Genomic DNA, 57,671 nt, shown 5'->3' with positions numbered 1-57,671 from the left:
AAGAAATAAGGGCGATCGCTAGAAGATTGATGCCCTATAAAATCGAACATTTTAGAAAGTGCTAATAACACTTCAAGAAAAGAAGGCAAAACCTTCTTATTTCACAAATGAAGTATAAAAATTTATTGCAACAAACACAATATGACATCGAGCAGCCAAGAAATGCTAAACAAGAATTACCTTTTTGAATCTGAACAGGTATTACATGATGGGATAGAAGAGCAAGTAATGCAAATGTTTGCTTCATTCAATCAGGTAAACTCTATTGAAAAACAAATAGATGAAATAACTGATAATATTTCTCAAGATTTTTTAAGCAATATTGACTCTAATACCAACATTGATTTAGACTCACTACTAGAAAAGTTTTCTGATAGTAAAATTCCAGTTCAGCCCACTAACTTTGAGGGCTATCTCAAGTACATAGGCAATAATCTTGTTGCTCATTCAATACATACATCTTCGCCACGATTTATTGGTCACATGACCTCGGCACTTCCTAGTTTTGTACGCCCTTTGGCTAAACTCATGACGGCAATGAATCAAAACGCCGTCAAAATAGAGACAGCTAAAGCCCTCACCTTCTGTGAACGTGAGGCTTTGGCTATGTTGCATCGACAGATTTATAATTTTTCTGACGGTTTCTACACTCAACATATTCAAAACAACCTCAGTACACTAGGAATCTTAGTTTCTGGTGGAACAGTGGCGAATATCTCAGCAGTTTGGTGCGCGCGAAATGCTTCACTAGGTCCGAAAGATGGATTTCTCGGCGTAGAAAAAGAAGGTTTAGCAGCTGCTCTAGATTTCTATGGCTACAAAGGAGCAGTAATTATTGGCTCTGACTTGATGCACTACTCTTTTGATAAAGCTGCGGATTTGATGGGCATTGGTACTCATAGTTTGATCAGAATCCCTGCTGACTGTAATAATCGAGTTAACTTACAAGCACTGCGCCAAACTGTTATAGACTGTCGTAACCAAAACTTACTAATTATCGCAATTGTAGGGGTTGCTGGCACGACAGATTCAGGTGGAGTTGATTCCCTTAAAGATATTGCGGAGATTGCACAAGAAGCCAATGCTCATTTTCACGTAGATGCTGCTTGGGGTGGCCCACTAATTTTTTCTGAACAATATCGGTATAAGCTTGCTGGTATAGAAAAAGCTGATTCAGTCACTATTGATGGACATAAACAACTGTATTTGCCAATGGGTATTGGTATGGTCTTTTTCCGCAACCCCTATCTAGCTTCTTCAATCGAAAAACAGGCTAGCTATACCATGCGTAAGGGATCGTTTGATTTAGGTAAACGTGCTTTAGAAGGTTCTCGACCGGGCATGGCTTTATTTTTACACGCTGGTCTAAAACTGATTGGGCTTAAGGGATATGAATTTTTGATTGATGAAGGAATCCGCAAAACTCAATATATGGCTGCTCGGATTTCGGCGATGCCTGAATTTGAATTGTTGGCAGAACCTGATACTAATCTATTAATCTATCGCTATATTCCAGAGCAATTTAGAGGGCTGATTGCCAAAACCCAGTTAACAGAAACAGATAATCAAATTATCAATGATTGTAATGAATATTTACAAAAAAAGCAGCGTCATATCGGTCGCACTTTTATCTCACGAACAACGAAAATAATTATCAGTTTGGACAAAGAAATTCCTGTAATTGCCATGCGTGCAGTAATTGCTAATCCATTAACTACTGAAGAAGATATTGAGGCTGTTTTAAATGACCAAATTCAGATTGCTGCTGAAATTTCACTTTCATATTGAACAACTTGCTATTAGAAAGAAAATATTTATCATCAGGTTTTGACTTATGGATATAGCCAATAATTTTATTCATAGCTTAAATGAGAATCTTCAAGACGAGATTGCTATTATTGGTATGGCGGGTCGTTTTCCGGGAGCAAATGAAATTGATAGCTTTTGGAACAACCTGCGGGATGGCGTAGAGTCAATTTCTTTTTTCACGAATGAAGAACTAATATCTGCTGGGGTAGATCGATCATTGCTTAACGAACCCAATTACGTGAAGGCAAGCGGTATATTAGAAGATATAGAGTTATTTGATGCTTCATTTTTTGGTTTTTCCCCCAGAGAAGCTGAACTTACAGACCCACAACACCGTCTTTTTATGGAAAGTGTTTGGGAAGCTTTAGAAAATGCTGGCTATAATTCGGAAACTTATAGCGGTCAAATAGGTCTTTTCGCTGGTCTTGCTGCCAGTACCTACCTGCTATCAAACTTATATTCCCATCGGGATTTGATGGAATCAGAAGGCAGTATTACTATTGGGAATGATAAGGATTTTCTCCCAACACAAATTTCTTATAAATTAAACTTAAGAGGGCCAAGTATCAATGTTCAGACAGCTTGTTCCACATCATTGGTTGCTGTCCACCTAGCCTGCCAAAGTTTACTAAATGGTGAAAGTGATATGGCTTTAGCAGGGGGTGTTAGCGTTGGAGTGCCGCAAAAAACTGGTTACCACTATCAACAAGGAGGAATTCATTCTCCTGATGGTCATTGTCGAGCTTTTGACGCTCAAGCGAAAGGAACTAATGCTGGCAGTGGTTTAGGTGTAGTAGTCTTGAAAAGATTAGAGGATGCTATTGCTGATGGTGATTTTATTTATGCAGTAATCAAGGGTTCAGCTGTTAATAACGATGGCTCTTTAAAAGTTGGATATACAGCCCCTAGTGTTGATGGTCAAAGGAAAGTTATTTTAGAAGCTTTAGCTTTAGCTGGAGTCGAACCTGAGACTGTTTCTTATGTAGAAACACACGGTACAGGAACTATCTTAGGAGACCCGATTGAAATTAAAGCTCTCACACAAGCTTTTCGTGCTAGCACAAATAAAAAAGGTTTTTGTGCTATTGGTTCAGTAAAGACCAATGTGGGACATTTGGATACAGCAGCTGGTGTAACAGGCTTAATTAAAACAGTCCTGGCATTAAAACATCAACAAATACCTCCAAGTTTGCACTTTCAAGAGCCAAATCCACAGATAGACTTTGCCAATAGCCCCTTTTACGTCAATACCAAATTATCCGAGTGGAAAACTAACGGAACACCCCGCAGAGCAGGTGTGAGTTCTTTTGGTATTGGTGGGACTAATGCCCATGTTATTTTGGAAGAAGCTCCAGTAGAGACGCGCCAAGTTGCGTCTCTACACTCCCGTCCGTGGCAATTGTTGTTGCTCTCAGCCAAAACCAGCACAGCTTTAGACACTGCAACAGCACAACTGCATGATTATTTAGAGCAAAACCCCGATATTCCCCTACCAGATGTCGCTCACACCCTACAAATAGGTCGTCAAGCTTTTGACTATCGCCGCATCGTGATTTGCCAAGACCCAAATGATGCAGTGAAATCGCTTAACAGCCAATACCCACAACGTATTTTTAGTCACCACCACAAGCCAGGTCACTGTCCAGTCATCTTGATGTTTTCAGGACAAGGGTCACAATATGCAAACATGGGTCGGGAACTGTATGAAGTCGAACCGACGTTTAAAAAACATATAGATACTTGCGCTGTGATTTTGCAAGAGCATCTGGGTATTGATATCCGTTCTCTACTTTATCCCAGAGAAGAAGATACTGAAGCAGCTTGTTTGCAACTACAAGAAACAGCCTTCACGCAAAGCGCGTTATTCGTTACAGAGTACGCCCTGACTCAGTTATTAATGTCTTGGGGTGTGCGACCAGAAGCAATGATTGGTCATAGTATTGGGGAATATGTCGCCGCAACCATTGCAGATGTATTTTCTCTAGAAGATGCCTTAAAAATTGTGGCAAAAAGAGGACAGTTGATGCAACAGTTGCCCTCTGGGAGTATGCTGGCAATTAAGCTGCCAGAAAAAGATGTGCAGTTGCTGCTGTCTGCACAAAAGTTGTATCAAACATCTCTACAAATTGCAGCGATTAACAGTCCATGTTCTTGTGTAGTTTCGGGAACAAACCAGGCAGTTGCAGCCCTTGAAAAGCAATTATCCTCTCAAGAAGTTGAATGTCGGTTGTTGCATACATCTCATGGATTTCATTCGGCGATGATGGAGCCAATATTGCCAGCATTTATTGAGGTGATAAAAACAGTCAAACTGAATCCACCACGCATCCGGTTTATTTCGAATGTAACTGGTAATTGGATTAGTCAAGAGCAAGCGACAAATCCGAATTATTGGTGTGAACATTTACGAGAAACTGTCAGATTTTCAGATGGGATATCCCAACTCATACAGGAATTTGAAGGTGTTTTTCTGGAGGTGGGACCAGGGCGAACTTTAAGTACATTAACGACACAGCATTTGGATGGAAATGCCAAGCAACAGGTATTGACTTCGTTACGCCATGTTAAAGAACAGCAATCGGATGTTGCTTGGTTGTTGCAAACATTAGGTCGGTTGTGGCTTTCTGGTGTCGAAATAGATTGGTCGGGATTTTATACCCATGAGCAGCGTCATCGTTTGCCTTTGCCTACTTACCCCTTTGAACGACAAAGGTACTGGATTGAACCTAACAAGCAAGGACAAGATGAGCGTCACACTCCAGTATCACTGGGTAAAAAACCTGATATAGCTGACTGGTTTTATATCCCTTTTTGGAAGCCTTCGTTACCACCATTACAATTTGAACATACAGAATTAGCATCTGAGAAGTCCTGCACTTTGGTGTTTATCGATGAGTGTGGCTTGGGTAGTAAATTGGTCAAACAATTAGAAACACAAAACCAGGATGTAATTACTGTAAAAGTTGGTGATAGTTTTACCATACTAAGTGAATCTCAATATACTATTAATCCGAAAAATAATTATGACTATGATATTTTACTCCAGGAGCTTTATAAGCAAAATAAGTTGCCAAAAACGATTGCTCATTTATGGAATGTTACACCTAGTAGTGACGAAGAATTAGAAATTAAAAAAGTTGAACAAGCTCAAACAATAGGATTTTACAGCCTGCTATTTCTTGCTCAAGCTTTGGGAAAACTAGAAACTAGTGATAATTTTCAAATTACAGTTATTTCTAATGGATTACAGACAGTAACGGGAAATGAAATACTTTGCCCGGAGAAAGCTACTTTACTTGGGCCAATTAAAGTAATATCTCAAGAATATTCAAATATAAACTGTCGTAGTATTGATGTTATACTTGCAGAACAACGAAATTGGCAAGAAGAAAAACTTGTAGAACAATTGCTGGCGGAACTGATAGTTCCTGATTCTGAAAAACTCATTGCTTATCGAGGTTTAAACCGTTGGGTTCAAACTTTTGAACCTGTGCGCTTCGATAAAGCTAAAATCGAAAAGCCTCGACTAAGAGAAAAAGGAGTCTATTTAATTACAGGTGGACTCGGAGATATTGGACTTGTTTTGGCAAAATACTTGGCTCGAACTGTACAAGCAAAACTAGTATTGCTAGGACGTTCTGCTTTACCCAAAAAAGACGAATGGTCTCAATGGCTTGCTACTCACGATGAAACTGATAGGACTAGCTACAAAATTCGCAAAGTTCAAGAAATTGAAGACTTAGGTGCAGAAGTTTTGGTGGTGAGTGCTGATGTGAGCAACATCGAAAAAATGCAAAGTGTCATTACTCGAACCCAACAACAATTTGGTCAGTTAAACGGTATCATCCATGCTGCTGGAATTCCTGGAGGCGGTGTCATTCAGCGAAAAACTCAAGCAGAAGCAGAAAGTATTCTGGCTCCGAAAGTCAAAGGTACAGTAGTTATTGATTCACTTGTCAAAGATATTCAGTTAGATTTCTTTATTCTAGTATCATCAAGCGCCTCAATTTTAGGTGATTTTGGACAAGTAGACTATTGTGGAGCAAATGCTTTTCTTGATGCCTTTGCTCACCGTAATGCCTCAAAACATGGCAAATTTACTACAAGTATCAACTGGGATGCTTGGCAAGAAATTGGAATGGCTGTAAATACAGGAGTTCCTCAACACCTCCAAGAATCACGAATAGAAGAGCTTAAACAAGGCATATTACCTAATGAGGGTGTAGAGGTTTTTCTACGTACTTTGGGAAATACAATATCTCAAGTTGTAATATCTACCTCTGACTTCTTGGATAAACTTAAACATTATAATTCTTCCAAACAAATACAATCCCTAGAATTTTTAGAAATTGCCAATCTATCTAGCTCAAAATATCCTCGACCTGAATTAAGTAATGATTATGTTGCTCCTCGAAATAAAATTGAGCAACAGCTATTTGAAATTTGGCAACAAATCCTTGGGATTGAAAGGATAGGAATCTATGATAATTTTTTTGAACTTGGTGGTGATTCGCTGATAGGTATTCAACTTATTGCAACCTTAAATAAGGTATTTAATGTAAATATTTCTGTTGCCAAACTTTATGAATGTCCGAACATCAGTTCTATGGCAAAAATTTTTACTCCTGAAGAATCTCAGGAAAATACTTTTGAACAAAGACTAAAGCGAGGACAGAAAAGAAGACAGATGAAAATCCACAGTAACTAAAATATGTTAACTTCAGTTAATTTATCTAGAGCGAGAAATTATGAATACCAATCTAAAACAAGAACAAACAGCAAATATAGATATAGCAATAGTGGGAATGTCTGGCCGTTTACCTGGGGCAAAAAATATTGATGATTTTTGGCATAATCTTCAAAATGGTGTTGAGTCTATTTCATTTTTCTCCAATCATGACTTAGTAGATTTAAATCTTGAAGAGGAAGTTTTAAACGAATCCAATTATGTTAAAGCAGCACCTGTATTAGAAGACATTGAGTATTTTGATGCTAAGTTCTTTGGTTGCAGCCCTAGAGAAGCTGAAGTAATGGACCCCCAACATCGCCTATTCATAGAATGTGCCTGGGAAGCTCTTGAAAACGCTGGATACGATCCAGAAACCTATGAAGGTTTGATTGGGGTTTATGCCGGTGTTAGCACAAATAGTTACTTTTTTCACAATATATATGAAAATGTTAATTTAATAAATATTTCCAATAACTATACTCTGAACAAAGATTTTTTGACTACCAATATATCGTATAAATTAAATTTAAAAGGGCCAAGTGTAGGTATCCAAACTTACTGTTCTACTTCATTAGTCGCTGTACATTTAGCCTGCAAAAGTTTACTTGATGAAGAGTGTGATATTGCTTTAGCAGGTGGGGTTACGATTATAGTTCCACAAAAGTCAGGTTACTTATATGAAGAGGACGGAATTTTGTCTCCTGATGGTCATTGTCGGGCATTTGATGCTAAAGCACAGGGTACTATTTTCGGCAGTGGACTGGGAATAGTCGTTTTAAAAAGATTAAAAGATGCAATAGCAGATAGAGATTACATTCATGCAGTTATTAAAGGTTCAGCAATCAACAATGATGGCTCTTTAAAAGTTAGCTATACAGCACCTAGTGTAAATGGCCAGGCTGAAGTTATTGTAGAGGCTCTGGCAAATGCCGGAATAGATGCTGATGATATTTCCTATATTGAAACTCATGGAACTGGAACAGCTGCTGGAGACCCAGTAGAAATTGCTGCCCTCACTAAGGCTTTTCGTGTTTTTACGCGAAGAAATGGCTTCTGCGCTGTAGGTTCAGTAAAACCAAATATTGGACATCTAGACACAGCATCTGGTGTTGCAAGTCTGATCAAAACTGTCCTAGCATTAAAATATAAACAAATACCTCCTAGTATAAATTTTGAAGCTCCCAATCCTGAGATTGATTTTGTCAATAGCCCCTTCTACGTTAATACTAAACTTACCGAGTGGAAAGCTAATAATACTCCCCGCAGAGCAGGAGTTAGTTCTTTAGGTTTTGGTGGAACTAATGCCCATCTGATTCTGGAAGAAGCCCCTGACATTAAATATTTTGATGACTCTAGACCTTGGCAATTGATATTATTATCAGCCAAAACTAGCACAGCCTTAGATACTGCAACTGAAAATTTGGTTACGTATTTAAAAGAATATCCAGATATAAATTTAGCTAATGTTGCTCACACTCTAAAAGTGGGTCGTAGAGCTTTTAACCATCGCCGAATTTTGGTGTGTGAGAGTGTTCAAGATGCTGTAAGTGTCTTGGCGACACAGGCGCAGGAGCGGATTTTTACTGTATGTCAAGAGCATAGAGAACAGCCAGTCATCTTGATGTTTTCAGGACAAGGGTCACAATATGCAAACATGGGTCGGGAACTGTATGAAGTCGAACCGACGTTTAAAAAACATATAGATACTTGCGCTGTGATTTTGCAAGAGCATCTGGGTATTGATATCCGTTCTCTACTTTATCCCAGAGAAGAAGATACTGAAGCAGCTTGTTTGCAACTACAAGAAACAGCCTTCACGCAAAGCGCGTTATTCGTTACAGAGTACGCCCTGACTCAGTTATTAATGTCTTGGGGTGTGCGACCAGAAGCAATGATTGGTCATAGTATTGGGGAATATGTCGCCGCAACCATTGCAGATGTATTTTCTCTAGAAGATGCCTTAAAAATTGTGGCAAAAAGAGGACAGTTGATGCAACAGTTGCCCTCTGGGAGTATGCTGGCAATTAAGCTGCCAGAAAAAGATGTGCAGTTGCTGCTGTCTGCACAAAAGTTGTATCAAACATCTCTACAAATTGCAGCGATTAACAGTCCATGTTCTTGTGTAGTTTCGGGAACAAACCAGGCAGTTGCAGCCCTTGAAAAGCAATTATCCTCTCAAGAAGTTGAATGTCGGTTGTTGCATACATCTCATGGATTTCATTCGGCGATGATGGAGCCAATATTGCCAGCATTTATTGAGGTGATAAAAACAGTCAAACTGAATCCACCACGCATCCGGTTTATTTCGAATGTAACTGGTAATTGGATTAGTCAAGAGCAAGCGACAAATCCGAATTATTGGTGTGAACATTTACGAGAAACTGTCAGATTTTCAGATGGGATATCCCAACTCATACAGGAATTTGAAGGTGTTTTTCTGGAGGTGGGACCAGGGCGAACTTTAAGTACATTAACGACACAGCATTTGGATGGAAATGCCAAGCAACAGGTATTGACTTCGTTACGCCATGTTAAAGAACAGCAATCGGATGTTGCCTGGTTGTTGCAAACATTAGGTCGGTTGTGGCTTTCTGGTGTCGAAATAGATTGGTCGGGATTTTATAACCATGAGCAGCGTCATCGTTTGCCTTTGCCTACTTACCCCTTTGAACGGCAAAGGTACTGGGTTGATGCGAAATCCCCACCCACTTCAGTAAATACAAAATCAATTACATTAGATCATAAACAAGATATTGCCGACTGGTTTTATATTCCTTCATGGAAGCGCTCTTTGCTGCATAAGTCGTCTTTTTATCCAATAAAATCTACGCAAGAAAAATGGCTGTTTTTTGTGGATGATTTGGGACTGGCTAAAAAAGTAATTGATGCGTTAAAAAATCAAACTGAAAATGTCATTATTGTTCAACAAGGAGAGCAGTTTAGTAAGCTAAGTGAGGATACTTATACAATTAATCCATACATAAGTGAAGACTATAATACCTTACTGAAAGAATTAATATCATCAGGTGAAAATCCAGAAAATATTGCTTATTTGTGGAGTGTAAGCAATTTAGAAAATCGTCAAGGAAGAGATTATTTAGAATTCAACAGTTTACTATTTTTAATGCAGAGCCTTAGTAAACTGAAAATTAGCGATCGCTTGCAAATTTTGGTGGTATCGAACAATATCCAAGAGGTGAATGGGAATGAAAAACTAGACCCAGAGAAAGCAGCCATATTAGGTTTATGTAAAGTCATCCCTCAAGAGAATCCTAATATTACTTGTCGATGTATTGATATTGCTTTAACTAATCGCAGAGACACAGAAAAAGGACAAGAAGATTGTGAGAGTAATATTATTGACCAACTTTTGGATGAGTTGACCTCTGTATCCTCAGACATGGTAGTTGCTTATCGCGATCGCTACCGTTGGGTACAAACGTTTGAGCCAGTTCGCTTAGAATCAGTAGCTAACGAAAAAACACCATTGAGAAAACAAGGTGTTTACCTATTCGCTGGTGGTTTAGAAAGTATTGAAGTTGTGCTTGCAGAATATTTAGCAAAAACTTTTCAAGCAAAACTCATATTTATCGAGGATTCTATCTTCCCAGAAAAAGATGATTTCTCGCAATGGCTGGAATCTCACACTCAAGAAGATGAAGTGAGTTGCAAAATTCAACAATTGCTAGCATTAGAGAAATTAGGTGCAAAAATTTTGGTAATGCGTGCAGATACAACTAATTATGAGCAAATGTCTCAAAGCCTTGCATCTGAAAATATTAGACAAATTAATGGGGTCATTTATTCAACTGGAATAAAACGCGCAAATATATTTGGTTCCATTCCAGAAATTGGTAAAATAGAATTACAAAAATTCTTAGAATCTCAACTTTGTAAGATTACAGTATTAGAACAAGTTTTACAAAACATAAAATTAGATTTTTGGATTATTTTTTCTTCTTTATCTTCCATTTTAGGAGGATTTGGACTAGGCTTATATTCAGCTGTTAATCAATCCCTTGACACCTTTGCTAACCGACGCAACCAGAATAATGATTTTCCGTGGTATATTATAAATTGGGATACATTACAACTAAATACTAACCAAGAAGAAACAACACTTGAGGAAGTATCTGGGTCAAAATTAGCTATTACCCAAACAGAAATTGTAGAACTATTTAAACGAGTATTTTCTTTAAGAGAAGGAACTCAGATTATTATTTCTGAAGTAGATATTAATGCCAGAAAAAATTATCCATTTAACCTTGACTCTCTAGCAAATTCAACATCAACTAATCAATCAAATTTATCCTCACAGTACTCTAGGCCTAGCCTGAGTAATTCCTATGTTGCTCCGAAAAATGAGTTGGAAAAACAAATTACGGAAATATGGCAAGAGGTACTTGGAATTGCAGAAATTGGTATTTACGATAACTTTTATGAGTTAGGAGGCGACTCACTGATTGCAACTCAATTAGTTTCTCGATTGCGAACCAAATTCCCTGTAGACTTAGCACTACGTGACATTTTATTTGAAGCAATGATACCAGCGAAACAAGCAGAAATAGTTGAACAACTTCTATTGGAAAAGATTGAAGAATTATCTGAAGAAGAAGTAGCAGTTCTCTTGTTATAAGTTTCCCCAAATACTTGATTTTAAATCTTTATCTAGAAATAGGAAAAGCAGTTTATGTCTTTAGCCAATAATGATGCAAATCACGACCCTATTGCTTCGGTATATAACGCTATTGGTGTCGCTTCCGAAGCCGAAACTATAGCACTGGTTTTAGAGCAATTAATACTAAAACACCTCTCTAAAGGAGCACATATTCTCGACATTGGTTGCGCTAACGGACAATTAGTCCAACAGTTTCATATCAGAGGTTATCAAACGACTGGACTTGATTGTTCTGAAAAACTATTGCACTACGCCCAAATAACTGCACCTGAAAGTAAATTTATTCTTAGTGATATACGTAAGTTTGAGTCACTACCCACCTATGATGCAGTTTTTTCAAGAAACACTCTCGGCTTCATTCTCAACCTTGAGGAATTGACAACTGTCTTCAGAAACGTGTATGCGGCGATGCATAATAATGGTCTGTTTGTGTTCACCATAGTAACTGTGGACAGTGTATCGCGTGAGAGTCTTCTAGAAGATTTCAATATATGTGATGTTACTGATAAATATGTTTATATTGAAGAAGGCAAATACGACCCAGAAAAAAGGATACGGGAACTAAAATCTACCACGTTTGAATTGATAAATGGAATGTGGAAGCGTTCGGACAATACCTTACTGGATAAAGCTTATTTCTCATCAGAAATTCAGTCGGCTTTAGAAAATGTGGGCTTTATAGAAATTAATCACTACAATAGCAAAGATTTTGGAGACCCTACCCCAACAGGTGAGGATTGCTTTGTTTGTCGCAAACCATCCCTGACGCGATAATATAATTGCCGAGATTAGTGGCTCAGTCAAAACTAATTGTTTTAGCTGATAGGACTTGTCACTTAATAAGCTTTTGATAACGGTATAGCTATCTGAATCAAGAGTTTGGGAATGAAAATTTTTATTCCGCGACAAGTCCTAACTTAGCTAAAAGACTAAGAACTAGTAACTATTAATAATTTATCAGCAATGGAGAAACAAGACTTTAATTTATCCCCAGCGAAAAAAGCCCTTTTAGAAAAATGGAAGAGAGGGAATCTTCAAGCTGATATTATCCCCAAACGTCAAGTATTTAAAAATATTCCCTTATCTTTCTCCCAACAAAGACTGTGGTTTGTTGACCAGCTTTATCACGGGAGTTCTTTCTACAATATTTCCATCGCATTTCAGATTAAAGGACGCCTGAATATTACAGTCCTGCAACAGTGTTTGCATGAAATCCTCAATCGTCATGAAGTTTGGCGGACAAATTTTCAGATGATAAATGGAGAACCAATACAGGAAATTGCATCCCAATTAAATTGGGATTTATCTATTATTAATCTTGAACATTTGTCTGATAATAACTGGGAGTCGGAGGTTAAGCAATTTGCAGCAGAGTCAGCAAAAAAACCTTTTAATTTAGCTAAAGGGCTTCTAGTCAAAGCAACTTTACTGCGCTTGAGTGGAGAAGAACACGTTTTGCTTGTGACTATGCATCACATTATTACGGATGGATGGTCTTGTAATGTGTTCCTGCGGGAGTTGTCAACGCTGTATGCTGCTTTTTCAACAAATCAACCTTCTCCCTTACCTGCACTCCCCATTCAGTACGCAGATTTTGCAATTTGGCAACGCGATCGCATCCAAGGTGAATTCCTCGCAACCCAATTAAATTATTGGCAGCAACAACTCAAGGGTGAGTTACCTGTACTACAATTACCTACAGACCGTCCGCGACCGAAGGTTACTACTTTCAGTGGTGCCAAGCAGTACTTTACATTCTCAAAAGCCCTGACTGATGTACTCAGACAATTAAGCCAGCGAGAAGACGCGACTTTATTTATGAGTTTGCTGGCAGCATTTAACATATTATTATATCGCTACACAGACCAAGAAGACATCTTAATTGGTTCTCCAATTGCTAACCGCAATCGTGCAGAATTAGAAGGGATGCTGGGTTTATTTGTTAATACTTTGGTGTTACGTAATAACCTTGGTGGTAATCCCAGTTTTCGCGAATTTCTACGTCGAGTGCGTCAAGTGACTCTCGATGCTTATGCACATCAAGATTTGCCTTTTGAGATGCTTGTAGAAAAATTACAACTCGAACGCGACTTAAGCCGAAATCCACTTTATGAAATCATGTTTGTCTTGCAAAATACTCCAACCTCTGTACAGGAAGTGTCTGGATTAACCTTGCGTCACTTGGAATTTGATAGTGGTACAGCTCAACTAGATATTTTCTTGTCGATATCTGAATCCCAAGAAGGTTTAACAGGATGTTTGGAGTACAATACAGACATTTTCGATTCAACAACAATTACTCAATTTATCGATAACTTCCAGACATTGTTAGAAAATATTGTTGTTAATCCAGAACAGCGCATCAGTGAGTTGTCATTACTAACTGCTTCTGAACAGGAACAACTATTATTAAAATTTCATCAAACTCGTGCTGATTATCCTCAAAATGCATCTTTGAATCAATTATTTGAGCAACAAGTAGAATTAACACCGGACTCTTTAGCGTTAATTAGCCTGTCTGAGAAACTGACTTATCGTCAACTTAACCACAGAGTGAATCAGCTTGCACATTATCTACAAAAACAGGGTATAACAAAAGAAACGCTGGTTGCTCTATGTCTGGAACGCTCCATAGACATAGTAACAGGAATTTTAGCTATCCTCAAAGCTGGTGGTGCATACATTCCCCTCGATCCGAGTTATCCAGTAGAGCGCCTGAATTTTATGCTCTCTGATTCCCAAGCATCGCTGTTAATTACCAAGCAAGAGATATTAGAAAAACTATCATTATCTTCGGCTAAAACCGTTTGCTTAGATATCCACAAAGATGAAATTGCTCAAGAAAGTTCAGAAAATCCCATTAACATCTCTGCATCTGATAAGCTCGCCTATATTATCTACACTTCTGGCTCAACTGGAACACCTAAAGGCGTTCTTGGCACTCATCGTGGTACAGTCAATGGCTTACATTGGTTATGGAAAACCTATCCTTTTACCCAAGGAGAAGTTTGTTGTCAAAAAACAGCTATTAGTTTTGTAGATTCTGTATGGGAAATTTTTGCTCCTTTACTTCAAGGAATTCCGACAGTAATTATCAGTAATGCAACCATACTAGACCCGCAACTATTTATAGAAACTCTAGCTCATCATCAAGTAAGCCGTATTATACTTGTACCCTCACTACTGCGCTTACTGATTAACAATTACAGTCATCTGGTCAAGAAATTATCGCAGCTCAAACTTTGGATAACTAGCGGGGAAACACTATCTATTAACTTAGCTAAAAGTTTCCGAGAATTAATCCCATTTGCAAAATTAATTAACCTTTATGGCTCCTCGGAAGTTTCCGCTAACGCTACTTACTATGATAGTAGTTTATTAGAAGACCAAGCAAGCAGTGTCCCCATCGGTCGTGCTATTGACAATACTCAAACTTATGTGTTGAATCGGGATTTACAATTAACACCTAGAGGAGTGATTGGAGAACTTTATATTGGTGGTGATGGGTTAGCCAAGGGTTATTTACATCGTCCAGAATTAACTCAAGAACGATTTATTGATAACCCCTTTGTTCCCAGAGCCAAGCTTTATAAAACAGGCGATTTTGTGCGTTATCTCAATGATGGTAGTCTGGAGTATTTGGGCCGTCAGGATGAACAAGTAAAAATTAGAGGTTTTCGAGTAGAATTGGGTGAAATTGCGGCGGCGATCGCACAACATCCAGATGTGCAAGAATCTATTGTAATTGCCGACGATGATGCTCAAGAAAATCAGCGTTTGATTGCCTATGTCGTCACAAATAAACAGGATATAGCTACACAATTGTTGCCCTATTTGCAGCATCAGTTGCCTAATTATATGCTACCGTCTGCTTTCGTGGTGCTGGATAAGCTCCCACTTACACCTAATGGCAAAGTAGACAAGCGTTCTCTGCCAATTGATGAAGTTATCCGACCAACTACTAGCCAATCATTTGTTGCTCCTCGGAATTTTACAGAATTATCATTAGTAAAACTTTGGGAAAATCTCCTAAATACTAACCCTATTGGGGTGACAGATAACTTCTTCGAGTTAGGTGGTCACTCGTTTTTAGCTGTACGCTTAATGGCTCAAATTCATGACAGATTTGAGCATAATCTTCCCCTATCTACTCTTTTTGAAAACCCAACAATTGAAAAACTAGCAACTATTGTCAGTCAGCCATCCCGTCAGAGTTCTAATTCTCCTCTAGTAGCAATTAACTCTTCCGGTTCTAAAATACCTTTTTTCTGTATACATGGCGCTGGTGGAGGTATTAGTCACTACTTTAACTTATCCAGAAGACTTGGTGAAGATTATCAATTTTACGCTTTGGAAGATACCTTAGAACAAGACAAAGCAGAAATTATTTCAGTAGAAGAAACCGCAACTCGTTACCTCCAAGAAATTCATAAAGTACAACCAAATGGCCCTTATCTTTTAGGTGGTCATTGTTACGGCGGTGTACTTGCTTTTGAAATGGCACAACAGTTGCAAAAGAAGGGTCAAACAGTAAGTTTATTAGTTATCATCGATGCCATACTATCAGAAACACCCATTGAATCTACAGACGATGACGATGCAAAATTTTTGCTCCGTATCGCTGAATCAATAAAAACCGATAATAATATAGACTTTTTAGTACCTTTTGAAGAACTTCGAGATTTGCCATTAAATCAGCAACTTAATTTTATTAATCAAAAAGCAAATTTCATTTTTAGCGATGCGGAGATTAATGATTTTCTTCACCATTACAAACTGTTTAAATCTCATGTTCAAGCTATGCGAGGTTATGTCCCGCAGATTTATTCTGAGAAAATGACTTTATTCCGAGCAAATGAGGAAATAATTCATGATTTTGAAAACCCCGAATGGAATACCGCCGATCCATTTCTAGGTTGGGAGAAATTTTCCAAGCAACCTATACAAATGATTGAAATTCCTGGCGACCATTTCTCAATTTTCGTAGAACCTTATATTCAGGAATTAGCCAGATATCTGAGAGTTTGTATTGATAATGCTGTATAAAAATAATGGGAGTAAAAAAGACTGATGAAACTACCCCCAGGGCCAAAAACTCCTGCTTGGTTACTAGCTCTGCAATTCGAGGCTAACCCCTTTGCCTATATGGATGCTAATTCCCAAATTTATGGGGATATGGTGACTAGAATGCTTGGTTCTACGCCGATAATTTATGTTAGTAATCCTTTGGCTATCAAGCAACTTTTCACCAATACTAGAGAAATTACCGCATCTGGTACCTTGAACCAAGATTTTGCCCTGTTCACAGGAACTCAAGGAATACTGCAACTTGATGGTTTAATTCACAAAAATCGACGTAAGCTTCTCATGCAGGCTTTTCATGGAACGCGAATGCAAGCCTGTGGACGACGTATCTGCGAACTTACGCAAAAAATTATGGCTCGACAAGCGATTGATAAACCTTTTATCGCTTACTCAATCATAGAAGAAATTACGCTGTCCATAGGTATAGAGGTTGTGCTGGGATTACCTGAAGGTAAACGCTATGACAAACTCAAGCATTTATTTGTTTCTGTGTTCAAATCCGAGCGATCTAAACTTTTTAAATTTATTACCAAACTACCTTTAGGAAACCGGGATTTAGGTCGGTGGAGTCCAGAAGGATATATGCTTCACCTCCGACGGGAAATTTTTCAATTGCTATATACTGAAGTGCAAGAACGCCGCCAGCAAGCAGATTATTTACGCACTGATATGCTTACCGATCTGATATTTGCTGCTGATGAAACAGGTGAACCATTAAGTAATCAAGAGGTGCGCGACCTTCTATTATCGCCGATATTTGCAGCTCAAGACGCTTCTGGAACTGCGATCGCTTGGTCTTTGTACTGGATTCACCGTTTACCTGCTATACGATCGCGCCTGCTGGAAGAAATTGATAGTCTTGGTGAAAACCCAGACCCCATGAACATTGTCACATTACCCTACCTCAATGCTGTTTGCAACGAAGCTTTACGAATTTACCCAACTCAGTTGTTTGCATTTCCCAGGTTGGTAGAATCGACCGTTGAGATGATGGGCTACGAGTTGAATCCCGGTACAATACTTATTGCTAATATTTATTCTACACATCAGCGAGAAGATTTATATCCCAATCCAAAAGAATTTCAGCCAGAGCGCTTTTTAGAAAAACAATTTTCTCCCTACGAATTTCTCCCATTTGGTGGTGGTTCTCGTGTTTGTATTGGCGGGACTTTTGCTTTATTTGAAATGAAACTTATATTAGCAACTATTCTTTCAAACTATGAATTAGAGCTAGTTAGTCAGCGCCCAGAACGTCCCAAATATGGAGGTCTGATTTGTTATCCAGCTAGCGGTGTGAAGATGGTCATACGTGGTCTGCGTCAAAATCAAAGACAATCACAACCATCCGTAGTCGGTTTAGTTTAAGAACTATTAATTATTTAACATTTATCAGAAAAATACCAATGAACCTACCTGATGGCCCAAAAAGTTCTCCCCGATTACTCAATCAATTTGAGACCGATCCCCTTGCCTTCATGGATGCTATGGGCAATCGCTATGGCGACATTTTCACTATTATGGCTGATTCAATACCTTTAGTAATAATCAGCAACCCAGAAGGGATGAAGCAGATTTTTACTAATGCAAGAGAGATTACAGCTTCTGGTAAGTTGAATCAAGGTGGAGAATCAGTTGTCGGCAAGTATGGGTTGCTTGCACTAGATGGGTTGCGTCACAGAAATCGGCGTAAGTTGTTGATGTCACCGATGCGCGAAACTCAGACACAAGAATATGGACGGCATATTTGTAGAGTCACAGAAAAAGTCATGAATCAACTGACTTTAGGTAAATCTTTTCTTGCTTACCCAACTATGCAAAAGATTACCTTAGAAGTAGTTTTGCCATCATTATTTGGGTTACATCAAGGAGAGCGTTACGAACAATTTCGACAACTGTTTTCTAATTTAATAAGTTACGCTCGGTCTCGCTGGTTAGATATATCTCTGTCCTACCCTTTTCTCAAGAGGGATTTGGGCCCCTGGAGTCCTTGGGGATACTGGCTTCACTTACAACGGCAATTTGACAAACTACTCCACATCGAAATTGAAGAGCGCCACCAACAAGTAGATCCTTTGCGTACCGATGTATTATCAGAACTGGTCTTGGCTTGCGATGAAATGGGTCAACCAATGACCTATGAATATATCCGAGATTTGTTTCCATCATTGCTATTTGGTGGTCAAGATGCGTCAGCCACTGCTATAAGTTGGTCTTTGTACTGGATTCATAGCACACCTGGTGTTCGCGATCGCTTATTAGAAGAACTTGACAGTCTTGGTGAATCCCTAGAACCTGCGAAGATTATCGCATTACCTTACTTAAATGCTGTTTGCAATGAATCCCTACGAATTTATCCAACTCAGGTTGTGACATTTCCACGACTTGTAGAATCACCAATTGAAGTCATGGACTACAAATTAGACCCAGGAACCGTAGTAAGAGGATGTATATACTTGACTCATCAACGAGAGGATTTATATCCACAACCAAAGCAATTCAGACCAGAGCGCTTTCTAGAAAAAGAATATTCTCCCTATGAATTTCTACCATTTGGTGGTGGCGCTCGTCGCTGTCCAGGTGAGTTATTAGCACTTTTTGAAATGAAACTGGTATTAGCAACAATTCTCTCACGCTATCAATTAGCGTTAGCACATAAAAGAGTAGAGAAACCTAAAGCTAGGGGCGTTAACTATCCTCCAGCTAGTGGCTTGAAGATGGTAATGCTTGGGTCACGTTAATAAGTAAATAAATTAAAAATGACTTCACAAAACCAATCTAAAATAAAAAATGAGATACTTAAAGGTAACATCTTAAAACTGATGTTCAAGTTATCAGCCCCTGGCATTCTAGTAATGCTGCTGATTAACATGAATGCTTTTATTGATGCTCTATTTGCTGGGCAGTTTATAGGAGAAACAGCAATTGCTGGCATATCTTTAGCTCTACCACTTACTGCTATCATAGATGGTTTTGCTTACTTAGTTGGAACAGGTTCAGCTTCTGTTCTGAGCCGAGCTATTGGTGCTGGAGATATAAAAACTCAGTCCAAAATTTTTGGCAATTTAATTATAATTGGTATTTTTATATCCTTTTTTATTACCATAATTGGCTACAGTTTTAGTGAAGAATTAATTAAACTAATGGGAGGAAGTGGTCAAGTAGCTTTTGCCGGTTCTGAATATTTTAAAACTTATATACTAGGCTCAGTATTTTATATTTTAGCAGTAGCTTCTAACCAACTTATTAAGTCAGAAGGTAAAGTGAGATTAGCTATGACTTTTGCAGGTATTTATGTCATTATTAATATAATTTTAAATCCTATATTTGTTGTAGTTTTTCATTGGGGTATCCGGGGAATTGCTCTTGCTACTGTTATTGCTATGATAGTATTTTGCATAATAAACTTTATATATTTCTTATCTGGTAAAAGTTCTATTCCAGTTAATCCTAGAAAGCTGGCTCTAGCAATAAATTTACTTCCGGGAATTTTATCAGTGGGAATGTCAGCACTACTCGCTAATGTTATGGAATTAGTACAAAATTTTGTTGTTTTTAAATCTATTTCCTATTATGGAACAAATAGTGATATTGCTTTCTACGGAGCAACTATAAGATTGACTTTATTAGCATTCATTCCTTTAAATGGATTTGTGCAAGCATTACAACCAGTGATTGGAATAAATTATGGAGCCAGAAATTATGATAGAGTGAGAAAAGCTTATTTTACTTTTAGTATTTCTGTAACTGCTTTGGCTGTATTATTTTGGTTGCCAATGCAATTATCACCAGAAACATTTTTAAGTTGGCTATTGCCAAATTCGACTTTCACAAACAATGATTTACTCAATTTTCGCGTTTTGAGTTTATTAATACCAACAATATCTTTTGTTCCCTTTGGTTCAGTTCTATTTCAGTCTATAGGAAAGGGAAAAACTGTTTCTATAATAATTATTTTAAATAATATAGTTTTATTTATTCCACTAGTGGTAATTTTATCAAAGTTGCTAGGTGTAAGTGGTGTATATTATGGAATAGCTATTACGGATTTTTTACTGATGGTTATTGCACTTCTATTAACATTTATTGAATTCAAAAAAATGGATATAAACTATCTAAAAGATAATCCCTATTAGACTATCAATATAATTCCAATTTTATTGATTTTAAATTGTAGTTCTTACACATGCATATCTATTCACTCTAAAGGTCACAAAAATGCCTCCAAAACATAAAGGTGCTATCGTAATTACAGGAGCATCAACAGGTGTAGGCAGAGCAGCAGCTCTTATGCTTGACAAAAAAGGATATCGAGTGTTTGCATCAGTCCGTAAAGAAAAAGATGCTGAATCTCTCAAGAGTGATTCCTCCGAGAATTTGACACCAATTTTCATGGATATTACAAAATCAGAAGAAATTAAATCTGCGGCAGATATTGTTTCTAAATCTATTCCTGATGAAGGATTAGTAGGATTAGTAAATAATGCTGGTCTGTTAGTTGATGGGCCACTGGAGTTTATTTCGCTTGATGATCTGAGATGGCAATTTGAAGTCAATGTTTTTGGGCAAATAGCAGTGACGCAGGAATTTTTACCGTTAATCCGAAAAGTTAAAGGTCGGATTATTAATATTGGCTCTATCGGAGGAGTAATTTCTGGGCCATATATCTCTGCTTTGTGTGCTTCCAAGTTTGCGTTAGAGGCATTTACCGATGCTTTGAGAATAGAATTACATCCTTGGGGAATCGAAGTTATCTTAATTGAACCAGGCTCAATTGCATCTGCGGCTCCCGATAAAGTAGAGGAAAGCTTTAGAAAAAATTTTGCCAATATGTCACCTGATGCTAAAGCAATGTATGGAGATACATATAAATTTTTTGTAGAAGATTTAATTCAATCAAATCGTGAAGGGATGCCGCCGGAACAAGTTGCAGATGCAATTATAAAGGCTTTAGAAATTAGGAAGCCTAAAACACGTTATTTCTTGTCTAAGGGGCAGCTAGGTTTAATGCTTGAGCTTGTGCTTAAAAAATTTATACCAGACCGTAGTTATGATGCAATGATTATAAAAAGTTTGAATTTAAAAAATCAAATTTGAACTTATTCTCCTACATATTATCCGTTTGGATACTCAATTCAAAAGTATATTCACTGGAATATTGCAGACAATCAACACTTAGTTAATTTACTTCAAAATCATGATTTCATCTGATTCAAAACCTAATAATACAGACTTTCAAATCAGTCCGCTAGAATGGGTACATGCTTACTGGGTTTCACGGTGTATCTATGTCGTCGCTAAACTTGGTATTGCTGATTTGCTAAAGGATGGTTCTCAACATTGCGATATTTTAGCTGCTGCAACAAATACACATAGTGATTCTCTATATCGAGTTTTGCGGGCGCTCGCCAGTATCGGAATTTTTGCGGAGACACAAACTCGATGCTTTGAGCTAACACCATTGGCAGATTGTTTGCAAAGCAACGTTCCTGACTCAATTCGTGCTATGGCTATTTTCCGAGGTGAAGAGCATTACTATAAATCCTGGGGAAATTTAATGTATTGCTTAGAAACTGGTAAAAGTGCCTTTGAAGATTTGTATGGTATGGATTTGTTTGAGTACAATGAACAGAATTCTAGCCGAGGAGAAATCTTCGACCAGGCTATGACTTCATCAAAAGATTCCTATACCGAACACCTGGAAGCTTATGATTTTTCGTCAATTAATAAGCTAATAGACATTGGTGGTGGTCAAGGAAGCTTTTTAGCTGCTGTACTCGAAGCTAATCCTACTATGATAGGAGTATTGTTCGATCAGGCAGAAGTGATTAATAGAGCCAAGGATTCACAAGAAATAGCATCCGTTATTAGTCGTTGTCAGCTTGTAGGAGGTAGCTTTTTTGAAGCTCTGCCACAAGGAGGAGATGCTTATGTTCTTAAACATATTATTCAGGACTGGGATGACGAGCGATCGCTGGCTATTCTTCAACGTTGTCATCAAGCTATGATAGAGCAAGGACGGGTTTTAGTGATAGACTACGTACTTCCTCCTGCTAACGAGTTTTCAGGAAGTAAGTTTATAGATATCAATATGTTAGTAATGTGTCCAGGTGGACGTATTCGTACTGAAGCTGAGTTTGAAGATTTATTTAAATCAGCAGGTTTCAAACTTACTAAAATTTATCCAACACAATCGGATGTTAGTATTATTGAAGGAGTTAAAATAGAAGGGAGAAAATGAAACCGTCCCCTTGCGGACTATTAGGAATTGGAAAGCCAAATTTGCAGAATTTGGTGTTAACTTTAGTTCTGGCTGGGGACGTTCGACTTCAGCCCAAGTTGCACTATATTGTGCTTCCAAGTGGGCAATAGAAGGATTAACTCGTTCTTTGGCACAATAATTGCCGAATGGTATGGCAGCTATACCCCTCAATCCAGGTATTATTCATACAGATATGCTTTCTATTAGCTTTGGAGAAGAAGCTGCTAATTATACACCCGTGTCCGATTGGGTATTGAAAGCTGTTCCGTTTATTCTCAATTTAAGACCCAAAGATAACGGGATTCCCTTGAATATACATTAGACATCTCCAGAAAAGAAAAAAGACCCCTCTCCAAACCTCTCCCCGAAACGGAGAGAGGCTTTAAAACCCCCCTTCCCTGCCTTCGGCACGCTGTGCGAACGTAGGGAAGGGGGGAAGGGGGGTTAAGTCTGGGTGCAAATTTGTGGTATCTAAATCTTTTTCGGAGATGTCTATTAAAGAGTGAATCTCAATTGCGTAGGCGTAGCCCGTCGTAGACATCGTTGCGATTAGGAGGCGACAGTTGAATCACCTCAGAAAAACGTGAATACTTAACCGCATCGGTAGGGGGATAATCCGCCGATACTGCAATTAACCCAATTTTTATATCCTCGAAATAAATCACACCCCCAATACGTCCTTCAACTTGGAAAGCTCCATGAAATAAAGAATACGGAGCAATGTATATCAGAAAAAAGTCAGTAATCTTTATTGTCCTGCTAAACATCTGCTGACAAGTTTTTTGGAGGATAGCATCTAGGTATTCATTATAGGCAGGCTCACCCAGGTCAGTAAATTCTGGATGATCCGCAAAATGATCCATATAAAATGACCAGATATGAGACAAGTCTGCAACGTCCGTCAGCTTTTGCTTAAGTTCCTGTAATCGGTCGATTTTCATAGTCTGGATATTGAGGAGATGGGGTGAACAGACAGCCCTGTTAAAAATGTACCACAGCGATCGCTGTCAATTGATCGGCTAGGCACTCAGACTAGATAATCGAAAAAGCTTATTAGTGACTGAAATTGTGGAATATGGCAAAATTTGTGGCTCAATTTGGTGAATCTGAAGGCAATGTTAGACGTGCTTTGAAAACTGCCGAAGCATCGCTCAACAGCCCAAATCTTTTTGTTAAAAATTAATGCGACGATAGATTTCAGTCAGGGGAATTTCTACGTTTAAACTGTGCAGAACAATCGTCCGCTCAAGGTGAGAGTGAACTTGCCATAGCCAGGGATCGTTTAAAACTATTATCAGCAACAGGAGAAAGAATTGCCAATTGCATGAACTGTGACAAGGTGGTTACAAAAATATATGTCGGGTGGGCTATCTGAGCAAGAAACTCTCTGGATTCTCCGCGTCTCTGGGATTATTTTTATCTTGGGCGTCCCAATGTAGTGATATATAAAACAGCTTCATCAGCAGGAATACCCAAAACTTCATTTACTTGATCGTCAAAGAATCCACCGATACCACTGACGCCTACATTCAGGTGCATTGCTGCTAAATTCAGGCGTTGTCCCAAATGACCGGCATCCATGTGCAAGTAACGGTAAACGCGATCGCCATATTGTGCGATCGCCGCTTTTAAATCGGCTGTATGAAATAATACCGCTGCTGCATCCCGCCCTAATTCTTGTCCTAAACAGAGAAAATGTAACTCTCGCCGAAAGTTTTTAAACCGGATTTGGCGTAATTCTTGGGCTTTGGGCGCGTAATAGTAACAACCAGCCTCCAGTCCTTTGACTCCACAAACAGCAATAAACGTTTCGATTAAATTTAGATCGAAATAGTCTGGAGAAATATCTAAGCTTTGGTCGATGTAATTTTGCGGTTGGTAAGTGAAATCGAGTAAACTTTTCAATTCATCGAAGCTTAAATCATCACCATTGTAAGCGCGGGTAGAGCGTCGCTTATACATAGTGCTTTCCAGTTCTGACAGCTTGTGTCCCCAGTTTATCGGTGCGGTGGTGGTGGGAATTTTTAAACAGAAAGGAAAATTGTATTTATCCTCTAAAGATTTTTCTTGTTTAATAGTTGGTAGATTAAGATTACCAGTTACACCTGGTTGGATCTGGGTGTGTCGATGGAAATATGTTAGTAATTCGCCATCGGGGATTTGAGGATAACTGGTTTCAGTAGCGGAAGGTAAAGCAGTACATCCCAATGGTAAATTTTGATTCACATCTAACAAGTCTGCCAGAGGTAAGACAGCGATCGCACCTTCTTGTTGCGGATCGACATAAAGCAGATCGTTGACCGATTCATCCACAAAGCCGCCGATTAAATGGGGGCGATAATCAGTAATCGCACCAGCTAGCTCGATATTACCCAACAGATGTCCCGTATCCAGAAAAATCCGCCGATAAGCCCGATCTTCATAGCGCCACTCAGAACGGTAGAATACCGCAGTCACAATAATTGCTAGTTGGGTATTTTCTAAAGAAGGATGCCAGAAACAAGCTGCTTGGAGAGTTTGCCAAACATCACTTTCCCAATAATGCATGAGAGAATGAGTTCGACACTGGTAGTTATATAAACCAGGCGGCAATAACGACGTACCACGGGAAACCACATATATCTCGGCAGGGTATAGTCCGCCTGCACTGGGAGCAGCGCGTAAATATACTGCACTACCCATAGAAGGCATTTTCGCCGTCAATCCATAACTGCGAAACAATAGCCGTGAAAGTCTTTGCCACCATTGAGCATCTGGATTATTAGCATAAGCCTCTGCTTTTTCTTGGATATAGGGTTTGAGATCAAAAGTAGAGCCAATTTTGTACTCTTTAAAGGGCACTGGCTGTTTAGTCCAGTCTAACCGCTGACTTTTGGAAGCGAGAGTCTCAGGGTTGTATTTAGTCCGTTCGTGATAATGCTGGGCAATCGATTGGTGTAATTCTGGCATAGTACTTTTAATATCCTTGGGGCATCCTTTTCTTGATCTTGGCATTCATTAGCCTCATTATTTCGTGTCAATTGGTACAATCCTCAGAGTCATAAAGTGGTAAATGGTAACAATTGGATTGGGCATAGGATAAGAGGCAGAGAGGCAGAGGGGAAAAACTTACTACAACTTCTTTTCTCCCCTGCTCCCCTGCCCCTCTGCCCCTCTGCTCCCCTGCTCCTCTGCCCCCCTGCTCCCCTGCTCCCCTGCTCCCCTGCTCCTCTGCCCCCCATCTTCCGCAGTACCATATAAACGCAAAACTATCTAAGGCTGGATGTGCAATGATGCCTGTACGTCAAACTTTATCAAAGCCTGATATCCAACTTTCTTATTTAGAATGGAATCAAGGTCAAGAACCTTTACTGCTGTTACATGGCTTAGGCGACCATGCTTTGGTGTGGTCTAGTTTAGGAGATTACTTGGCGGCGGATTACCACATTATTGCGCCAGATATGCGCGGACATGGCCAAAGTAGTAAACCAGAGATAGATTATAGCTTTGAGAGTGCGATCGCAGACCTTGAAGCACTTATGGATAGTCTTGGATGGAATTTTGCCCACATTGTAAGTCACTCGTGGACAGGCAAATTAGCTGCTATTTGGGCAAGACAAAACCCAAAGCGTTTACGGAGTATAATTCTCGTCGATCCGATTTTTATCTGGAAAATGCCCAGTCTTTTCAGGGTAACTTTCCCAATGTTATATCGCTTCCTGCCTTTTCTTAAAAGTATGGGGCCCTTTGCCAGCCATGAAGAAGCCGAACAGCAAACACGGCAATTAAAGCAATATCAAGGATGGAGTTCCTTACAGCAGCAAGTCTTCCAAGCAGGAATAGAACAAAAACCCGATGGGAGTTGGGGCAGCAAATTTACCATAGCCGCCCGCGACGGCATTTTTGAGGCAGTCATGCAAGTGCCCGGTTTTACAATTCCCCTTAACACCCCTGCCCTATTCGTCCAGCCAAAACAAGGACTGAACCGCCAAAATTGGCAAATCCAACCCTACAAAACCTATCTTCAAAACTTACGTATCTGCCAAGTTCCCGGCAATCATTGGCCGTTTTTGACACAACCAGAGACATTTAACCAAACTGTGGCAGCTTTCTTGGCAGAACACAAATCAAAAATCTCATGATTATTTGGACGGGATTAGTCATACAGCAACAGAAGAATTAATAGGAGCGATGTCTAGGGGAATTGGGCATTGGGAATTGGGAATTGGGCATAAGAGGCAGAGGGGCAGAGGGGAAAACTTACTGCAATTTCTCCCCTGCTCCCCTACTCCTCTGCTCCCCTGCTCCTCTGCTCCCCTGCTCCCCTGCTTCCCCACTCTCCACTCTCCTGTCATGAGCCTTTGTATCAACCCTGTTTGCCCTAAACCAAATCACCCGAATAATCAGCAAAACCGCTTTTGTCAAAGTTGTGGTTCCCATCTAGAATTGCTAGGGCGTTATCGGGTAACGTGCCTGTTGAGTGACAAAACAGGTTTTAGTAAAGTTTATGAGGCATACGAGCAAGATACCCCCAAAATTATCAAGATACTCAAAGAAGATTTATCAGGCGACGCCAAAGCAGTAGAACTATTTCAGCAAGAAGTAACGGTGTTGGGACAATTCAAGCATCCTGGAATTCCCAAAGAAGATAGTTACTTCCAGTATCAAACCCGAAATGGTTTAGTGTTGCATTGCATTGCAATGGAAAAAATCGATGGCTACAACTTAGAACAGTGGCTACAGCAGCAAAATAGCCCCATATCCCAAGAACAAGTCATAGACTGGTTAAGACAGTTGATAGAAATTTTAGATGTAGTACATAGCAAACAATACCTACATCGAGATATTAAGCCATCTAACATCATGATTAGATCCCCCCTTGAGCAGGGTTGGGGGAATCTAGTACTGATTGATTTTGGCACCGCCAGTGAAATTAATAAAACCTACCAAGACCAACTAAGCAATGGCGACAAGATGACAGCACTTATGTCATCTGGCTACAGCGCCCCAGAACAAATGAATGGTCAAGCAGTACCGCAGTCAGATTTCTTTGCTTTAGGACGCACTTTTGTATTTTTGCTGACAGGATATCATCCTTTGGAAATGTATGATGTCCAGCAAAATTTGTTGCACTGGCAAAATCATGCTACCCATATTTCACCCTTACTATTGAATTTAATTGATTGGCTAACAGCGTCAGATATAGAAAAACGTCCTGCCAGTACTGAAGAAATTTTGTATTCCCTAGAAGAAATCGAAACTCAATTAACAGAAACTACTCCGACAAATAGTAATATCGTAGAATCTTCTAACCTTGAACATTTACCTTTAGATACTAATAAAAACTCATTACCTCCAAGTAAGCAGCCGGAAAAAGTGCCGCTATTGGCATTTTTTGCAGTTCTATTAGTAGTATTAGGATTGCTTAGTATAGTGGCTTTGGCAACGCGAAAGTCAGATTTTTCTGAAACATCTTATTACAGACAATATCCAGAAAAAAAAGGTAATATTGATTATTTTTCTTATCAAGAAGGTAGGGATAGTCAGGGAAGGATAGCCGAGTTTAATATAGCGGTTTTATCACTAAAATATAAATGGCTTTTAGGTAGCAACTTTCAAATTAAATACAATGATGAAATTATTAGCGTTGACCTTTTGAAGTTGAACTTAGAACAAGAAGGTATAGAGAAGATAATGGAAGCTCCCAATGAGATTATCTCTGTCGGTACAGCTTCTTGTAAAGGTGATAGATTAATTCAAGAACGTGTGGCTTTAGAACGTTCTAAACAAATACAACTTTTAGTTAAAAAATTATTTATTAATACACCAAGTGTCAAAAGTTATCGCTTATTGAATTTGGGTCAATTTCAACGGAGTAATTGTCAGGTAAATCAGGATTTAACGACATATCAGACAAGTGTAATAATTATTGGTGTTAAAAGAGAATCATCAGGTGTCATTCTTGACGAGGCGCTACGGAATAGGTTAGAAAAGAAGCCTTTTGCTGATTTTAAATTAGAAGATTATTCTTTGGGATCTGCACAAAAGTTTAAGACTATACCGAGCAATTTATAAAATCTCTAGCAAAATAAAATCAGTACATAGGCATATCTCTTATGGCTAGAGCAGCAAATATCAGCCCTATAAACAAACAACTGCTACCTGTTTGGGATGAACCAGCTTACCTACTTATTTGTATTTGTTGATAAATTACTAGTAGCGTCTTCCAGACTAACTAGGACGGTTATTCGCACCGTGAGTTTTTAGGATGATTTGCGAAAATTAAAGATAACTGGAGGTTCAAAATATGAAATTTTCAATCCAATCACTTTACGCCTGGTATCGCAGTGTGCTTCGTAACCCCAAATACCGTTGGTGGGTAATTTTAGGAACGTTGGTTTATTTGGTCAGCCCATTTGATGTTCTCCCAGATTTTATACCCGTTGTGGGGCAGATTGATGATGTTTTCCTTTTGACTCTGCTAGTTAGTGAAGTGTCTGGGCTAGTGATTGAGGGCTGGAAAGCTCGTAAGGGTGAGGTGGGTGCTGAAGTACCTAACACTACTGAGGGTTCTACCTCTAGTGGAAGCACTATTGATGTTGATGCCGTTTCTGTTAAGTAGTTTTAATAAAACCCCTGCTTTTGGAATCGGAGGTGGGGGATATTTTTTTTCAACGCAAAGGGGCGCGGAGGGAAGCGCGGAGGTTCGCAAAGGAGAAAAGGGAGTAAGAGGAGGGGTTAGAGGTTGTTGGCTACGCGTTTGATGCCTTCTTTGAGGTGGAGTACGTTAAAGTTGAGGAGAAGACCTAGTTTACAGTTTGCTAGTTTGAGATAGGTTAGGAGTTGGACGGAGTGAATTGGATGGAAGGATTCTACAGATTTAATCTCTACAATTACTTTGTTTTCGACCATCAAATCTAATCGATAAACGCATTCCAATTGCACATCTTGGTAAACCAAAGGCAATGGAATTTGTTTACCAACACTCAACCCGGACTTCTTCAACTCATAATCCAAACACTCCTCATAAGCCGACTCCAATAAACCAGGCCCCAAAGCAGTATGCACCCTCATCGCACAACCAATAATCACCCCACTCAACTCATTCTCTCTCATCCTCTGCGTTCCTCTGCGCTTCCCTTTGCGATCCTTTGCGTTTAAAAATCTTTCACAAATTCCGTCAAGAACCTAAACGCCTTCAAAATATAACTAGCGCAATCTCTAGGAGAGGTATTGTAAAACGATCGCCATGCACTCGCCTTATCCTCATCATAGCGATCGCTGCGTTGACTATGATTCTCTAACCACGCCAATCGCACTGCATGGCCAATCAACACATCCAACACGATATATTCTTCAATTTGCAGCTTGGGATTATTGGCAGCGATCGCAGCTAATTCGATTAATGCTTCAATATTAACTTGGCGATATTCTGTAGCTTCAATTTTATTCAGCAAATGCTCAACTAACAGCGCAAAATTTCTTTCCCCGGCCGTCATTTCCGACAGCATTATCTCACTATCTAAACGATTGCGGCGCTCTAGTTTATCGCCAATTACTAGACCCTTGCAATGTTGCATTAATAGCCAAACTTGCTTAAAAAATTCTTTTGGTACGCGCCCCGTCGCACCTTCAGCTTGGCGAAACCGTCGCCAACCACCCGGCGGAACTTCTATCCCTTCGGCGATTCCTGGTAATACCACCCAAGCAATATCACTTTCTTTTTGTTTGACGTGCAGTGATTCTTGCTGGCGCAACAGGTTACTCATGCCAGTATATCCAGTTAATACCTGACGCAAGCGCATTTTCACTTCAAAGGGTGAAAGTTGCATTAAGTAATCGTAAGCTTCATCTTGAGTGACGTGTAATTCCCGCGCTAGTTCGCTGGTGAGCAATAAGATGAGATAGCCGACTCTCAAGGTTAGTAGTCCTTGGAATAGTTCGGGTTCTGAGCGAATTAAGATACCAAGATAGATTAAAATCTCTTGAGTAAGGACGCGATCGCGGATATCTTCACGACAAAAATGATTAATTTTATCGGCAATTTCATCGTGGGACATAGGTACTGTAATTAAGGACGCTTCGCTGTAAGCTTTACCCACAGCAATTTGCTTGCCCCGTACCAAAATACTCGTTACTGCATCTGATAGGCTGATATCAACCATTTGGCGTAACCCCGCAGCCCGACGCACTACTGCCCAAATGCCTAAATCTCCAGCTTTGGTATAAACTTCGTCGAGTAAATCGCCTACTGTGACAGGATATCCTGGCCCGCCATATCCTGTATCAAATTGCATTCCCTGTAAGCGAGTTAAAGTTTGCAGTAACTCAATTTGCTCGTAGATATTCTCTGATGAACGCAAATGAGAAAGTAATAACCCAAAGTTGGTTTCACACTCCACTTGAAATTCTTGGGTATGTCCTAAGCGCCAGTTTTTCTCAGGGTGATACGCTAAATAATAGCAACGTGGGCTAGCATTTTTTACTGGCGATCGCGAAAATTCTGCATTGGGGAGAAAATCAATTCTTTGGATTCCGGCTGTCAACATTAGCTGATTTAGCCGCCCTAATTTCACTCGCACACCGTTACAAACACCATCCTTCAGTTCTTGCATCAGTTCTAGTAATGCCTCAGAACCACTTTCTAACATGGTGTGCGTCAACATTAAAGTCAAGGTAGGACGCCCTAAATCGCTCCAATATTTTTGAATGTAAGCTAGTTCGCTTCTAATTTGATCTAGTAAAAAATGGTAATCAAGAGTTAGATAAAATTGCTGAGAGTCGGAAAAGGAAGGCAAAAATACAATTGTTTCACCGCTAATCCGAAAGATTCTAGATGTTGTCAAACTCCGCAGCCGCCGCACTGGCCGCCCAGTTAAACCAAGTTTATCATTACGTCCAATTTGGGTATAAATAGCTGAAAATTCTCCAGCTTTCCTCACCTGAATTGGTTCTACTTGTGCGGGTGTTTGTGCTTCGATTCCATGAACTTCTAGTTTCGTTTGTAAATCTTCATCTTCTGCTAATAAGGCAATTTGTACCAATGCTTCGCGCTGTTTTCCTACACACAAATGTCTTCCCAAAGGGTCGATATCACCAACCGCCAGTAAACCTTCACTCAACATTTCACTGAGGAAATATAAACTCTGCGCCCATACCAAAGGAATATTCTCATTGGGCAAACGTGGTTGAGTTTGAGGTGCTAACTTTTCTGCTTCTATATTTTCTGCGGGAACATAATAAAGTTCTGGCAATAAACGCAAACCATCTTGTTCTATGAGTAATGATTCTAAAAGCTCTTGGTATTTTTTAACTTGTTCTTGTTCGCCACGAAATAATCCATCTAGAACTAAATAAGTGAAAAATAACGGCCATTCGCATTCAATATGCTCAAATTGCTTGAGTTCCCACGGTTCGTAGTGCAAGCGCTGATGATCTTCTAAAACCGTTTGGTGTCCATCACGCAGAAAGCGTTTACAGCCGTATTTACCTGCGAGTTTATTGATAATATCGTTTAAAGTGCGATCGCGTAACTCCAAATCTTCCACTGCAAAGGCAGGATAACTAATAATACTCAATAGCGCCGCATCAATTTCTTTGGAACCAGATTCCCTCGGTAATAAAGATTCTAAAGTAATCCGGGCACGGGCGATTTCATCTGGTAGCACATGAATAACTGATGCTTGACTACCACGCACACCAAACAAATCCAATCCGTTGATAGCTTCCAAAGCAGCTTTTGCCATGCCTACGGAACTGGCATTTAACTCTGCACTACCACGATTTATTTTATTCCCACGTTCCCAAATGCCATAATCTGGAGTGCGATAAGCTCGTCCAATGTAGTAAACTAAATTTTGGACGAAATTCACTTCATCAATGGTATAAATTATTTGCAATCCCGCAGCCGTCATTTGCCCCAACATCAGTAAAAATATAGATGTGGCATCAAGTTGCAAATGTCCCCATTCATCATCACCAACAACAATGTCACCAGTGGCGGTATTATATTTGGCGTGCAGTCCATCTAATAGCGACTGAGTATGTTTAAATGTCTCTACTTTATGAGCCTGTCGCATCATCGCAAATAGCAACCCACGCATCAATTTAATGACACTGTGTTCTAGTTCATAGGTGCGTCCTTCATCGTCGTCAATTTTGCGGTATGCAAGTCCTAAACCCCAAACTGCCAAAATGCTGTAAACGTTGTCTCGCACCCAGGCATCAGTATAATCGCCGTGGGCTGTAATCGCTGTACTCGCAGGTAGCAAACCAGTAATCGGATTTTGCCGAGTCAGGATGATCGTTTTGATTTGCTGGTAGTAATAGTCTAGGCGAGTTAGCAATTTGGTAGATGTTTTCATGGTTTGGTTCAGAACAACTTGCAAAATTCGACCCTGTGACTGTGAACTGAATTACCTAAACCAAGTCAGAACAAGTTCTGTAATGGTTGATGGGACAACAGCTAAGGGTGGTGTGAGTTTATTATTATCTCTTGTTAATACACCTCTGGGTACTGAATTTTAGTGATTTTATTTCGGCGTGGCACTGGCGAAATAGTGAAAAATTGGGGAGATTTTTGGGTGTGGTCAGAATTACGTGCTATGGAGTGCAATCTGGGAGAGATGAGCTAGTATGCTAGCATAACAGCAGATTAACTTTTTTCATTATGGAAACTCGAATTAATAAACGCACCCACAGCGATTACACCCAAAGTGCTGCTTATCTGCCCAAGGATTTAGTTAAAATTTTCAAACAGCTAGCTCTTGAGTTAGAAATAGGGCATAGTGAGGCAATGGAAGAAGCTGTCAGAATGTGGTGTGATGCGGCAATCAAAAAAGTAAGTCAACCTTAATGAGGTATCCTACACCCAAACAAAATCTGATTTGTTTTATTCTCTGTCAAAACCTCACAACGTTTCTACTACCTATCTTTATAGTCAGATTAGATGAACGAACAGGAGACATCTATATCTTGGCTGGTGATGAAACTGGTATTGTAATTAACCCTAATGGTAAATGGAGATACGACGAATGACCAAGCCTAAGTTTGCTGCAATGAGTAAAATAGAGTTAAAACGTTATTTATTAGAGAATCGTAATGATACAGAAGCTTTTCACGCTCTAATGGATAAAATTAACGCTGAACCTAACCCGAAGTTTTATACCATAGATGAAATTGGTGAACTGGGAAAACTAATAGAAGCAAAACGGACACGAGAAAATCTCTAAAAATTACCTTTATCAACTCGCTTAATCGATGTAGCTTATCAGATGTCGATATCAGATGTCGAGACATTGTAGGCTGTGGATTACAGGGTCTACAGTCTGGCAATGAAAATAAATCGGCATGGACGCGCTGAGGTTTTAACACAGTCAGAGATACAGCTAATTTTTAGTCATGGATTAGAAAATGACCGCGATCGCAAACCAAAACATGATATTTATTCAAATCTTCACTATCTATTGTAATATTTTATACCTATAACTATAGTTTTTAAGGCAATCTCTGCGTGGGTGGAATAAATCCCTCCAAGTAAGTCGAGTCTTAGAAAGGTGACTCTCAAGAGTGGTCTTGGGAATCCACCGTGATTGGGTGTACTAAATCATATAGTGTCCGGTTAAAGACTTATCATTAAGACCGCAGAGGTAAGGTCCTTTTGGGCTTTGTGCATAGATTCGGAAATTATAACTAATTAGCCGGACATAATATTCAGTGGTGGGATGATGTCAAAAATCAAGAGTCCCTAACTCCGAAGCATGAGCTTATGCTAGTCTAAACTAAATCACTACTCCGAGGTTATGCTTATGCTGGTATAAACTAAATCATTTTTTTGTAGAAATATTTATTAAATAAATATAATTTTAATGTAGATATGTTTTAAAATTGATCTGCTTGTGTTAAGCATTCGGCAAATAATTGCAGTCAAGAAAGGGAGGCTATCCTCAATCCAATCAAGTTTGATAAAAAATAGGGCTTATGCACTGTACAAATAACTCATCTTATGCATTAGTATAAATACCTCGGTTCAGACTTTTACAAACCATATTTTGTTATTTGCGTAGGCTAGTAAAAATCTAGCTAGAAGCCTTGAAAAGCATAGTTGCTATTTTGGCTTTTCTGTTAATGCGTAAGTCATAAAATATTAATCGGTTTTTTTACATGATAAATATCCTAGTTTGCTTTATTACACCCTAAGATATTTACTAAATAATAGTTTCAGGGAAAATTATTATTTCACTTACTAACATAAATAATTGAAGCCTTGATTTAGGCTAGTATTTGCTTGAAAAAACTAAAAATTGGTATTGTTATTGCTGTTCTCAATGAATCAGGTAATTACCATTTTATAAAAAAAAGCAGCAGATAGAAGCAAGGGCGTAAAAATATAAATAACTTCAAATTTTTTTACCCAATATCTTGTTCATTTTTTGTCAAGAGAAATATTAATCTTAAATAGGAGTAACACAATGAAAACAGTCGGGATGTATCGTCGAGCTTATCCGAGAGTATCAGAAACTTTTATCGGAGAGCAAGCCCATAATTTACAAACATATAAACCGTTATTTCTTACTTGTAAACTATTAGAAGAAATTCCTTTTGACCATATTGCTATTAGTGATAATGACCAATGGAAAATTAAGCAATTATTTCATATAATTTCTGCTTCACCAAATATGTTTGGTAAAGAAGCTGAACTAAAAAATCTAAAATTAATTCACGGGCATTTTGGGCCAGATGGTATTTATGCAATGCGATTGGCAGAAAAATTAAATATTCCTTTCCTCGTTACATTTTACGGTTTTGATATCACAGTTTCACGCCGTGCTATGTGGCTGTCAGGTAATCCAGCATTCTATCAATTTCTTTTGCATGAAGAAGAATTAAAACAAAAAGCATCTAAATTTATTGCTTTTTCTAGTTTCTTGTATAAAAAGATGATTGAATATGGTTATCCTGAAGATAAAATTATTAAACTAAATAGTGGTATAGATTTAGAAAAATTTGCCCCAGCTAGTGAATCAAAAGGTGAAAGATATATTTTATGTGTAGGCAGACATACTGAAAAAAAAGGAATTGATACCCTATTAAAAGCCTTTGCCAGGATTGCCAGTAAGCATCCAGATGTGTCAGTTATTCAAATTGGAAATGGCACAATGACTGAAAAATTAAAAACTCTAGCAGATGAGCTTGGTATTAGTAATAGAGTCAATTTTATGGGGGCAAAACCTTATGAAGTGATTCAAAAAACTATGAGAAATGCAGAAATATTTTCTCTACCCAGTCAAACAGCAAAGAACGGTGATAGCGAAGGTTTACCGCTTTCAATATTGGAAGCCGCTGCTTCTGGTTTGCCAATAGCTTCTACCTGGCATAGCGCTATCCCTGATGCTATTTTAGATGGAGAAACTGGCTTTTTAGTTGATGAAAAAGACGATCAAGCTCTCGCGGAAAAATTAGATATTCTCTTGTCTGACCGGGCTTTAGCTAAGAGTATGGGTAAAAAAGGACGAGAGTTTATTTGCGAAAATTTTGATATTCGCAAGCAAACTGCCAAGCTAGAAGCTATTTATGATTTAGTAATTAGTTAACGACACTCAAGTGAGAGTATCTCAATTTAGATTACTGAACCTCAAGCATTTGTTAATGAGCAGAAGTTTTCTAATGCCTTGTTTGGAGACAACTCCTCTTTTTTTAGCCATCCGTATGGTTATTTATTCGCGATCGCCAGCTCTCACAGATTATATTAGTAGCAAAACTTACTACGATCGCAGAATAATTCCCCCAAAAATCAAGGTAGCAAGCTAAAAATTTATATAAAGGTACTAAAGAGATAAAATTTCCTCAGTATCTACCAGACAGCGCTATTCCGGGTTAGGATGATGACTAGCAATGCTTTGATTTAGCTATCGATATTGAATTGTTGAAATTTTATGGACCATAGTCCACAAGATGGCAGTATCAACCTCCTCTGAGCTGTGGTGAGGAAGTCTCCCAGCGCGGGGGAGACTTAGGAGATATATCTCATGCTCACACAAGATATTCGTGATTTGCTGACTGATACTACCGATTTAAACCAGTTGAAATGGGATTTAAATCGCTTGCAACCTGTGGATGTGGGAGAATACATTACACAATTGCCCGAACAACAACGGGCGATCGCATTCCGTTTACTCAACAAAGCTCAGGCAATTGATGTATTTGAATATCTGCCGACAGAGGTGCAGGAAGAACTAATTAATTCTCTCCATGATGTTCAGGTAGTGCAACTTGTAGAAGAAATGAGTCCTGACGAACGGGCAGAATTGTTTGATGAACTACCTGCTGGAGTAATTAAACGGCTGTTGCAGGAACTCAGTCCAGAACAAAGGCAAGCAACAGCAACGATTCTCGGCTATCCAGAAGGCACTGCTGGGCGGGTGATGACAACCGAATATGTCCGGTTGCGCCAAGGATTGACTGTCGGTGAAGCCCTGAGCAAAATCCGCCGTCAGGACGAAGACAAGGAATCGATTTACTACGCCTACGTCACAGATGATAACCGGACGCTGGTGAGAGTAGTTTCACTACGGCAATTGCTGTTTACCTTTCCCGATGTTTTCATCAAGGATATTGCTAGCGATCGCGTCATTAAGGTAACAACTGAAACTCCTCAAGAAGAAGTGGCGCGAATCATGCAGCGCTACGACTTAATCGCTATCCCCGTTGTCGATCGGGAAGACCGATTGGTAGGCATTGTCACCATTGATGATGTCATGGATATTTTGGAAGAAGAAGCCACAGAAGATATCCAAAAACTGGGGGGTGTGAGTGGTGATGAAGCAGCTTTATCCTCTCCCCTGTTAACCATCCGTAACCGCTTGCCTTGGCTGTTGGGGATCATGGCCCTGTATATTGGTGCAGCCAGTGCGATCGCGCCTTTTCAATCTGTAATTGCCGCAGTGCCAGTTCTAGCAGTCATCATGCCGATATTTTCTAACACTGGTGGTACTGTCGGTATTCAATCATTAACGGTAACAATCCGCGGCTTGGGAGTGGGAGAGGTAACACCCAAAGATACCTTAAAAATTCTCCGCAAGGAACTTCTAGCTGGTTTAGGTACAGCTCTTGCTTTAGCCACAACGATGATACTGCTTTCCTTAATTTGGGCACGACCCCAAGAGCGATGGGTGGCTTTAATTGCCGGCATGGTCATGGCAACTAATACAATTGTGGCTGTTACACTCGGCACTTTACTGCCAATGGCTTTGCAGCGCTTGAAACTTGACCCCGCCTTGGTTAGTGGCCCGTTAGTGACTACAATGCTAGATACAATTGGGTTTTTAACATTCCTCAGCCTAATTTCTTTAGCTTTAAACGTTTTCCATTTACCAGCGTGAATGGATTGGGCATTGGGCGTTAGGAGTGCTGAGTGCTGAGTGCTGAGTTAGGAGTTAAGAGTTAAGAGTTAAGAGTTAAGAGTTAAGAGTTAGGAGTTTTCTTTACCCCTTTGTCCCCTCATCTCCCTCACTCCCTCACTCCCCCATGCCCCAATCCCCAGTCCCCAATCCCCAGTCCCCAGTCCCCAAATATGCCTACTACTACCTGGAATCGCCATCACATTCTTTCCCTAGCTGACTTCACTACTACTGAATACGATACAGTTTTGCAAACTGCGGCCAGTTTTCAAGAAGTGCTATCGCGGCGGACAAAGAAAGTGCCAACCTTGCAGGGACAAGTGGTAGCGAATTTATTTTTTGAATCGTCTACCCGGACTCGCAGCAGTTTTGAACTTGCAGCCAAACGCTTAAGTGCGGATACACTGAACTTTGCCGCCGCCACGTCTTCTATGACTAAGGGAGAAACAATTCTCGACACAGCGAAAACCTATTTGGCGATGGGAACTGATATTATGGTAGTCCGCCATCGAGAGGCAGGAGTACCAAATGCGATCGCGTCTGAAATGGATCGTCTAGGTGTACGAGTTAGCGTCCTCAATGCTGGTGATGGTCAACATGAACATCCTTCCCAAGCGCTGCTAGATTTATTTACCATAACTACTCTAATTGACCCAGATCATCCGCGACTGGAACTTTTAAAGGGGAAAAAGATTGCTATTGTTGGGGATATTCTCCATTCTCGTGTGGCGCGATCGAATATTTGGAGTTTAATTGCCAGTGGCGCCGAAGTTCATCTTGCAGCACCGCCAACCCTCTTACCTAAATTCTTTGCCGAGTTTATCTCGGAGGAAGGTCAGGAGGTCACTGAGCGTAGTCGAAGTGAGTCAGAAGTCAGAAGTAATTCCCCCAATCCCCAACTTTTTCTACACTGGCAGCTAGAACCAGCTTTGCAGAATGCCGATTTCGTCATGACATTGCGCCTGCAAAAGGAACGGATGACGGCTCATTTGCTGCCAAGTTTGCGAGAATATCATCAACTGTTTGGGATTACACGCACAAAACTGCAACTTTGTAAACCTAACGTCAAAGTTTTGCATCCAGGCCCAGTTAACCGTGGTGTTGAAATTAGTTCTGAATTGATGGATGACCCAGAATTTAGTCTCATTCAATCACAAGTTACCAGCGGTGTTGCTGTTCGGATGGCACTCTTGTACCTATTAGGTAGCGGCAAAGCTTAGTAATATAATCTCAGTTTGAAATTTACTCCTATAGGACTACGTTACGGAAGAATATCTCATCTCATGGCATTTATTATTCCTCCGATCGTATGAGGACAGAACTCTCTAATCTTGGCACACTGGTATCGTAGAAGATCAGAATTTAATGACTTCTAGAAGTGTCCGAGGTAAATTATGAAACGAATTTTTTTGACGGCAGCAGCCTTACTCAGCACGCTATCTTTAGCTGCTCCCATTCCCGTCAAAGCAGAAAATTCCGCCCCTGTCCGCCGCTTGTTAGAAACTAGAGAATGTTCGGGATGTAATCTAGTAGGAGCTAACCTCAAAGGCGCTCATCTAATCGGTGTTGACTTGAGAAATGCAAATTTAAAAGGAGCTAATCTAGAAGGTGCTAACTTAGAAGGTGCCGATTTAACTGGAGCTAATTTAAAGTCTGCTAATCTCACAGAAGCATTTGTTAGCGATACGATGTTAAATAATGCCAATCTTACCAACGTTAATTTGAGTAATTCCCGTTTATATAACAGTGACGTAGATGGCGCTGTTTTAGCTGGTATTGATTTAAGCGGTGCTGATGTATTTAATACTGCCATTAGCATTGGTGGTGAATACTAATGATGAGTCATGATTTCCAAGTGATGAGTTAAGAGTTATATTCAACTCCTAACTCTGCACTTCCTAAGTTTTATTCGCCAGTAATCGATAGTTCATTAACCCAAATTTTCGGGCAAACACCACCTGGCGTTAACTCTGCTTCTTTTTCTACATAAATAATTGACTTCAAAAGTTCTAAGAAATCGCCAGCAACAGTTGCTGACTCAATACTCGTCCTGACACCCTTATTAACTAGCCAACCATCAAACGGCAAAGAAAAGGAACCTTGCAAGGATTTAACTCCAGCATGGAGAGCTTGTAAATCATCGATAAAAATCACATTTTCAGCAGTGTCTAAGCTAAACTCTTGCTCAGGAGTTGCTGTTGAAAATACGTGATAAAAATTGGGGCTAACGCTGACTTTTGCACCAATACTAGCATTACCCGTTGGCTGGGCATTTAACCTTTTAGCAGTGCCAGCACTATGGAGAAATCCTGTTAAAACGCCATTTTCAATCAGCGAAATTTGACGCGTGGGTGTTCCTTCGCCATCAAAACTTTCTGCACCTACGTTAGCTGGGTGCAACGCATCATCATAAACTGAAATTAAAGGAGAAGCAATTTGCTTACCTAAATCATCAGGCGTAGATAGACTTTGATTGTCTAAAATACTTTGGGCATTGAACAAGTTAGAAAAAGCACCCAACAAACTTAAGAAAGCTTCTGCTGAGAAAACAACTCGATATTTACCAGTTTTGATTTTTTCATAATTCAAGTGACTGATAGTTTTATCGGCGGTTTCTTTGATGCAACCATTAATATCTAGATTATCTAAACTCTGGTTGATTCTATAAGCGCCTGCACTGCGCGGTTTTTTTCCTTCTTCCTCAGTTTTGCTGTAAAGATAAACTGATGCTAAGGAGTGAGATTCAGTTCTCACCGCACCGTCGCTATTGAGATAAAATCTGTCAATATCTCTTTGAGACAAACCATTATAAGGTACACCTTTAATTGCTGGATGGGCTGCTAGTAATTCTTTTTCAGCTACCAATAATTTTTCTATGAGTTCAGCAACAGGTGCTTGGGGTGCTTTATTCTGAGGTTTACTTGTAATAGGAACAGTAGCTTCTGGACTAAAATCAGGGACATTTTCTTTAACACCAAAGAAACTGGCTTCATAAGCAGTTTTCAAAGCTAATTCCAGTCCCTTGGGGTCAACATCTGTGGTGCTGGTGACACCCATTGTATTATCTTCATTCCAGACACGAACAGTAACACCAGAGCGATTTGAAGCTTTGACTTGTTTCGGCTCACCTTGGTCTACTTGCACGTTAGTGTCATCTACTGTTGAGCCATAAATGTCGAATTTCTTAATGCCAAGCTTATCAGCATTATCCTTGGCAGAATTTGCAATCTCATTGATATTCGGCATAGTCAATTTTGGATTTTGGATTTTAGACTTCGGCTACGCTCAGTCGAACGATTTTGGATTGGAAGCGATTCTATTTTGAATAATTAGATTTTGGATGTTATTGCTTGTACTTCTCTCATAGAGTTCTGACTAAAGGAATACTCAAGCAATTTTGGATTTTAGATTTTAGATTGAACCGATGGAACAATCAGGTAACTTGAGCATTTTGGATTTTGAATTACAATATTTCAAAATCCAAAATCTAAATCTAAAATTCTTATCTTCCACCAACGGTAATAGAATCAACCTTGATGTGGGGTTGTCCGACTGTGGTGTAAATACTGCCACTAACGGAACCACAAAAACCTGGTGCAATTTCCAAATCTTGGGAACACATGGAAATTTTATTCATGATTTCCTTGGCTTCACCGATAAGAATTGCTCCTTTCAGTGGTTTGGTGATTTTGCCATTTTCAATTAAATAAGCTTCATCAACACTAAAGTTAAATTGACCTGTAGCACCAACGCTACCACCACCCATCTTTTTACAGTAAATACCTTTATCAACAGAGGCAAATAATTCATCGATGCTATATTCGCCAGAATCAATATAAGTATTACGCATCCGGCTAGCAGCGGCATAGGTATAATTTTGGCGGCGTCCACTTCCAGTTCTGGGGTGTCCGGTGCGTGAGGAACCTGTTCTATCTGCTAAAAAGTTTTTCAGAATGCCTTTTTCAATTAAGAGGGTTCTTTGAGCCGGCATACCTTCGTCATCCATGTCAATTGTCCCGAAGGCATTTTCAGAGCGCCCTTCATCCCAGGCTGTCAAACTTTCGTGGGCAATTTTTTCGCCTTTTTTGTCAGCAAAGGGAGAGGTATTGCGTTCTATTTGAGTGGTTTCTAGTAGGTGTCCGCAAGCTTCGTGGAAGATTACGCCACCAAAGTGATTGGCCATAATGATGGGATAAGTACCAGATTCCACGTAATCTGCGTAGAGCATTTTTCCAGCCGATTCTGCTATTTTTTCGGCGGCTTGTTGAGAATCCCAAGTTCTCAAGAAGTTGGCATCGCTAGTATTACCCGCGCGATCGCCAATTGAGCTACGATTAGCACCATCTGCACACAATAGGTTAAATCCGACTGATTGCGTGAGGCGGATGTCACGGGCAAAAGTACCGTCACTGGCGGCGATTAAAACTTCTTGCCAATCCCGGAAATAGGTAGCACGGCGCGATTGGACGTGGCTAGCTTTTTGCTTCAGGTGGGTAGTACCATCAAGAAGGATTTCTCCCATTTCTCGGATGGAGCTACACACTGGTAGCCATGCATCTTTACCTCTTTTGGTGGCGTAATCTCTGAGTAATTCTAGGTTGATTTCTGGGATGAAAGCCTTAGCAGTGGGTAGTTGCAATCCCAAGATAGAAAGACCTTTTTCTAAGGCTGCTTTCAAACCGGAAAACGAAAGGTCATTGGTGCTAACGTAGCAGTCAGCTTTACCACGAAATACCCTGACTCCCGCGCCTGTAGACAAACTGGGTGAAATACTCGTGATAGCGTCATCTTCTGCAAGAGAACTAATATAGTTGCGACGCTCTAAAAATAATTCGATGAAGTCAGCCCCAGCGGCGCGTCCTAGCCCCAGAAGGGTAGCCAGGGGGGCTTCCCAGGTTTCATCGAAACGCTCTGGTGTGGAGGAATATTGGAGAGTGGGAAGTTGATTCGAGAGAAGTAGCGTACTTGTAAGCATGGGTAGCCTCGTCTGCTGGCGTAGTTCAGAGATTTGACTGAAAAAATCCTGGTGTGTTCAGTCTAACAAATGAGCAAAAGCCACAGTTGCTAGAAAAACGTGTGGATTTCCCTCCCCTTTAACAACGCCTTGGCAAATCCGCCCACAGACTAGAAATTTAGAGCTATTTGACGAAGAATTCAGAAGTCATTTCATGTCCGCATAATTAGTTATGATTCCCACAGTCATTGCACCCAACCCCAGCCCCGCAAGCGGGGAGGGGAGACAAAGTGCAGCTTTGGCGGGGTGGGGTTCTTGGGGTTTAGTAAGTAATCAAGCGGACATGATATCAGAATACAAAAGCGGAGCAAGGAAAGCTCCTCTTTTGGATTGAGTGTAAAATATAACACATCTGTATTTATGTACTTATCTGGCACTCTTCTCAACCAAAGAATTCATACTTTTCTTCTCAGGTTCATTTACGATTTGCCATTTTCAGTGGAATTCTGAGTGTTTCTTGCTCTTTGAAAGTCTGACCTAAATTGGAAGTCTGCTTTGTTGATACTAGATTCTTAAACAAGAGCTTTAGCGTTCGAGTAATAGTTTTAAGAATTTTCATTTTGCTAGCAGTCGGTTTTTGATCGTATCTCAAAACCATTGGAATTTCTACAATTTTTGGTTTGAGGACTTTGGCTTTCAGCAGTAAATCTATCATGCAAGCAAATCCGCTTTCAGTGAATAGATTGTCCCCATAATACATATCCAGTTTACTGAGGAAAGTACGGTTATACAATCTGTAACCACAAGTGTAGTCTTTTACACCTGGTACGCGGGCGGCAATTCTGAAAAGCCAGCTGGCTCCGTAACTCATCAGTTCTCTAAATTTTGATAAGCCTATGACTTTAGAACCTTTGCGATATCTAGATGCGATCGCAATATCATAGCTACCAGCTATCATAGTGTCATACATTTTTATTAATAGCTCTGGTGGTTGAGTATTATCACAATCCATCGCAGCTAAAAAATCACCTTCTTTGGAAATTTCTAAGAAAGTCGTGAAACCTGTTTTAATTGCTTGACCTAAACCAGCATTTTTGGGATGTTGGACTAATTTCAGTAATATACCCAGTGATTGAGATTCATCTATTGCAGTCTGAGCAGTTTTATCGCTACTGCCATCATCGACAAGAATCAGTTCTATCTCTATATTAAAGATTTGCTGCAATGTTTGAAACTTTTTGAACAAGGGCCGAATTGATTCTTGCTCGTTATATGCGGGTAAAAGAACAAAAAGACTCATAAAGACCTCGTGTGATTTTTAAAATAAAATGTGATTGCTCAAGTTTCAAGAATTCAGTAATGCTGATTTTTTGAGAAATTCATCGACTTGTCTAACTACTGCGTTGTTGTTGACGCTATCGTTGACCAACTGTGAGGTATTGACGACGAAAAAATCATCGTTTTCAGTACTGACTTTTGGAACAAGGCTGGAATAATTTAAAACTTGTAGTGGCTGTACTTTAATCGCTCGATTAATATGTGCTGCTACAATGTCATCGGCTTTAAGTTCGGGGAACATTAAACGTATACCTTGGAAAAATATTGGGCGTAATTCGTCATCTGGTTGTTTTAACAACGGGTCAGTGGAAAGGATATATTTTGGTAGGAATGTAATGTGATATCCTGCTGTCTCTTGTAAAGAAACTAAGTTACTCATACCGATTACTCCGGTAAAAGGAATATTTTTATCGGCAATATTTACTACGTAATAAGGAACTAAAGGCTTACGAGTAATCAATACCATGCAGATTACACCCAGGTATTCTACTGTTTCAGTAGTGTCTGAAATATTCACCAGTTCCCTCGCAGCAACCTGTTGCAAGATATTAACTGGCCCAGTAAAGATGACTTTATCAAAATGCTCTTTTTTACCCTGAGATTCTACCCACATTCCACCCCCAGGATGAGGTGCGATATATTCAACCGCAACACCTTTGTGGATATGACCTCCAGCCGCATAAACTAACTTTTCTATATGGTCAAAAACAGTTTTATAACCGCCGGAGACATAACCAAGTTGTTCTTTATTTAATGAAGAATCGCGCGCTGAAAATAGTCGTTTGATATAAGCCCAGATAAAAACTGCTGAGATTCGCTTATAGTTTTCTCCTAGTTTGGATAAAAGTAAAGGTTTCCAGAGCTTGTCGTATGTGTTTTTACCACCGAGTTTCAATAGCCAATCTTCAACTAAAATCTTCTCTAAGCGCCGCCAGTTATTAAGGCGTGAACCATATAGGAGAGTAAAAGCTAATCTGATTTTACCTATAATTCCAAATAGAGGAAAACGCAGAAATTCTATACTATTACTAATAGAATAAAACTTTTTATTATCATAAAAGCCTGTTAAACTTCGATGCCAACGTAGTTTATCTCCAAGACCAATATCTCTGAGGAAATTTATTAAATGAGTATCAGAAGGTAGGATAACGTGATAAAAGCGATCCCAGGTAAATAATCCGTAATCATGATAGGTAGTAAGTCCACCAAGCTGCTTATTACTATCAAAAATAGTGACTTGATGTCCTTGATGTGAAAGACGTTGAGCTAACACTAGCCCAGTTATACCTCCGCCAACAATGCCTATATTCATAAATTAAATTTAGATTTTGTGAAAATGTTTTAGAGGACGATCTTCGGGAAACTGTTAATATTAATAATCTGCTGATAAAAGATTAATGTCCAACTAGAATTACGCCAGTTATAATCACGGAAATTCCTAACCACTGACTAAAAACAACTTCTTCTTTTAAAAGATAGTGAGAAGCAATTGGTACAAATGCATACATTAATCCTAAAACTGGAAACGCTTGACTTAAAGGAATTGTCCGCAATACATAAAGCCACAATATAGTCATAAATGTATAGCAGATAAACCAAATCAAAAAATAACGAGATAATAAGAGATTTTTGAGAGATCCGCTTTCTCCTTTATTAGAGTTAGAGATGTAAAATCCATACTTTAGTGAAAGTTGAGCTGTTGTTCCAAACAAAACAACAAGCATTAAATTTATCCAAGTAAAAATACTCATTTTTAATCTTTGAAGTAATTAATTATCTAAACTTGAGCTTTTTTATGGGGTTAACTACTAAAAGAACACCCAAGAAGATAGTTACGACTCCTACTATTCGATTTAATGTAATCACCTCATTAAAAAAGTAGTATGAACCGAAAAGTATCCCGACATAATTTAAACTCGTCAGTGGATAAGCAATACTTAATTTTACAGATCGCAGAGCCAATATCCAATTTACTATTCCTAAACAATAGACAGTAATAGCTAATGATAATTTTTGAAGGAAATCCCAAGTAAATACTCCCTCATTTGTATAAAGCATGGCGTTTTTCATCAGCAATTGTCCACAAATACTAAGTAAAATACTTACAAATAGAATAATATAAGGGATTATTTTAAAGTTTGAAATTTGCGACATAGATTTCATAGTACTTTGCCTTAATCAAGATAGTAGGTATGAACCGAGCAGTAAAAAGCCAGTTGTTTTGAACGTTTCATATCTCGGCAACACCTTCTCTACAATTCGATCTCTACTTCAGTAAATAGACAATAAAATTAGGAAGGCTATGCTGAAGCGACTGATATTAAAATGAGCGTTGAAGCTCATGCCCTAGAGTTCAAAACTAAATACTATGTAATATTCCAGGTTGCTCTATCATGGCAGCGTTCGATATGATTCGGACTAAAGCACGCTTAATTTTTTACTGGGTTATACTCTCAAGCAAACCAGTTTATTGCTTGGCAATTGGCACAATCAATTTAGAGTTTGCCCAACTGTGAATTACAGATATTTTCTGTGCTACCCAGTTTTGCTCTAACGCTATTTTTAGCGCGATCGCGATAATCTAATAGTAGATGCAGATATAGAGAAGGTTGAGAATGTCACAAATTCTCTCTACATACACAAAGTTTGCAGTGTGAGTAGGTGTAGGCAGTTATAGACATCACTGATGCTGAACTCTGATTCCACACACATATTCAACAGACGCACCTAAATCAAAATGGATTGCTAGAATTTTTGATTAACCCATTTATTAACTTTCATCGGTTGTATCCTGCTGTAGAAATTTTTTAAAGATACTATCGATCTTCTCAAGCTATAAAACCTAGCTGGATTGATAAATATTCTCTATTTGCTCCAGGAAAGTTGATTAATGTACTGAACATATCATAAAATTTTTCCCTACTCACAGACATATCTGTAATCTCGGCTGGCAATTAAGCCGATTTATAAAAGTAAAGGTTTTTACTCAAATTGAGTATGTATACGTGCTTTTTTTGGGTATGAGAACGCAATAAGTAATACAAGTCTGACTGGCGGCGTAAATCATAGAGAGGAGATAAATCAATCTACAGTAATACGCTTTACAGGTTTATGGGGAATTTTACTGAATGTCCAAATGGAGCCTTTTTAACAAAACAACTAATGCAAACTAGCATCGCCTAATCAACTTTAAGTTGACGTTGTTTGCATTGAATTTGAGATATTTTTACACCATTTAGTATTAGGTTGGCTTGATTTCTCCTCGTAATTATAAATAGGCTTTTTTCTCCAAATTTATTGCTACATGTAATTACTTACTAGAATACCACGAGAAAGGTATGTTGCAAATTTATCGTTGTACTTTATCAAAAATTTATCTATTGACAAATACACTTAAACAAAAACTTCATAAAACAAAATTCCTCCTCCATTATGAATTTTTGTCTGGGAAATTTGTACATTTATGAAGTAATTTCTGGGTATTAAACTTGTAGAAGTAAAGAGTTAGTATTAGACTCGATAAATGCAAAGCTAAGAGTTGACCAAAGGAAAATTTAAGCTTGAATAACAGTACTGGCAATGATAAGATCGCACAACGTTACACCAAATTACAGCCAGAATTTTAGATGACAATCGAGAGTTTGAATTGTTTTCTATCTATCCACAAAAATCTCCATCTAATCTCAGACAGAGCTATTACTCCGCCAATTTTCCTTGGCTGGGTAAAGGTTTTTCTATTGTTTGGACTCATTATCCTCACAAAAATCTGTTGTTAATCATGATTAACAATCCAAACTGAATCTGCCAAGATGCTAGTACTAGATTTAAAATCAAGCTAATAGCTGCAAATTAAGCAATTTCATTAATACTCTTTTTGGACAAGTAGGCAGTAGCCAAAACAGTATATAGTGGTGTCAATAAAAACAAGCCTAAGTTTCCTTGGCTGGATAGAGGTTTCTTTAGGTAGTTTTCCTATTGTTTAGACTCATTATCCTGCAAAAGTCTGTTGGTAATGACGAAGACAATGATTAATAACCCAAACTGAATCTGCCAAGGTGCTAATATTAAACTTAAGATCAAGCTAATCGCTGCGAATACACCTGCAAGATATGCTATTTCATCAGTACTCTTTTTGAACAAGTAGCCTGTAGCTAAAGCAGTACATAGTGGTATCAAGAAAAACAAAGGCATTTTACTAACCTCTGAACTAAAGGTTGTAGTGTTTTTAGAACAAATTTTTTGGAATTGTGGTTAATCTTACATCCAATAAGGTTTTGGCTACAACAGTCGAGCGAAATAAATATTATAGAAAATCAAGATTAGGCAACGTTGTATTTTATGCCAATTGGAATAATTATTGCGATAGATGAAGCGCCAAAAAGCTTGACAAATATTTTTCTGTGTTCGATGGTGTGCGTAGCAAGCTTTAAAAGTGGGTACGAGACGCCACGCGAAATTGCGTATTGTTTAGAAACAGACAATTCCTGTGGGTGACGCTTTGTCGTTCTCCTCAATCAGCCAAGCTACCCTGTGCTAGACAAATTCTGATTCATCTACGCGGATTGAAAGGGTTATAAAACTTGCGTAGGTGGGTTTTGTCTATTTCGCCAATTGCACTCTTGTGAGCAATCATCTGGTAAATTAGCTTAAAACTTTGGCCTTGCGCCAGGATAAGGATCTAGCATATTACCTTTAGAAGTAGCATTTTCATTTTAGACACCTAATGCTGAACATTCCTCAAATACTGGCAACTGAAATAAACCTCAAATCCCATCAGGTGCAAAACGCGCTGGAACTTTTGGCGGAGGGTGCAACAATTCCCTTTATTGCACGTTACCGCAAAGAGCGCACCGATGAAATGAATGAAGTGCAACTACGCGAACTGGCCGATCGATATACTTATTTAACAGAACTGGAAGAACGAAAATCGGCGATTTTAAGTGCGATCGCCCAACAAGGTAAACTTACAGATGAACTCAAAGCTAAAATCTCGTCCTGCTTACAAAAAACCGAACTTGAGGATTTATACTTACCCTATCGCCCAAAGCGCCGCACCCGTGCCACCATCGCCAGAGAAAAAGGACTAGAACCACTAGCAGAGTTCATCAAGTCACTAAATGTCAAAAATGCTGTAATTGCATCCTTGGAAGAAGAAGCGGCTAAATATATTTCGGAAACGCAGGGAGTAAAAACAGCAGAAGAAGCGCTCAAAGGTGCTGCTGATATTTTGGCAGAAGAAGTAGCTGAAAAAGCTGAGTTACGTGCGTATATCCGCGATTACCTTTTAGAGGAAGGAGTATTTGTCTCCCGCATCAAAGATGATTATCCTGAAGGTACAACCAAATTTGAGATGTACCGTAACTATCAAATTAAGGTAAAAAATATTGCACCACACAATATGCTGGCGTTGTGTCGGGGTGAAACTGAAAAAATATTAAGCTTTGAAATTGCTTTCGATGAGGATACGGTACTTTACTATCTTGAGTCGAAAGAAATTAAAACCAAAGTTCGGACAATTCGGGATTTTTATCAGGCGATGTTGAAAGATGCATTCAATCGTTTGATGAAAGTCTCTCTTATGGGAGAGGTTATTTCTGAGAAAAAAGTTTATGCAGACATAGAATCAATCAAGACATTTGAAACTAATCTGCGGGAGTTGCTGCTGTCTGCACCAGCAGGGATGAAACCAACGCTGGCGATAGACCCTGGTTTTAGAACTGGGTGTAAGGTTGCTGTCCTCGACCAAACTGGACAATTTTTGGAATATCAGGCAGTATTTCCCCACCAAGCGGCTGAACAGCGACTCAAAGCTGCACAAACTGTCAAAAATCTGATTGAAAAGTACAAAATTGAGTTAATCGCCATCGGTAACGGTACAGCGTCCCGCGAGACAGAGGAATTTGTCACGCAAGTATTGCAAAATATAGAACGCAAACCAGTTAAGGTGATGGTGAATGAGTCTGGCGCATCTATATATTCTGCAAGTAAAGTGGCGTTAGAAGAGTTTCCCGATTTAGATATTACCGTGCGCGGTGCTATTAGTATTGGTCGCCGTTTGCAAGACCCTTTGGCGGAACTGGTGAAAATCGATCCCAAATCCATTGGTGTGGGACAATATCAGCACGATGTCGATCAGAAGTTGTTGAAAAAGAAATTGGATGACACTGTAGAAAGCTGCGTCAACTACGTCGGCGTAGACTTAAACACCGCATCCAAAGAACTTCTAACATCCGTCTCTGGGATTACGGCAACAGTTGCCAATAATATTGTCGCCCATCGCAACCAGAATGGAGCCTTTAAAAATCGCCGACAACTGTTGAAAGTTCCGAAGCTGGGACCAAAAGCCTATGAACAAGCAGCGGGTTTTCTGCGGATTCGCGGCGGTGATAACCCTTTGGATAATACAGCAGTGCATCCAGAGAGTTATTCTGTAGTAGAAGCGATCGCATCCGATCTAAATGTGCCATTAAATCAGGTAACACAAATTGCCGAAAAGCTCAAAAAGACCAATCTGAAGAAATACGTTACCGATAGCGTCGGCGAACCCACACTGCGCGACATCCTCAGCGAACTAGAAAAACCAGGTAGAGATCCTCGTGCTGAGTTTAAGTATGCCACCTTCAGAGAAGGAATTAAGGAAATCAGGGACTTAAATGTGGGAATGGAACTAGAGGGAATTGTGACGAACGTCGCCAACTTCGGTGCTTTTGTCGATATCGGCGTACATCAAGATGGCTTGGTGCATATATCCCAACTTGCTGATAGATTTGTAGACGATCCCAACAAAGTTGTCAAAGTTGGACAGGTAGTCAAAGTGCAGGTGTTAGAAATCAACGAGAAACTCAAACGGATTAGTTTGTCAATGAAAGCAGTTAAACAATAATTAGAAACAGCAGATGGCAGTTTATCAAGTTCGATTTATCAATCCTACACTTGGATTAGATCGCACCATTCCAGTACCAGACGATCAATATATTCTGGATATGGCGGAAGAAGCTGGTATCCGCCTACCATCTGGGTGTAAACAAGGTGAATGTTCTGCCTGTATCGCTAAACTTATTAGTGGTGAAATCGATCAAAGCGAGCAAAAATTTCTGCGTCCAAGCGAAATACAGGCTGGTTATGTTGTTACTTGTGTAACTTATCCTTTGTCTGATTGCACTTTAGAAACCCATCAAGAACAAGTCTTATATAAATCAGCCCTTTACTATAAGCCTGAATCGGGACAATCTAAGTGATTTTTGCCTTGTGACATTAAATTAATCTTAAATTTTAGGGTGCGTTAAATTTGTTTAACGTGCCCTTAAAAACATGGCAATACGTGAGAAATCTCCAGAAATTAATATGCATTATCCAGAACCCTTGTAGAGACGTAGCAGTGCTATGTCTCTATTCCTATGTCTAATGTATGGGTATACAGCTATGCACCCATAAAATGTATTTAGAACCGCTATATTTTGCTCAACGATAGGCCTAATGGTAGAAAGAAATTCTATCTTGCAAGGGAGGTTAAACCCTAGCAGATAGTTAAAGATGTATATAAGAAGTCGCAAAAAAAAATCTCTAGTTATTAGGTAAGAAACAATGTTGACTCCATTTTTAACCGCGCTAGCTACAGCTTTGAGCCTGTTGATTGTTGATTTAGTTGTTCCAGGGGTTAATATTGCTAATTTCCCCGCTGCTTTGATTGCCGCTTTAGTAATTGGTCTAATTAACGGTTCAGTTAAACCAGTTCTGTCTGGTCTTTCTCTGCCACTTAACTTTCTCTCATTTGGAGCATTTTCGCTCGTTGTCAACGGTTTATGTTTCTGGTTAGCAGCAGTGCTAGTTCCGGGGTTCGCAGTTCGCGGAATTATTGGTTTCCTGCTTGGGCCAGTAATTTTAACCTTTGCTAACACCTTTATTAACAACTATTTTGTTGAAAGAAACCTTTTAACTAGCAGTGGTGATGTAAAGAATCAAGGTGAATTACCTTCTTCTAGATAAGTTTAGAACGAGTAGAAACGCCAGTTAAATCACGTTTCTCACCTACATAAAATCTCCGAAGATGGATTTCCTAATTCGGCATCCTCAAATGAATGTAATTAAACAAAATCACAAAGTTGTAACATCATGAAATTAGTTCGTTTTCTTCTAGGTTTGTTAGTTCCTCCTTTAGGCGTTTTCTTGACAGTTGGAGTTGGCCCCACTCTGTTTATTAACATTTTGCTCACAGTTCTAGGTTGGCTTCCTGGTAGTATTCATGCAATTTGGGTTATAGCCAAGCATGACGAGCAAGTTAATCGAGAAGGGCGTATTTACTAATACGCAATATTAAAAGCCCCTTCTTCCAAATTGGGAGAAGGGGAGCTAATTTCAAAGTTTTTAAAGTCCCTCTCCCAAGCTTGGGAGAGGGATTTAGGGTGAGGGCTTTTGATTCATGTCAGAAGTCTAATGAAAACTACTGTTTTAACAAAAAAAATAGGGTGAGAATTTCCCACCCTAACTTTTATATAGCGGTTCTCGGTTGAGTGAGGTACAAGAACCCCACCCCCAACCCCCTCCCCGCAAGGGAGGAGGGGGTTAAAATGTACCTCATGTGATTAAGAAACGCTATAAGTCAATTAAACGTTAAAACAGTCTATTTATGAATAGTCTCCCGTTCTTTAGCAGCAGGTTCCTTATCTTTGAATAAGTCAGCCGCCGTTAAGAGTAACTCTCTTAAGGTTTGTTTGATTTGACGCTCTTTTCTGGCTAAAGATGTACCAGCTTCACCCAGTTTATCTTCTAACTGCGATCGCTTCTCTCCTACCTGTACAGCCATAGACTCTGCTTGGGGACGAGCCTTATCGTACCAGTGTTTAGCCTCGTCTAGATAATCTTGAACCTCCATATTACGTCCGCCGTAGCGTGCAGCCATATTAGCTCGGACAATGGCTAGCTGTGCTTGCAGTTGCGCGTAACGTTTCTTTAGCAATCCGACTTCTTCACTATCTTTAATCGCATTGACAGCAGAATCAATGGCAGTTTTGGTACTCGCAGGTTTTTCCTTACCTGTCTCTTCAATCTCTGCCAAAATTACATCAACCTCTTGTTGGAGTTGTTCTTCTTCACCATCCAGTTGAGCTTGTAACCTTTTTATATCTGTTTGAGTTTGAGCAATGCTTTCGTGTCTTTTGCTATTAATCCCTTCCAGCGCTCCTTCAATGGAAGCTGTCACTTCATCTTTGAGTTCGCCACCTTTTTCTTGGAAGTTTTCAATTACAGCAGAAACTGCATCTTTCACAATGCCACGAACTTCACTAGAACCTTGTTTAAACTCAGAAGCTACTTGAGAAACTGCGGATTTTACTATTTCTCGAATCCTCTCAGTTCTTAATTGTCCAGTTTCTTTCGCTTGCTGCAAGTCGGCTTGAATTTGTTGCTTGATATTGTTAGGCATTTTCAACTCTTGGGATTTAACTAATTTGGATAAAATTTTCTAGAGATGTTCTTACATCAACATTATGGCGTAGCCTGATTAAGCTAGGCACTTCCTTTAGATAGAAAATTCCAATCCCAAAGAGGTGATGTGTAAGATGTTGCCCATTTATGAGATGATGAATATTTAGTGGTAGTAATTAGGAGTGAAATATGTGGCAAGTAAATATTACTTGTTCGGGTGATGCCTGGAAAATCTATGGTGTTGATTTTAAAGCGATCGCAGAGAAATATCAAGGTGAATTGATTGGTTCTAAAAAAATGCCAGATGGGACGCGTATCATGTCTTATAAAATTGAGGATGTTAGTGATGCAGAGTCTTTTCAAGAAGATTGTGCAAATTTTGCTGGATTTACAACTGACTTTGAATCTCTCTAGTATTAGTTCTAATACTTATGCTTACACTAGTATGTCAAAATCTGGAGAAGTTAATTGAAGAAACTACTTACATTAGTATTAGTAACGGTTTTGTTATTAATCAGTACTTTTACTTTGCCTGCTAGTGCAGCAGACACAGTTAATGGCGAACAAATATTTAGTGTTCATTGTGCTGGTTGTCATATCAACGGTAGCAACATCATCAGGCGTGGTAAAAATCTCAAAAAGCCAGCCCTAAAAAAATATGGTATGGATTCAATAGAGGCAGTTACATCTATAGTTACCAATGGTAAAAATAATATGTCAGCCTACAAAGAGCGTCTCTCTGAACAGCAAATTCAAGACGTTGCTGCTTACGTTATCGAACAAGCTGAAAAAGGCTGGCGTTAGAACGTTAGGAGTTGGGAGTTAGAAGTTAGGAATTAGGAATTATCAGTTATGATTTATCTATTAGTAATTGTTAAGTCTTCCCATTCCTAACTTTTCACTCATAAATTGAAAATGAACTTACCCGCAGCTAGTCGTCTCCAATTTACTCCCGATTTGAACATCTGCCGTATATTAAATGGGATGTGGCAAGTATCCGGCGGACACGGACAGATCAATCCCCAAGCCGCTATTGAGACTATGTTCAAATATTTAGATGCTGGCTTTACCACTTGGGATTTAGCAGATCATTATGGCCCTGCGGAAGACTTTATTGGTGAGTTTCGTTGCCAACTAATTGATACTCGTGGTAAAGATGCTTTATCTCAGGTACAAGCCTTTACGAAATGGGTACCTCGTCCAGGCAAAATGACAAAAAAACTCGTCGAGGAAAATATTGATATTTCCTTGAGAAGAATGAATGTGCAATCGTTAGATTTGATGCAATTCCATTGGTGGGAATATCAGGATAAAAATTACCTGGATGCCCTCAAATATATGGCAGAACTTCAGACTGAGGGTAAAATCAAGCATCTAGGTTTAACTAATTTTGACACGGAAAACTTAAAGCTTATTACTGAAGCAGGTATCAAAATAGTTTCTAATCAAGTACAATTTTCTCTGGTTGACCGCCGTCCTGAAGTTAATATGGTGGAGTTTTGTCAGCAGCATGACATTAAGCTTTTTACTTACGGTACACTTTGCGGCGGTTTGTTATCAGAAAACTATTTGGGCAAACCAGAACCGCAAGGATTTGATCTCTCCACTGCTAGTTTGAAAAAATATAAAAATATGATCGATGCTTGGGGTGGTTGGCGATTATTTCAAGAGTTGCTGGCTATCCTCAAAGAAATTGCTAATAAGCATGGGGTAAGCATTTCTAACGTGGCAGTACGTTACATTTTAGATCAGCCAACTGTGGGCGGTGTGATAGTTGGTGCAAAACTTGGTGTATCTGAACATATAGAAGATAACACCAAAGTATTTAGTTTTAGTTTAGATGCAGACGATCGCGATCGCATCAATGCAGTATCTCGCCAATCACGCGATTTGTACCAGCTAATCGGCGATTGCGGCGACGAATATCGGCGATAAAACTTTTGAACTGCTCAACAAAGAGATAGCTTATACTCTATCACCTAGTTGTGACGGCAACTTTATCAATGGCTGGATGCTAAAGAAGGATGGCCAGAGGGATGAGTTGCTTTTTTACTTTAAATGTGAAAAAATCAATACGTTGTTATTATACGGTTAGTTGCATGGCTATCTACGCTAACAATATTGATTATTTCACTAGAGGTACTTCTGGTGATGACAATATTTATGGAACTGATTTTAGTAATTATATTTATGGGTATGACGGGAATGATGTTATTTTCGGTCTTGGTGGGATTTACGATGACATCATAGCTGGTAATGGCAATGACGTAGTTTTGGGCGGTTCTGGATCTGACATAATTGTTGGTGGTAACGGTAATGACTTACTTTCCGGTAGTAATGACAATGATACACTTTTCGGTAATGGCAATAGTCGTGTCATTGGACAAGATAATGATTACTTAAGTGGTGGCAGTGGTAATGATGTGCTTTGGGCTGATTATGGCGAAGATACGCTATCAGGCGATTTAGGTGCTGACCGATTTCGCTTACCTTCTTTGTTTAATGGCATTGACATTATTACAGACTTCAATCGACTTGAAGGTGACAAAATTGAAATTTCAGTTATTTCAAGTGCGCGTTCTATTAGTGATTTTAGCTACAACAAAAACACTGGCGCTTTGTCTTTATTTGGAACTCAAATAGCTACTCTTGAAAATAAGCCTACTGACTTCTCAACAAACGTTGATATTCAATTTTCCGTACCTTAATCATTTGGAATTTGTAATCAATTTCATCTGATATTTTCTCCTAGTCAGAATGATTCGATCTCACAAGCTCTGCGCCTCTAAGAATGCGATCGCGTTACTCTTAAATTAATTGACGACAATATAACCAGCTTATGCAATTACTGAATATCACACTGCCAGATGCAATATGGAATCTCAACTAATACAGAGTTCTCCCGACATCCTTTCTGGTACACCCGTTTTCTATAGAACTCGCGTACCAGTACAAACATTGATTGATTATCTCGAAGCAGGCGATCGCCTTGATGACTTTCTAGAAGATTTTCCCACTGTGAGCCGCGCACAGGCAACAGCGTTTCTCAAGCTAGCCCTGAAAAAGGTATTATCTTCTTATGAAAGTGCTGCTTGATGAATACCTGCCTAAGAAATTAAAGCGAGAAATCACAGGTCATGAGGTTGTGATTGTACCAGAGCAAGGATGGGCAAGTAAAAAGAATGGTGAGTTACTGGGACTAGCGAAGACGGAGTTTGATGTATTCATCACCATTGACCAAAACTTAACTGCCCAACAAAATTTGAATAATATTGACCTAGCTATTATCGTTCTCGCATCTCCCAGCAATCGTTTAGAAGTTCTGAAACCTCTGATGCCTAAAGTTCAAGAAGCTTTAGCAACGATTCAAGCAGGTGATGTGGTTACTATTACACTGTAAATTTCAAAAATTACTCTGCTGTAAAAACAAATACCGCCCTTAATGCTTCTAAGGTAAGAGTCGGATAGTTTTCTAGCACTTGTTGTTCTGTCCATCCCGCAGCAAACAAACCCAATAAGAACTCTACAGATAAACGAGTTCCTTTGACAGTCGGCTTACCCAGCAGAATTTTAGGATCTGAATAAATGTACTGTTGCCAGTCCATAGTTTGTACTCCGACTAAGCTACAGCTATTGTTGCACAGTATGATTTTTGTTGAGTTGCTGAAGGGAAATGCGATCGCGTTAATCTTAAATTAATTGGCGACAATGTAAAAAGTTTTTGAAATCAGTCCTCTAGACTCGTTCACGAGTATAAAAGACTCGTCGGCGAGTATAAAAGACTCGTCGGCGAGTATAAAAGACTCGTCAGCGAGTATAAAAGACTCGTTCACGAGTATAAAAGACTCGTGAACGAGTATCAAAGACTCATTCACGAGTATAAAAGACTCGTTCACGAGTATCAAAGACTCATTCACGAGTATAAAAGACTCATTCACGAGTATAAAAGACTCGTCAGCGAGTATCAAAGACTCATTCACGAGTATAAAAGACTCGTCAGCGAGTATAAAAGACTCGTT

The 57,671-nt window shown here is 39.3% G+C and carries 47 protein-coding genes; 33 read left to right on the top strand and 14 right to left on the bottom strand.

What is annotated here, in order from left to right; translation table 11 throughout:
- Positions 1-141: 141 nt before the first annotated feature.
- The 12 genes from panP (at position 142) to V7K61_RS17540 (ending at position 22,882) form a co-directional block, all read left to right on the top strand.
- Entirely contained in the window at positions 142-1,788 is a 1,647-nt protein-coding gene (panP, locus tag V7K61_RS17595) for a pyridoxal-dependent aspartate 1-decarboxylase PanP (protein ID WP_335055065.1), read from the top strand.
- Between the two features lie 46 nt (positions 1,789-1,834).
- The gene (locus tag V7K61_RS17590) at positions 1,835-6,517 is read left to right on the top strand and encodes a type I polyketide synthase (RefSeq protein ID WP_335055063.1); all 4,683 of its coding nucleotides are present in this window, start codon (positions 1,835-1,837) and stop codon (positions 6,515-6,517) included.
- Between the two features lie 40 nt (positions 6,518-6,557).
- Positions 6,558-11,174: a type I polyketide synthase gene (locus V7K61_RS17585; protein ID WP_335055061.1), complete on the top strand. Its 4,617-nt coding sequence runs from the start codon at positions 6,558-6,560 to the stop codon at positions 11,172-11,174.
- 54 nt (positions 11,175-11,228) lie between these two features.
- Positions 11,229-11,990 carry a class I SAM-dependent DNA methyltransferase gene (locus V7K61_RS17580; RefSeq protein WP_335055059.1) on the top strand — a complete coding sequence of 254 codons (762 nt, stop codon included), beginning with the start codon at positions 11,229-11,231 and terminating at the stop codon, positions 11,988-11,990.
- Positions 11,991-12,179: 189 nt separating this feature from the next.
- Positions 12,180-16,262 (top strand): amino acid adenylation domain-containing protein, encoded by a 4,083-nt coding sequence (locus V7K61_RS17575; protein ID WP_335055057.1) that lies wholly within the window; start codon positions 12,180-12,182, stop codon positions 16,260-16,262.
- Positions 16,263-16,286: 24 nt separating this feature from the next.
- Positions 16,287-17,666 carry a cytochrome P450 gene (locus V7K61_RS17570; RefSeq protein WP_335055056.1) on the top strand — a complete coding sequence of 460 codons (1,380 nt, stop codon included), beginning with the start codon at positions 16,287-16,289 and terminating at the stop codon, positions 17,664-17,666.
- A 38-nt stretch (positions 17,667-17,704) separates the two neighbouring features.
- Positions 17,705-19,039: a cytochrome P450 gene (locus V7K61_RS17565; protein WP_335055054.1), complete on the top strand. Its 1,335-nt coding sequence runs from the start codon at positions 17,705-17,707 to the stop codon at positions 19,037-19,039.
- 18 nt (positions 19,040-19,057) lie between these two features.
- Positions 19,058-20,434 carry an MATE family efflux transporter gene (locus V7K61_RS17560; protein ID WP_335055052.1) on the top strand — a complete coding sequence of 459 codons (1,377 nt, stop codon included), beginning with the start codon at positions 19,058-19,060 and terminating at the stop codon, positions 20,432-20,434.
- A gap of 82 nt (positions 20,435-20,516) precedes the next feature.
- Positions 20,517-21,395, top strand: a complete 879-nt coding sequence (locus V7K61_RS17555) for an SDR family oxidoreductase (protein ID WP_335055050.1) — start codon at positions 20,517-20,519, stop codon at positions 21,393-21,395.
- Between the two features lie 100 nt (positions 21,396-21,495).
- The gene (locus V7K61_RS17550) at positions 21,496-22,539 is read left to right on the top strand and encodes a methyltransferase (protein ID WP_335055048.1); all 1,044 of its coding nucleotides are present in this window, start codon (positions 21,496-21,498) and stop codon (positions 22,537-22,539) included.
- A 10-nt stretch (positions 22,540-22,549) separates the two neighbouring features.
- Positions 22,550-22,699 (top strand): SDR family NAD(P)-dependent oxidoreductase, encoded by a 150-nt coding sequence (locus tag V7K61_RS17545; RefSeq protein WP_335055046.1) that lies wholly within the window; start codon positions 22,550-22,552, stop codon positions 22,697-22,699.
- 12 nt (positions 22,700-22,711) lie between these two features.
- Positions 22,712-22,882 (top strand): hypothetical protein, encoded by a 171-nt coding sequence (locus tag V7K61_RS17540; RefSeq protein ID WP_335055044.1) that lies wholly within the window; start codon positions 22,712-22,714, stop codon positions 22,880-22,882.
- A gap of 187 nt (positions 22,883-23,069) precedes the next feature.
- Here the strand turns inward: V7K61_RS17540 and V7K61_RS17535 are convergent, their stop codons facing one another.
- From V7K61_RS17535 to V7K61_RS17525, 3 genes are all read right to left on the bottom strand, one after another.
- The gene (locus tag V7K61_RS17535; protein WP_335055042.1) at positions 23,070-23,501 is read right to left on the bottom strand and encodes a hypothetical protein; all 432 of its coding nucleotides are present in this window, start codon (positions 23,499-23,501) and stop codon (positions 23,070-23,072) included.
- 475 nt (positions 23,502-23,976) lie between these two features.
- On the bottom strand, positions 23,977-25,509 hold the full coding sequence (locus tag V7K61_RS17530; protein WP_335055306.1) for a SagB/ThcOx family dehydrogenase: 1,533 nt from the start codon (positions 25,507-25,509) through the stop codon (positions 23,977-23,979).
- A 162-nt stretch (positions 25,510-25,671) separates the two neighbouring features.
- Entirely contained in the window at positions 25,672-25,806 is a 135-nt protein-coding gene (locus tag V7K61_RS17525; RefSeq protein WP_335055040.1) for a hypothetical protein, read from the bottom strand.
- A gap of 26 nt (positions 25,807-25,832) precedes the next feature.
- On the opposite strand from V7K61_RS17525, the gene V7K61_RS17520 reads away from it, so the two are divergent.
- The 3 genes from V7K61_RS17520 (at position 25,833) to V7K61_RS17510 (ending at position 29,161) form a co-directional block, all read left to right on the top strand.
- Positions 25,833-26,681 carry an alpha/beta fold hydrolase gene (locus V7K61_RS17520; protein WP_335055303.1) on the top strand — a complete coding sequence of 283 codons (849 nt, stop codon included), beginning with the start codon at positions 25,833-25,835 and terminating at the stop codon, positions 26,679-26,681.
- A 211-nt stretch (positions 26,682-26,892) separates the two neighbouring features.
- The gene (locus tag V7K61_RS17515; RefSeq protein ID WP_335055038.1) at positions 26,893-28,614 is read left to right on the top strand and encodes a serine/threonine-protein kinase; all 1,722 of its coding nucleotides are present in this window, start codon (positions 26,893-26,895) and stop codon (positions 28,612-28,614) included.
- A 232-nt stretch (positions 28,615-28,846) separates the two neighbouring features.
- Positions 28,847-29,161 (top strand): YkvA family protein, encoded by a 315-nt coding sequence (locus V7K61_RS17510; RefSeq protein ID WP_099103219.1) that lies wholly within the window; start codon positions 28,847-28,849, stop codon positions 29,159-29,161.
- 116 nt (positions 29,162-29,277) lie between these two features.
- Here V7K61_RS17510 and V7K61_RS17505 read toward each other — a convergent pair whose 3' ends face one another.
- Entirely contained in the window at positions 29,278-29,655 is a 378-nt protein-coding gene (locus tag V7K61_RS17505; protein WP_335055036.1) for a GxxExxY protein, read from the bottom strand.
- Between the two features lie 41 nt (positions 29,656-29,696).
- Positions 29,697-32,903 (bottom strand): glycoside hydrolase family 15 protein, encoded by a 3,207-nt coding sequence (locus V7K61_RS17500; protein WP_335055033.1) that lies wholly within the window; start codon positions 32,901-32,903, stop codon positions 29,697-29,699.
- 305 nt (positions 32,904-33,208) lie between these two features.
- Between V7K61_RS17500 and V7K61_RS17495 the strand changes: the two genes are divergently transcribed.
- The 8 genes from V7K61_RS17495 (at position 33,209) to V7K61_RS17460 (ending at position 39,772) form a co-directional block, all read left to right on the top strand.
- Positions 33,209-33,394: a ribbon-helix-helix protein, CopG family gene (locus tag V7K61_RS17495; RefSeq protein WP_094328789.1), complete on the top strand. Its 186-nt coding sequence runs from the start codon at positions 33,209-33,211 to the stop codon at positions 33,392-33,394.
- Positions 33,394-33,576 carry a DUF6888 family protein gene (locus V7K61_RS17490; protein ID WP_094328788.1) on the top strand — a complete coding sequence of 61 codons (183 nt, stop codon included), beginning with the start codon at positions 33,394-33,396 and terminating at the stop codon, positions 33,574-33,576. Before V7K61_RS17495 ends, V7K61_RS17490 begins: the two co-directional genes overlap by 1 nt.
- Positions 33,573-33,770, top strand: coding sequence for a DUF6887 family protein (locus V7K61_RS17485; RefSeq protein ID WP_335055031.1), 198 nt, complete (start codon positions 33,573-33,575; stop codon positions 33,768-33,770). The genes V7K61_RS17490 and V7K61_RS17485 overlap by 4 nt, the downstream gene beginning before the upstream one ends.
- A gap of 102 nt (positions 33,771-33,872) precedes the next feature.
- Positions 33,873-34,010, top strand: coding sequence for a hypothetical protein (locus tag V7K61_RS17480; RefSeq protein ID WP_442936326.1), 138 nt, complete (start codon positions 33,873-33,875; stop codon positions 34,008-34,010).
- A 999-nt stretch (positions 34,011-35,009) separates the two neighbouring features.
- Positions 35,010-36,131 carry a glycosyltransferase gene (locus V7K61_RS17475; protein WP_335055029.1) on the top strand — a complete coding sequence of 374 codons (1,122 nt, stop codon included), beginning with the start codon at positions 35,010-35,012 and terminating at the stop codon, positions 36,129-36,131.
- A gap of 435 nt (positions 36,132-36,566) precedes the next feature.
- Entirely contained in the window at positions 36,567-37,919 is a 1,353-nt protein-coding gene (gene mgtE / locus V7K61_RS17470; protein ID WP_335055027.1) for a magnesium transporter, read from the top strand.
- A gap of 191 nt (positions 37,920-38,110) precedes the next feature.
- The gene (locus V7K61_RS17465) at positions 38,111-39,157 is read left to right on the top strand and encodes an aspartate carbamoyltransferase catalytic subunit (RefSeq protein WP_335055025.1); all 1,047 of its coding nucleotides are present in this window, start codon (positions 38,111-38,113) and stop codon (positions 39,155-39,157) included.
- Positions 39,158-39,331: 174 nt separating this feature from the next.
- Entirely contained in the window at positions 39,332-39,772 is a 441-nt protein-coding gene (locus V7K61_RS17460; RefSeq protein ID WP_335055023.1) for a pentapeptide repeat-containing protein, read from the top strand.
- 70 nt (positions 39,773-39,842) lie between these two features.
- Here V7K61_RS17460 and V7K61_RS17455 read toward each other — a convergent pair whose 3' ends face one another.
- The 7 genes from V7K61_RS17455 to V7K61_RS17425 form a co-directional block, all read right to left on the bottom strand.
- The gene (locus V7K61_RS17455) at positions 39,843-41,183 is read right to left on the bottom strand and encodes a TldD/PmbA family protein (RefSeq protein WP_335055021.1); all 1,341 of its coding nucleotides are present in this window, start codon (positions 41,181-41,183) and stop codon (positions 39,843-39,845) included.
- A gap of 256 nt (positions 41,184-41,439) precedes the next feature.
- Complete coding sequence (locus V7K61_RS17450; RefSeq protein ID WP_335055019.1) at positions 41,440-42,912, bottom strand: TldD/PmbA family protein; 1,473 nt, start codon at positions 42,910-42,912, stop codon at positions 41,440-41,442.
- 454 nt (positions 42,913-43,366) lie between these two features.
- Positions 43,367-44,191: a glycosyltransferase family 2 protein gene (locus V7K61_RS17445; protein ID WP_335055017.1), complete on the bottom strand. Its 825-nt coding sequence runs from the start codon at positions 44,189-44,191 to the stop codon at positions 43,367-43,369.
- A gap of 45 nt (positions 44,192-44,236) precedes the next feature.
- A complete protein-coding gene (locus V7K61_RS17440; RefSeq protein ID WP_335055016.1) occupies positions 44,237-45,541 on the bottom strand; it encodes an NAD(P)/FAD-dependent oxidoreductase in 1,305 nt (434 codons plus the stop codon).
- An 82-nt stretch (positions 45,542-45,623) separates the two neighbouring features.
- Positions 45,624-45,980, bottom strand: coding sequence for an EamA family transporter (locus V7K61_RS17435; RefSeq protein WP_289796384.1), 357 nt, complete (start codon positions 45,978-45,980; stop codon positions 45,624-45,626).
- A gap of 22 nt (positions 45,981-46,002) precedes the next feature.
- Positions 46,003-46,383, bottom strand: coding sequence for an EamA family transporter (locus V7K61_RS17430; RefSeq protein WP_335055301.1), 381 nt, complete (start codon positions 46,381-46,383; stop codon positions 46,003-46,005).
- Positions 46,384-48,201: 1,818 nt separating this feature from the next.
- A complete protein-coding gene (locus tag V7K61_RS17425; protein WP_335055013.1) occupies positions 48,202-48,420 on the bottom strand; it encodes a hypothetical protein in 219 nt (72 codons plus the stop codon).
- 532 nt (positions 48,421-48,952) lie between these two features.
- Here V7K61_RS17425 and V7K61_RS17420 point away from each other — a divergent pair.
- The 4 genes from V7K61_RS17420 to V7K61_RS17405 all read left to right on the top strand — a co-directional run bounded on the left by V7K61_RS17420 (position 48,953) and on the right by V7K61_RS17405 (position 52,533).
- Positions 48,953-51,112, top strand: coding sequence for a Tex family protein (locus V7K61_RS17420; protein ID WP_335055011.1), 2,160 nt, complete (start codon positions 48,953-48,955; stop codon positions 51,110-51,112).
- 13 nt (positions 51,113-51,125) lie between these two features.
- Complete coding sequence (locus V7K61_RS17415; RefSeq protein ID WP_335055009.1) at positions 51,126-51,467, top strand: 2Fe-2S iron-sulfur cluster-binding protein; 342 nt, start codon at positions 51,126-51,128, stop codon at positions 51,465-51,467.
- Between the two features lie 346 nt (positions 51,468-51,813).
- On the top strand, positions 51,814-52,215 hold the full coding sequence (locus V7K61_RS17410) for a phage holin family protein (protein WP_335055007.1): 402 nt from the start codon (positions 51,814-51,816) through the stop codon (positions 52,213-52,215).
- A gap of 126 nt (positions 52,216-52,341) precedes the next feature.
- Positions 52,342-52,533, top strand: coding sequence for a YqaE/Pmp3 family membrane protein (locus tag V7K61_RS17405; protein ID WP_292723996.1), 192 nt, complete (start codon positions 52,342-52,344; stop codon positions 52,531-52,533).
- A gap of 316 nt (positions 52,534-52,849) precedes the next feature.
- Here the strand turns inward: V7K61_RS17405 and V7K61_RS17400 are convergent, their stop codons facing one another.
- A complete protein-coding gene (locus V7K61_RS17400) occupies positions 52,850-53,650 on the bottom strand; it encodes a histidine kinase (RefSeq protein WP_335055005.1) in 801 nt (266 codons plus the stop codon).
- 191 nt (positions 53,651-53,841) lie between these two features.
- Here V7K61_RS17400 and V7K61_RS17395 point away from each other — a divergent pair, with 191 nt between their 5' ends.
- The 6 genes from V7K61_RS17395 (at position 53,842) to V7K61_RS17370 (ending at position 57,052) form a co-directional block, all read left to right on the top strand.
- Complete coding sequence (locus tag V7K61_RS17395) at positions 53,842-54,066, top strand: hypothetical protein (RefSeq protein WP_335055003.1); 225 nt, start codon at positions 53,842-53,844, stop codon at positions 54,064-54,066.
- A 54-nt stretch (positions 54,067-54,120) separates the two neighbouring features.
- Positions 54,121-54,456 (top strand): cytochrome c6 PetJ, encoded by a 336-nt coding sequence (gene petJ / locus V7K61_RS17390; RefSeq protein WP_335055001.1) that lies wholly within the window; start codon positions 54,121-54,123, stop codon positions 54,454-54,456.
- A 111-nt stretch (positions 54,457-54,567) separates the two neighbouring features.
- On the top strand, positions 54,568-55,587 hold the full coding sequence (locus V7K61_RS17385; protein ID WP_335054999.1) for an aldo/keto reductase: 1,020 nt from the start codon (positions 54,568-54,570) through the stop codon (positions 55,585-55,587).
- 164 nt (positions 55,588-55,751) lie between these two features.
- Entirely contained in the window at positions 55,752-56,360 is a 609-nt protein-coding gene (locus V7K61_RS17380; protein ID WP_335054997.1) for a calcium-binding protein, read from the top strand.
- A 166-nt stretch (positions 56,361-56,526) separates the two neighbouring features.
- Positions 56,527-56,748: a DUF433 domain-containing protein gene (locus V7K61_RS17375; RefSeq protein ID WP_334702770.1), complete on the top strand. Its 222-nt coding sequence runs from the start codon at positions 56,527-56,529 to the stop codon at positions 56,746-56,748.
- Complete coding sequence (locus tag V7K61_RS17370; protein WP_335054995.1) at positions 56,732-57,052, top strand: DUF5615 family PIN-like protein; 321 nt, start codon at positions 56,732-56,734, stop codon at positions 57,050-57,052. Before V7K61_RS17375 ends, V7K61_RS17370 begins: the two co-directional genes overlap by 17 nt.
- Before the next feature lie 10 nt (positions 57,053-57,062).
- On the opposite strand, the gene V7K61_RS17365 is transcribed toward V7K61_RS17370, so the two are convergent.
- Entirely contained in the window at positions 57,063-57,257 is a 195-nt protein-coding gene (locus V7K61_RS17365; protein WP_335054993.1) for a DUF433 domain-containing protein, read from the bottom strand.
- Positions 57,258-57,671: the final 414 nt, after the last annotated feature.

The organism is Nostoc sp. (assembly GCF_036918015.1).
In the GTDB taxonomy this organism is placed as follows: Bacteria; Cyanobacteriota; Cyanobacteriia; order Cyanobacteriales; family Nostocaceae; genus Nostoc.
This window is presented reverse-complemented; position numbering and strand designations above follow the sequence as displayed.

Bases quoted from the DNA above. Each gene is read 5' to 3' on its own strand.
- panP (WP_335055065.1), top strand. From the start codon at position 142: ATGACATCGAGCAGCCAAGAAATGCTAAACAAGAATTACCTTTTTGAA.
- V7K61_RS17520 (WP_335055303.1), top strand. From the start codon at position 25,833: ATGCCTGTACGTCAAACTTTATCAAAGCCTGATATCCAACTTTCTTAT.
- V7K61_RS17425 (WP_335055013.1), bottom strand. From the start codon at position 48,420: ATGCCTTTGTTTTTCTTGATACCACTATGTACTGCTTTAGCTACAGGC.
- V7K61_RS17380 (WP_335054997.1), top strand. From the start codon at position 55,752: ATGGCTATCTACGCTAACAATATTGATTATTTCACTAGAGGTACTTCT.
- V7K61_RS17590 (WP_335055063.1), top strand. From the start codon at position 1,835: ATGGATATAGCCAATAATTTTATTCATAGCTTAAATGAGAATCTTCAA.
- V7K61_RS17565 (WP_335055054.1), top strand. From the start codon at position 17,705: ATGAACCTACCTGATGGCCCAAAAAGTTCTCCCCGATTACTCAATCAA.
- V7K61_RS17500 (WP_335055033.1), bottom strand. From the start codon at position 32,903: ATGAAAACATCTACCAAATTGCTAACTCGCCTAGACTATTACTACCAG.
- V7K61_RS17530 (WP_335055306.1), bottom strand. From the start codon at position 25,509: ATGCCAGAATTACACCAATCGATTGCCCAGCATTATCACGAACGGACT.
- V7K61_RS17370 (WP_335054995.1), top strand. From the start codon at position 56,732: ATGAAAGTGCTGCTTGATGAATACCTGCCTAAGAAATTAAAGCGAGAA.
- V7K61_RS17580 (WP_335055059.1), top strand. From the start codon at position 11,229: ATGTCTTTAGCCAATAATGATGCAAATCACGACCCTATTGCTTCGGTA.
- V7K61_RS17410 (WP_335055007.1), top strand. From the start codon at position 51,814: ATGTTGACTCCATTTTTAACCGCGCTAGCTACAGCTTTGAGCCTGTTG.
- V7K61_RS17440 (WP_335055016.1), bottom strand. From the start codon at position 45,541: ATGAATATAGGCATTGTTGGCGGAGGTATAACTGGGCTAGTGTTAGCT.
- V7K61_RS17475 (WP_335055029.1), top strand. From the start codon at position 35,010: ATGAAAACAGTCGGGATGTATCGTCGAGCTTATCCGAGAGTATCAGAA.
- V7K61_RS17450 (WP_335055019.1), bottom strand. From the start codon at position 42,912: ATGCTTACAAGTACGCTACTTCTCTCGAATCAACTTCCCACTCTCCAA.
- V7K61_RS17395 (WP_335055003.1), top strand. From the start codon at position 53,842: ATGTGGCAAGTAAATATTACTTGTTCGGGTGATGCCTGGAAAATCTAT.
- V7K61_RS17375 (WP_334702770.1), top strand. From the start codon at position 56,527: ATGGAATCTCAACTAATACAGAGTTCTCCCGACATCCTTTCTGGTACA.
- V7K61_RS17555 (WP_335055050.1), top strand. From the start codon at position 20,517: ATGCCTCCAAAACATAAAGGTGCTATCGTAATTACAGGAGCATCAACA.
- V7K61_RS17540 (WP_335055044.1), top strand. From the start codon at position 22,712: ATGGCAGCTATACCCCTCAATCCAGGTATTATTCATACAGATATGCTT.
- V7K61_RS17550 (WP_335055048.1), top strand. From the start codon at position 21,496: ATGATTTCATCTGATTCAAAACCTAATAATACAGACTTTCAAATCAGT.
- V7K61_RS17415 (WP_335055009.1), top strand. From the start codon at position 51,126: ATGGCAGTTTATCAAGTTCGATTTATCAATCCTACACTTGGATTAGAT.
- V7K61_RS17480 (WP_442936326.1), top strand. From the start codon at position 33,873: ATGAAAATAAATCGGCATGGACGCGCTGAGGTTTTAACACAGTCAGAG.
- V7K61_RS17405 (WP_292723996.1), top strand. From the start codon at position 52,342: ATGAAATTAGTTCGTTTTCTTCTAGGTTTGTTAGTTCCTCCTTTAGGC.
- mgtE (WP_335055027.1), top strand. From the start codon at position 36,567: ATGCTCACACAAGATATTCGTGATTTGCTGACTGATACTACCGATTTA.
- V7K61_RS17420 (WP_335055011.1), top strand. From the start codon at position 48,953: ATGCTGAACATTCCTCAAATACTGGCAACTGAAATAAACCTCAAATCC.
- V7K61_RS17585 (WP_335055061.1), top strand. From the start codon at position 6,558: ATGAATACCAATCTAAAACAAGAACAAACAGCAAATATAGATATAGCA.
- V7K61_RS17460 (WP_335055023.1), top strand. From the start codon at position 39,332: ATGAAACGAATTTTTTTGACGGCAGCAGCCTTACTCAGCACGCTATCT.
- V7K61_RS17570 (WP_335055056.1), top strand. From the start codon at position 16,287: ATGAAACTACCCCCAGGGCCAAAAACTCCTGCTTGGTTACTAGCTCTG.
- V7K61_RS17505 (WP_335055036.1), bottom strand. From the start codon at position 29,655: ATGAGAGAGAATGAGTTGAGTGGGGTGATTATTGGTTGTGCGATGAGG.
- V7K61_RS17445 (WP_335055017.1), bottom strand. From the start codon at position 44,191: ATGAGTCTTTTTGTTCTTTTACCCGCATATAACGAGCAAGAATCAATT.
- V7K61_RS17430 (WP_335055301.1), bottom strand. From the start codon at position 46,383: ATGTCGCAAATTTCAAACTTTAAAATAATCCCTTATATTATTCTATTT.
- V7K61_RS17400 (WP_335055005.1), bottom strand. From the start codon at position 53,650: ATGCCTAACAATATCAAGCAACAAATTCAAGCCGACTTGCAGCAAGCG.
- V7K61_RS17455 (WP_335055021.1), bottom strand. From the start codon at position 41,183: ATGCCGAATATCAATGAGATTGCAAATTCTGCCAAGGATAATGCTGAT.
- V7K61_RS17465 (WP_335055025.1), top strand. From the start codon at position 38,111: ATGCCTACTACTACCTGGAATCGCCATCACATTCTTTCCCTAGCTGAC.
- V7K61_RS17385 (WP_335054999.1), top strand. From the start codon at position 54,568: ATGAACTTACCCGCAGCTAGTCGTCTCCAATTTACTCCCGATTTGAAC.
- V7K61_RS17365 (WP_335054993.1), bottom strand. From the start codon at position 57,257: ATGGACTGGCAACAGTACATTTATTCAGATCCTAAAATTCTGCTGGGT.
- V7K61_RS17560 (WP_335055052.1), top strand. From the start codon at position 19,058: ATGACTTCACAAAACCAATCTAAAATAAAAAATGAGATACTTAAAGGT.
- V7K61_RS17515 (WP_335055038.1), top strand. From the start codon at position 26,893: ATGAGCCTTTGTATCAACCCTGTTTGCCCTAAACCAAATCACCCGAAT.
- V7K61_RS17575 (WP_335055057.1), top strand. From the start codon at position 12,180: ATGGAGAAACAAGACTTTAATTTATCCCCAGCGAAAAAAGCCCTTTTA.
- V7K61_RS17495 (WP_094328789.1), top strand. From the start codon at position 33,209: ATGGAAACTCGAATTAATAAACGCACCCACAGCGATTACACCCAAAGT.
- V7K61_RS17510 (WP_099103219.1), top strand. From the start codon at position 28,847: ATGAAATTTTCAATCCAATCACTTTACGCCTGGTATCGCAGTGTGCTT.
- V7K61_RS17535 (WP_335055042.1), bottom strand. From the start codon at position 23,501: ATGAAAATCGACCGATTACAGGAACTTAAGCAAAAGCTGACGGACGTT.
- V7K61_RS17435 (WP_289796384.1), bottom strand. From the start codon at position 45,980: ATGAGTATTTTTACTTGGATAAATTTAATGCTTGTTGTTTTGTTTGGA.
- V7K61_RS17490 (WP_094328788.1), top strand. From the start codon at position 33,394: ATGAGGTATCCTACACCCAAACAAAATCTGATTTGTTTTATTCTCTGT.
- V7K61_RS17485 (WP_335055031.1), top strand. From the start codon at position 33,573: ATGACCAAGCCTAAGTTTGCTGCAATGAGTAAAATAGAGTTAAAACGT.